Origin of the sequence: Mycobacterium ahvazicum (assembly GCF_900176255.2) — a bacterium.
GTDB lineage: Bacteria > Actinomycetota > Actinomycetes > Mycobacteriales > Mycobacteriaceae > Mycobacterium > Mycobacterium ahvazicum.
In genome coordinates this window covers 1-56983 of record NZ_FXEG02000005.1, presented here as the reverse complement: position 1 = coordinate 56983, position 56983 = coordinate 1, and the positions used below count along the sequence as shown (strand labels likewise).

Annotated in this window: 52 protein-coding genes (1 of these 52 cut by a window edge); 23 read left to right on the top strand and 29 right to left on the bottom strand. The window is 67.3% G+C overall.

What is annotated here, in order from left to right:
• Together MAAFP003_RS21235 and MAAFP003_RS21230 are read left to right on the top strand one after the other, a co-directional pair.
• Nucleotides 1–2369 carry the 3' portion of an APC family permease gene (locus MAAFP003_RS21235; protein ID WP_423790929.1) on the top strand. The gene continues 58 nt to the left of window position 1, outside the view, so the window shows 2369 of its 2427 coding nt (coding positions 59–2427); its start codon lies off the left edge, out of view; it ends in the stop codon at nt 2367–2369.
• The gene (locus MAAFP003_RS21230) at nt 2366–3628 is read left to right on the top strand and encodes an alpha/beta hydrolase (RefSeq protein WP_096289699.1); all 1263 of its coding nucleotides are present in this window, start codon (nt 2366–2368) and stop codon (nt 3626–3628) included. Before MAAFP003_RS21235 ends, MAAFP003_RS21230 begins: the two co-directional genes overlap by 4 nt.
• A 1-nt stretch (nt 3629) precedes the next feature.
• On the opposite strand, the gene MAAFP003_RS21225 is transcribed toward MAAFP003_RS21230, so the two are convergent.
• From MAAFP003_RS21225 to MAAFP003_RS21195, 8 genes are all read right to left on the bottom strand, one after another.
• Nucleotides 3630–4322 carry a GAP family protein gene (locus MAAFP003_RS21225; RefSeq protein ID WP_096289698.1) on the bottom strand — a complete coding sequence of 231 codons (693 nt, stop codon included), beginning with the start codon at nt 4320–4322 and terminating at the stop codon, nt 3630–3632.
• A gap of 170 nt (nt 4323–4492) precedes the next feature.
• On the bottom strand, nt 4493–5641 hold the full coding sequence (locus tag MAAFP003_RS21220; RefSeq protein WP_096289697.1) for a YeiH family protein: 1149 nt from the start codon (nt 5639–5641) through the stop codon (nt 4493–4495).
• A gap of 146 nt (nt 5642–5787) precedes the next feature.
• Nucleotides 5788–7707: an adenylyl-sulfate kinase gene (gene cysC / locus MAAFP003_RS21215; RefSeq protein WP_096289696.1), complete on the bottom strand. Its 1920-nt coding sequence runs from the start codon at nt 7705–7707 to the stop codon at nt 5788–5790.
• Nucleotides 7707–8621, bottom strand: a complete 915-nt coding sequence (gene cysD / locus MAAFP003_RS21210; protein ID WP_096289695.1) for a sulfate adenylyltransferase subunit CysD — start codon at nt 8619–8621, stop codon at nt 7707–7709. Before cysD ends, cysC begins: the two co-directional genes overlap by 1 nt.
• Nucleotides 8618–9421, bottom strand: coding sequence for a trehalose 2-sulfotransferase (stf0, locus tag MAAFP003_RS21205; protein WP_096289694.1), 804 nt, complete (start codon nt 9419–9421; stop codon nt 8618–8620). The genes cysD and stf0 overlap by 4 nt, the downstream gene beginning before the upstream one ends.
• Before the next feature lie 137 nt (nt 9422–9558).
• Nucleotides 9559–9888 carry a hypothetical protein gene (locus MAAFP003_RS28975; RefSeq protein ID WP_133160878.1) on the bottom strand — a complete coding sequence of 110 codons (330 nt, stop codon included), beginning with the start codon at nt 9886–9888 and terminating at the stop codon, nt 9559–9561.
• Between the two features lie 174 nt (nt 9889–10062).
• The gene (locus MAAFP003_RS21200) at nt 10063–11535 is read right to left on the bottom strand and encodes an HNH endonuclease signature motif containing protein (protein WP_096289693.1); all 1473 of its coding nucleotides are present in this window, start codon (nt 11533–11535) and stop codon (nt 10063–10065) included.
• Nucleotides 11536–11642: 107 nt separating this feature from the next.
• The gene (locus MAAFP003_RS21195) at nt 11643–13253 is read right to left on the bottom strand and encodes a PucR family transcriptional regulator (protein WP_096289692.1); all 1611 of its coding nucleotides are present in this window, start codon (nt 13251–13253) and stop codon (nt 11643–11645) included.
• An 84-nt stretch (nt 13254–13337) separates the two neighbouring features.
• On the opposite strand from MAAFP003_RS21195, the gene pruA reads away from it, so the two are divergent.
• The 3 genes from pruA to MAAFP003_RS21180 are packed head-to-tail and all read left to right on the top strand — an operon-like array spanning nt 13338 to nt 16646.
• Nucleotides 13338–14969, top strand: a complete 1632-nt coding sequence (gene pruA / locus MAAFP003_RS21190) for an L-glutamate gamma-semialdehyde dehydrogenase (protein ID WP_096289691.1) — start codon at nt 13338–13340, stop codon at nt 14967–14969.
• Nucleotides 14969–15934: a proline dehydrogenase family protein gene (locus MAAFP003_RS21185; RefSeq protein WP_096289690.1), complete on the top strand. Its 966-nt coding sequence runs from the start codon at nt 14969–14971 to the stop codon at nt 15932–15934. Before pruA ends, MAAFP003_RS21185 begins: the two co-directional genes overlap by 1 nt.
• 34 nt (nt 15935–15968) lie before the next feature.
• Entirely contained in the window at nt 15969–16646 is a 678-nt protein-coding gene (locus MAAFP003_RS21180) for a DNA-3-methyladenine glycosylase family protein (RefSeq protein WP_096289689.1), read from the top strand.
• Nucleotides 16647–16659: 13 nt separating this feature from the next.
• Here MAAFP003_RS21180 and MAAFP003_RS21175 read toward each other — a convergent pair whose 3' ends face one another.
• The 11 genes from MAAFP003_RS21175 to MAAFP003_RS21125 all read right to left on the bottom strand — a co-directional run bounded on the left by MAAFP003_RS21175 (nt 16660) and on the right by MAAFP003_RS21125 (nt 25325).
• Nucleotides 16660–16881 carry a hypothetical protein gene (locus MAAFP003_RS21175; protein WP_096289688.1) on the bottom strand — a complete coding sequence of 74 codons (222 nt, stop codon included), beginning with the start codon at nt 16879–16881 and terminating at the stop codon, nt 16660–16662.
• Between the two features lie 34 nt (nt 16882–16915).
• Nucleotides 16916–17389, bottom strand: coding sequence for a DUF5709 domain-containing protein (locus MAAFP003_RS21170; RefSeq protein WP_096289687.1), 474 nt, complete (start codon nt 17387–17389; stop codon nt 16916–16918).
• Between the two features lie 163 nt (nt 17390–17552).
• A complete protein-coding gene (locus MAAFP003_RS21165) occupies nt 17553–18500 on the bottom strand; it encodes a lipase family alpha/beta hydrolase (RefSeq protein WP_243394170.1) in 948 nt (315 codons plus the stop codon).
• A 110-nt stretch (nt 18501–18610) separates the two neighbouring features.
• Complete coding sequence (locus tag MAAFP003_RS21160; RefSeq protein WP_096289685.1) at nt 18611–19219, bottom strand: TetR/AcrR family transcriptional regulator; 609 nt, start codon at nt 19217–19219, stop codon at nt 18611–18613.
• A gap of 8 nt (nt 19220–19227) precedes the next feature.
• Nucleotides 19228–20403 carry a lipid-transfer protein gene (locus MAAFP003_RS21155; RefSeq protein ID WP_096289684.1) on the bottom strand — a complete coding sequence of 392 codons (1176 nt, stop codon included), beginning with the start codon at nt 20401–20403 and terminating at the stop codon, nt 19228–19230.
• The gene (locus MAAFP003_RS21150; protein WP_096289683.1) at nt 20400–20855 is read right to left on the bottom strand and encodes a MaoC family dehydratase; all 456 of its coding nucleotides are present in this window, start codon (nt 20853–20855) and stop codon (nt 20400–20402) included. The genes MAAFP003_RS21155 and MAAFP003_RS21150 overlap by 4 nt, the downstream gene beginning before the upstream one ends.
• A 10-nt stretch (nt 20856–20865) precedes the next feature.
• Complete coding sequence (locus MAAFP003_RS21145) at nt 20866–21957, bottom strand: acyl-CoA dehydrogenase family protein (protein WP_096289682.1); 1092 nt, start codon at nt 21955–21957, stop codon at nt 20866–20868.
• A 10-nt stretch (nt 21958–21967) separates the two neighbouring features.
• A complete protein-coding gene (locus MAAFP003_RS21140; protein WP_096289681.1) occupies nt 21968–22366 on the bottom strand; it encodes a Zn-ribbon domain-containing OB-fold protein in 399 nt (132 codons plus the stop codon).
• Nucleotides 22363–22914 carry a MaoC family dehydratase gene (locus MAAFP003_RS21135; protein WP_096289680.1) on the bottom strand — a complete coding sequence of 184 codons (552 nt, stop codon included), beginning with the start codon at nt 22912–22914 and terminating at the stop codon, nt 22363–22365. Before MAAFP003_RS21135 ends, MAAFP003_RS21140 begins: the two co-directional genes overlap by 4 nt.
• Entirely contained in the window at nt 22911–24140 is a 1230-nt protein-coding gene (locus tag MAAFP003_RS21130) for an acyl-CoA dehydrogenase family protein (RefSeq protein WP_096289679.1), read from the bottom strand. Before MAAFP003_RS21130 ends, MAAFP003_RS21135 begins: the two co-directional genes overlap by 4 nt.
• A 3-nt stretch (nt 24141–24143) precedes the next feature.
• Nucleotides 24144–25325 carry a cytochrome P450 gene (locus MAAFP003_RS21125; RefSeq protein ID WP_096289678.1) on the bottom strand — a complete coding sequence of 394 codons (1182 nt, stop codon included), beginning with the start codon at nt 25323–25325 and terminating at the stop codon, nt 24144–24146.
• Between the two features lie 214 nt (nt 25326–25539).
• On the opposite strand from MAAFP003_RS21125, the gene MAAFP003_RS21120 reads away from it, so the two are divergent.
• Nucleotides 25540–27009 (top strand): aldehyde dehydrogenase family protein, encoded by a 1470-nt coding sequence (locus MAAFP003_RS21120; RefSeq protein WP_096291315.1) that lies wholly within the window; start codon nt 25540–25542, stop codon nt 27007–27009.
• On the top strand, nt 27006–29300 hold the full coding sequence (locus MAAFP003_RS21115; RefSeq protein WP_096289677.1) for a CaiB/BaiF CoA transferase family protein: 2295 nt from the start codon (nt 27006–27008) through the stop codon (nt 29298–29300). The genes MAAFP003_RS21120 and MAAFP003_RS21115 overlap by 4 nt, the downstream gene beginning before the upstream one ends.
• A 1-nt stretch (nt 29301) precedes the next feature.
• On the opposite strand, the gene MAAFP003_RS21110 is transcribed toward MAAFP003_RS21115, so the two are convergent.
• A complete protein-coding gene (locus tag MAAFP003_RS21110) occupies nt 29302–30477 on the bottom strand; it encodes a cytochrome P450 (protein WP_096289676.1) in 1176 nt (391 codons plus the stop codon).
• Nucleotides 30478–30578: 101 nt separating this feature from the next.
• On the opposite strand from MAAFP003_RS21110, the gene MAAFP003_RS21105 reads away from it, so the two are divergent.
• From MAAFP003_RS21105 to MAAFP003_RS21095, 3 genes are all read left to right on the top strand, one after another.
• A complete protein-coding gene (locus tag MAAFP003_RS21105; RefSeq protein ID WP_096289675.1) occupies nt 30579–31487 on the top strand; it encodes an alpha/beta fold hydrolase in 909 nt (302 codons plus the stop codon).
• Between the two features lie 36 nt (nt 31488–31523).
• The gene (locus tag MAAFP003_RS21100) at nt 31524–32945 is read left to right on the top strand and encodes an acyl-CoA synthetase (protein ID WP_096289674.1); all 1422 of its coding nucleotides are present in this window, start codon (nt 31524–31526) and stop codon (nt 32943–32945) included.
• Between the two features lie 237 nt (nt 32946–33182).
• Entirely contained in the window at nt 33183–34439 is a 1257-nt protein-coding gene (locus MAAFP003_RS21095; protein WP_096291314.1) for an MFS transporter, read from the top strand.
• A gap of 1 nt (nt 34440) precedes the next feature.
• Here MAAFP003_RS21095 and dapD read toward each other — a convergent pair whose 3' ends face one another.
• Nucleotides 34441–35394: a 2,3,4,5-tetrahydropyridine-2,6-dicarboxylate N-succinyltransferase gene (gene dapD / locus MAAFP003_RS21090; protein ID WP_096291313.1), complete on the bottom strand. Its 954-nt coding sequence runs from the start codon at nt 35392–35394 to the stop codon at nt 34441–34443.
• 57 nt (nt 35395–35451) lie between these two features.
• Here dapD and dapE point away from each other — a divergent pair, with 57 nt between their 5' ends.
• Nucleotides 35452–36540, top strand: coding sequence for a succinyl-diaminopimelate desuccinylase (gene dapE, locus MAAFP003_RS21085; protein WP_096289673.1), 1089 nt, complete (start codon nt 35452–35454; stop codon nt 36538–36540).
• Here dapE and MAAFP003_RS21080 read toward each other — a convergent pair.
• Nucleotides 36537–38684, bottom strand: a complete 2148-nt coding sequence (locus MAAFP003_RS21080) for an AAA family ATPase (protein ID WP_096289672.1) — start codon at nt 38682–38684, stop codon at nt 36537–36539. The two genes, dapE and MAAFP003_RS21080, sit on opposite strands and share 4 nt — an antisense overlap.
• A gap of 99 nt (nt 38685–38783) precedes the next feature.
• On the opposite strand from MAAFP003_RS21080, the gene MAAFP003_RS21075 reads away from it, so the two are divergent.
• The 7 genes from MAAFP003_RS21075 to MAAFP003_RS21045 all read left to right on the top strand — a co-directional run bounded on the left by MAAFP003_RS21075 (nt 38784) and on the right by MAAFP003_RS21045 (nt 44501).
• Complete coding sequence (locus MAAFP003_RS21075) at nt 38784–39347, top strand: LOG family protein (protein WP_096289671.1); 564 nt, start codon at nt 38784–38786, stop codon at nt 39345–39347.
• A 33-nt stretch (nt 39348–39380) separates the two neighbouring features.
• Nucleotides 39381–41165 carry a long-chain-acyl-CoA synthetase FadD6 gene (fadD6, locus tag MAAFP003_RS21070; protein WP_096289670.1) on the top strand — a complete coding sequence of 595 codons (1785 nt, stop codon included), beginning with the start codon at nt 39381–39383 and terminating at the stop codon, nt 41163–41165.
• A 160-nt stretch (nt 41166–41325) separates the two neighbouring features.
• Nucleotides 41326–42150: a dihydropteroate synthase gene (gene folP / locus MAAFP003_RS21065; RefSeq protein WP_096289669.1), complete on the top strand. Its 825-nt coding sequence runs from the start codon at nt 41326–41328 to the stop codon at nt 42148–42150.
• The gene (locus MAAFP003_RS21060; protein ID WP_096289668.1) at nt 42147–43142 is read left to right on the top strand and encodes a glucosyl-3-phosphoglycerate synthase; all 996 of its coding nucleotides are present in this window, start codon (nt 42147–42149) and stop codon (nt 43140–43142) included. Before folP ends, MAAFP003_RS21060 begins: the two co-directional genes overlap by 4 nt.
• Before the next feature lie 47 nt (nt 43143–43189).
• The gene (locus MAAFP003_RS21055) at nt 43190–43546 is read left to right on the top strand and encodes a DivIVA domain-containing protein (RefSeq protein WP_096289667.1); all 357 of its coding nucleotides are present in this window, start codon (nt 43190–43192) and stop codon (nt 43544–43546) included.
• A 59-nt stretch (nt 43547–43605) separates the two neighbouring features.
• On the top strand, nt 43606–44121 hold the full coding sequence (locus tag MAAFP003_RS21050) for a DNA-3-methyladenine glycosylase I (protein WP_423790948.1): 516 nt from the start codon (nt 43606–43608) through the stop codon (nt 44119–44121).
• A 212-nt stretch (nt 44122–44333) separates the two neighbouring features.
• Entirely contained in the window at nt 44334–44501 is a 168-nt protein-coding gene (locus tag MAAFP003_RS21045) for a DUF3117 domain-containing protein (protein ID WP_003406247.1), read from the top strand.
• A gap of 22 nt (nt 44502–44523) precedes the next feature.
• Here MAAFP003_RS21045 and glgA read toward each other — a convergent pair whose 3' ends face one another.
• Nucleotides 44524–45687 carry a glycogen synthase gene (gene glgA, locus MAAFP003_RS21040; protein ID WP_096289665.1) on the bottom strand — a complete coding sequence of 388 codons (1164 nt, stop codon included), beginning with the start codon at nt 45685–45687 and terminating at the stop codon, nt 44524–44526.
• 216 nt (nt 45688–45903) lie between these two features.
• Between glgA and glgC the strand changes: the two genes are divergently transcribed.
• Nucleotides 45904–47118 carry a glucose-1-phosphate adenylyltransferase gene (glgC, locus tag MAAFP003_RS21035; RefSeq protein WP_096289664.1) on the top strand — a complete coding sequence of 405 codons (1215 nt, stop codon included), beginning with the start codon at nt 45904–45906 and terminating at the stop codon, nt 47116–47118.
• A gap of 10 nt (nt 47119–47128) precedes the next feature.
• Here the strand turns inward: glgC and MAAFP003_RS21030 are convergent, their stop codons facing one another.
• The 5 genes from MAAFP003_RS21030 to MAAFP003_RS21010 all read right to left on the bottom strand — a co-directional run bounded on the left by MAAFP003_RS21030 (nt 47129) and on the right by MAAFP003_RS21010 (nt 51809).
• Entirely contained in the window at nt 47129–47803 is a 675-nt protein-coding gene (locus MAAFP003_RS21030) for a methyltransferase family protein (RefSeq protein WP_096289663.1), read from the bottom strand.
• Nucleotides 47800–49422, bottom strand: coding sequence for an ABC transporter permease (locus tag MAAFP003_RS21025; RefSeq protein ID WP_207768587.1), 1623 nt, complete (start codon nt 49420–49422; stop codon nt 47800–47802). The genes MAAFP003_RS21030 and MAAFP003_RS21025 overlap by 4 nt, the downstream gene beginning before the upstream one ends.
• A complete protein-coding gene (locus tag MAAFP003_RS21020) occupies nt 49419–50342 on the bottom strand; it encodes an ABC transporter ATP-binding protein (protein WP_096289662.1) in 924 nt (307 codons plus the stop codon). The genes MAAFP003_RS21025 and MAAFP003_RS21020 overlap by 4 nt, the downstream gene beginning before the upstream one ends.
• Nucleotides 50332–50970, bottom strand: a complete 639-nt coding sequence (locus MAAFP003_RS21015) for a TetR/AcrR family transcriptional regulator (protein WP_096289661.1) — start codon at nt 50968–50970, stop codon at nt 50332–50334. Before MAAFP003_RS21015 ends, MAAFP003_RS21020 begins: the two co-directional genes overlap by 11 nt.
• 170 nt (nt 50971–51140) lie before the next feature.
• Nucleotides 51141–51809: an O-methyltransferase gene (locus MAAFP003_RS21010; RefSeq protein ID WP_096291311.1), complete on the bottom strand. Its 669-nt coding sequence runs from the start codon at nt 51807–51809 to the stop codon at nt 51141–51143.
• A 203-nt stretch (nt 51810–52012) separates the two neighbouring features.
• Between MAAFP003_RS21010 and sigE the strand changes: the two genes are divergently transcribed.
• From sigE to tatB, 4 genes are all read left to right on the top strand, one after another.
• Nucleotides 52013–52765 (top strand): RNA polymerase sigma factor SigE, encoded by a 753-nt coding sequence (sigE, locus tag MAAFP003_RS21005; protein ID WP_096289660.1) that lies wholly within the window; start codon nt 52013–52015, stop codon nt 52763–52765.
• Between the two features lie 129 nt (nt 52766–52894).
• Complete coding sequence (rseA, locus tag MAAFP003_RS21000) at nt 52895–53290, top strand: anti-sigma E factor RseA (protein ID WP_096289659.1); 396 nt, start codon at nt 52895–52897, stop codon at nt 53288–53290.
• A 146-nt stretch (nt 53291–53436) separates the two neighbouring features.
• Entirely contained in the window at nt 53437–54966 is a 1530-nt protein-coding gene (htrA, locus tag MAAFP003_RS20995; protein ID WP_096289658.1) for a serine protease HtrA, read from the top strand.
• Nucleotides 54966–55370, top strand: a complete 405-nt coding sequence (gene tatB / locus MAAFP003_RS20990) for a Sec-independent protein translocase protein TatB (protein WP_096289657.1) — start codon at nt 54966–54968, stop codon at nt 55368–55370. Before htrA ends, tatB begins: the two co-directional genes overlap by 1 nt.
• A gap of 76 nt (nt 55371–55446) precedes the next feature.
• On the opposite strand, the gene MAAFP003_RS20985 is transcribed toward tatB, so the two are convergent.
• A complete protein-coding gene (locus MAAFP003_RS20985) occupies nt 55447–56613 on the bottom strand; it encodes an Mrp/NBP35 family ATP-binding protein (protein WP_096291310.1) in 1167 nt (388 codons plus the stop codon).
• Between the last annotated feature and the right edge of the window lie 370 nt (nt 56614–56983).

Below are 56983 nucleotides of genomic sequence, written 5' to 3'. Positions count from 1 at the left end.
CTTCGGCTAGCAAACTGCGCCTCCCGCTGTCGGTCCAGGACGTCGCCAAGCGCCTCTTTCTCGGAAAGCCCCTGATCACCGAGGAGCTGGCGGGCGAAAAACTGTCGAATCCGGTTGCACTGGGCGCACTTTCACCCGACGCCATCTCGTCGACCGCTTATGGTCCCGAGCAGATCCTGATCGAACTGCTGCCTGCGGCCGGCCTCGCGGCGTTCGCCTTGTTGCTCCCCATCACCGGCGTCATCCTGTTGATCCTGGTGTTGGTGACCGCCTCCTATCGGCAGGTCGTGATGGCCTACACCCGCGCGGGCGGCTCCTACATCGTGGCCCGGGAGAACTTCGGGCCGCGGGTGGCTCAGGTCGCCGCCGCCGCGCTGCTGATCGACTACGTCGTGACGGTCGCGGTGCAGTCCGCCGCCGGAACGGTGGCGGTGGTGTCGGCCGTCCCGGCGCTGGGGCCGCACAGCCTGCAGATCACGGTGGGTGTGGTGCTGCTCATCTGCTTCCTGAACCTGCGCGGACTGAAGGAAGCGGGATGGCAGTTCGCGTTCGCCACCTACTTTTTCATCATCATGGTCGGTCTGACGATCGTGGTCGGCGTCACCCGGGTGCTGCTGGGTGATCTGCCGGTCTACGACCCCGCGCAGATGCCCGGAACGGTGCCGGTGCACAAGGCCGACGGCTTGGTGATGGGCGCGACGATCCTGACCCTGCTGCGCTCCTTCGCCAACGGCGGTTCGTCGCTGACCGGTGTCGAGGCCATCTCCAACACCGTTGACCTTTTTCGAAAGCCCCAGGGCCGCAACGCACGTCGGGTGCTCACCGCGATGGCGACCGTCTTGGGATTCTTGCTGGCCGGTGTCGCCTATCTGGCGTTCGCCACGCACGCGACGCCGTACGAGAGCGAGTACCCGTCGGTGCTGTCACAGATCGCCCGTGCCGTGTTCGGCGGCGGGGTTCTCGGCAACGTCTTTTACATCCTGGTTCAGACGGCGACGGCCGCGATTCTGTTCACCGGCGCGAACACCAGTTTCAACGGCTTTCCGGCGCTGGCCAGTTTCGTCGCCGAGGATCGCTTCCTGCCCCGGCAGCTGATGAAACGCGGTCACCGCCTGGTGTTTTCGAACGGCATCATCGCGCTGACCGCACTGTCGGTGGTGTTGCTGGTGGTGACCGGCGGTTCGGTCAATGCGTTGGTGCCGTTCTACGCGATCGGTGTGTTCACCGGATTTTCGATGGCCGGCTACGGCATGACCAAGCACCATCTGACCCACCGCGAGCCCGGTTGGCGAACCCGGTTGATTATCAACCTTTCCGCGGGAATCCTGTCGACGGTCGTGGTCGCAATCTTCGCGGTGGCGAAGTTCACCGAGGGCGCGTGGCTGGTCGTCATCGTGTTCCCCCTGCTGGTGTTCGTCCTGATGCGGCTGAATCAGGAATATCGTGCGGAGGCCGCGATTCTCGAGATGTTCCGTACCGACCGGCCCGATTTGGTCAAGTACGCGCGGCACAAGGTGTTCGTGTTCGTGAATTCGGTCGACCTCGCGGTGATCGAAGCGCTGCGGTACGGCAAGGGATTACGCGCCGACGAGATGATCGCGGTGCACATCGTGGTCGACGCCGCCTATGCCGCCCAGATACGGAAGCGTTGGGATCACTTCGAACTCGACACCCGGCTACGCGTCGTGGACTGCCCGGATCGGCGCGTCATTCGCGCCGCACAACTGTTCATCGCGAAGGCGCGTGACGAGCAACCGAATACCAACGTGACCGCGCTGCTGCCGCGACGCACATATAACCCGTTGGTGGGCCGGCTGCTGCACGATCGCACCGCGGACAAGATCGCCCGAGCGGTCAGCATGATTCCCGACGCCGCGGCGACCATCGTTCCTTACGATGTCCAGTCGCGAATCGAGGAGGCATACCCGGAACGATTCGAACAGCGAATCGCGCGCGAATTCGAAAAGTTCGGCGAGTGGGTGACCCGCGGCGAGGACGAGAACGTCGACGCCTACGAACATCCCGATCCGTCGCGTTCGGTGATCACCGTGGCGAGCCTGATCCCGGGTCGCCGCGCCACCTTCGAAGGACGGGTCAGCGAGGTCGAGGACACCAGCAAGGGCCGGCGCACCATCCGGTCGATCGTGGTCGGCGACCACAGCGGCGAGATCACCGTGGTCTTCCCGTCCGGACACGGGGGAGCCGACATCCAGCCCGGCCAGCTGTTGCGCATCACCGGCAAGCCCAGGCAGAGCGGCAATCGGGCGATGTCGATGGTCGATCCGATGTACCACATCGTCGAAGACCCGGCGCAGGCCGGCCGGCCCGGGGCCTCACAACCCGGCACAACCTGGAAAGGACAGCAGTGAAGCGACTGCGCGCCGTATTGGCGGCCCTGGTGAGCCTCGTATTCACCGCCAACGGTTATCGGCCGTTGAGCAAGGGGGGATACGGCTCGGTATTCGCATTCGCCTATGGCGTGTTCGCCTCCGAGTTGCCGCTGCAGATGCTCGCGGTCCAATTCACCGCGCTGGCAGCGCTGTCGCACCGGCTCCCGCCGCGGGCCCGGCGCATCAGCTGGCTGGTGTCGGGGGTGTCGGCGGTGGGCCTGCTGGTGTTGCGTCACTTCGGGCACAAAGCCGACGAACCGCTGGCGGCCGCGCTGGACGCCGGACTGGGAACCGAGCGCCGCACCGAGTCGGGCGATCTGTGGAAACGCCCGGCGCCCGGCGGTGCGACCGCGAAGCGGCCCGGCCCGGCACGCATGCTGCGGATCTACCGTGACTATGCGCACGACGGCGACATCAGCTACGGGGAGGCCGGCTCCCGCAACCATCTCGACATCTGGCGCCGGCCCGACCTCGACCGCAACGGGCGGGCTCCGGTGTTGCTGCAGATTCCCGGCGGTGCCTGGATGGTGGGAAACAAACGCGGACAAGCACATCCGCTGATGAGTCATCTGGCCGAATTGGGCTGGATCTGCGTGGCGATCAACTACCGGCTCAGCCCGCGCTCCACCTGGCCCGATCACATCGTCGACGTCAAGCGCGCGATCGCATGGACCAAGGAGCACATCGCCTCCTACGGCGGCGATCCGGACTGGATCGCGATCACCGGAGGTTCGGCGGGTGGGCACCTGACCTCGCTGGCCGCACTGACGCCCAACGATCCGCGGTTTCAGCCGGGCTTTGAAGACGCCGACACCCGGGTGGACGTGGCGGTGCCGTTTTACGGCGTCTACGACTTCAACGCGACCGGTACCGCGATACATCCGATGATGGCGGCGATGGTGGCCAAGAACGTTTTCAAGGTCAGCCGCGGCGACATCGACGAGCCTTTTCGCGCGGCGTCGCCGATCGCTCATGTTCGGCCAGACGCCCCACCGTTTTTCGTGCTGCACGGGACCAACGATTCGCTGGTTCCGGTCGAACAGGCGCGCAGTTTCGTCGCGCGTCTAGGCGAGGTCAGCACCCAGCCGGTGGTTTACGCCGAATTGCCTTGGGCGCAGCACGCGTTCGATATTTTCGGTTCGGCCCGCGCGGCGCACGCCGCGGTGGCGGTCGAACAGTTCCTCGCCGAGATGTATGTGCGCCGCGAAAGTGCAGCGGCTACCGGCACCAACAATTAGCTCAAAGGCTTCGCATGCCGATGAAGACCAGCACACATCCGGCTGCGGCCAGCAGGCTGGCAACCTCGACGCGCCGGCGCGAGCGGATCCAGATTTGCAGCGACACCATCCAGGCGCGCGTTTGATCCGGCGCCAGCAGGTAGGCCAGCAGCGGGATCTCCACGAGTGCGAACGCCACGACATGGAACATCAGCAGCGCGCTGAACTGCGTCATGGCCGCGGTGCCGGAGGCCACGATGGCGGCCAGCGCGGCGAGATAATCCACGGACGGCAACGCGATTCCCAGGCCGGCCACCCCGGCCACCCACAGCGAACGCCCGTGCAGTAGCCGCCGGGAAAACCGCCCCAAACCGTGATGCTCGTGCAGATCCGTCTCGGCCACGGCCGGGCGTTTGAAGCGGCCGACCTTCTCCCGCAGCAGGACCTGAGCACCCAGCACAACGGCAACAAGCAGTGCCGAACCGCCAATCAGAATCTGAAGTTTCGGCAAACTTACCTGCGGTGAACTCAGCAGTCTGCGCTGAAGTCCGAACACCACGGACAGGCCGACGGTCATGCCCATCGCGAAGCCGCCGCACAGAAAAGCGAAAAGCTGCAGCATCGGCCTGGGTCGATTCAGCATCAGCACCGTCATGCCGATCCGGAACGGCTCGACGCTCATCGCGAATGCCATGACCAGCAGGGTGATCCACATGTCAGGATTCGGCTGCCTGGGCGTCCAACGTGGTGTGAAGAGAACCCGGTAGACCAGCGCGTTCGCGTAGCAGAGCAACGACGGACGAGTGCTGCATGATCATTACGTTACCGTCTGGCCTGCAGACCGGTGTGTTGCGCCTCGCCAGACGGTCTCGTTACCTGCCGTCGCTAGGTGCTTACGCCCCAATGCAATACGCGCGACGTCAGCAGGACGATCCCCAGCGAGACCGTCGCGACGACTGTGAGTCCTATCACAGCGACCAGCAGCGGACGCCATCCGGTGCGCGCAATTTGACGGAAATCGGTGCTGAGCCCGACACCGGCGAAGGTCAGCAGAAACGCCCACTTCGACACGTTCGCCAGGTTGGCCGTTTGCCCTTTCGTCAGCCAGCCGGCCGTCGCGATCGCAGAGACCGCCAGGAAGCCCAGCACGAATTTCGGGAACTTCTGCCAGATGAATGAGGCCTTGGCGGTCGCGCCCGGGGCGATCTCGTCGGCCTGTCCGCGCGCGGCCCAGTACAGGGCGAAACCGAGGACGACAAACCCGATCAGCGCGTTGCGGGTCGACTTCACCAGCACCGCGATCTTTCCGGCGTGGTCGGAGAACAGGTAGCCGGTGGCGGTGGTTTCGGCGGTGTTGTCCACGGAAAGACCTGCCCACAGGCCGAATTCGTGGTCGGTAAGCCCGATCGCGTGTCCTAGCGGCGGCAACACGAACAGCGAGACCGCGCCCAGCGCCAGGATCGCCGCGATCGCGTAGCTGACGTCGGAGTTGCGCGCGCGGATCGCGCCCTTGGCCGCGATGATCGCCGACACCCCGCAGATCGATGTGCCGATCGCCAGCAGCGACCCCAGCTTGCCCGACAGTCCGAAGGCGCGTGCCACGACGATGATGACGGTTCCCGCGATCGTCATGTCCACCAGAATCTGGACCAGGCTGATCGCGCCGAGCTTGACGATGTCGCCGAGCACGAAGCGCGCCCCAAGCACCACGATCCCGACCTTGAGCCAGAACTCGTAGGTCTGCACGCCCGGACGAAATATCCGGTGCAGGCCGATGGTGTTGGTGATCAGCAGCCCAATCACGATGGCCCACAAGACGTATTCGATGTCCGGCACCCGCCAGTGCTCGTGTTTGGCCAGCGTGTTCCACCAGAGCTGTGCGTATTTGCCCAGCAAGCCAACGCCGATCAGCAGCACGACCCCCGGCACGTAGTCCAGCGGCTGCCTGCTGGTAAACGTTGGTTCGTCCAGCGTTTCATCCGCTTCGACCCGAGTGGTACTCACGCGATCACCACGGAATCTTCGGAAGCGCATTGGCCACCGCCAACGCCACGATCACACCGGCGATCAGCGTCGCCCACCAGTCCACCGATATCGAGCCGACCCGCTCGCGCCAATCACTCACGCACGCATATTGCCGGGCCCGGCGTCGCGGACCAAGTGATTAGCTCGCGCTGAATCTAGGTGACGGGCGGCTGCGGGCTGCGTTCGTCGAGCAACGCGATGACCCGGGCGGCGAGCTCGTCGATGTCGGCGCCGGACGTGTCGAGCACCAGGTCGGGATTCTCCGGCGCTTCATAGGGCGCGTCGACACCGGTCAACCCTTTGAGCTCGCCCTTGCGGGCCCGCGCGTAAAGACCTTTGGGGTCGCGTCTTTCGCATTCGGCCAGTGAGGTGGCGACGTGCACCTCGATGAACGGCAGCTTGGCGGCGTCGTTGAGAGCGCGTGCGGTCTCCCGGTCCGATTTCAGCGGTGACACCAGCGAGGCCAGTGCGACCACGCCCGCGTCGGCCAGTAACCGAGTCAAATGCCCAACCCGCCTGATGTTTTCGGTGCGATCGCCGGGGGAGAAGCCGAGATCGTCCGAGAGGCCGTGCCGCAGGTTGTCACCGTCGAGCAGATAGGCCACCCGGCCGGATTCGACGAGCGCGCGCTCGACGGCGACCGCGACGGTCGACTTGCCGGAGGCGGGCAGACCGGTGAACCAGATCGTTGCCCCGGCCTGGCCGGTGGCGTGCCACCGGTGGCTACGGTCCAGCGCCGAGGGATGCCAGCGAATGTCGGTGCGTGGATGGGTGCCCGGCTTGACTTCCCGCGCCTCGATGATGGTGCCCGCGCCGACGGTGTCATTCGTGGTCTCGTCGATCAGGATGAACGCGCCGCTGTCGCGATTGTCGGTGTAACTGTCGGCGATCACGACCGAGCTGGTCCGCAGGGTCACGGTGCCGATGTCGTTGAGCGCCAGCTCAACTGGCTGGTCGAGCTCGTCGAGTGTCTCGGGATCCAGCCGCGAGTGCAGTTCCTGCACGGTGGCCCGCACGGTCTTGGCGGTCTGCTTCAGGGCCAGCCGGTCGCCGGCTCGCAGCGGGGTGTCGACGAACCAGCACACGGTCGCGTCCAATTCCCGGGCCTGCACCGGTAGCGCCGCGTCTTCGGCCCCGCTGACCAGGACGTCGCCGCGGCCCACGTCGATGTTGTCGGCCAGTTCGATCGAAACCGACAGCGGCGCAACGCCTGTGGTGCGCTCGTCGTCGAGGGTGTCCAGCGCGGTCACAGTCGAGCGGGTACCGGCGGGTAGCGAGATCACCGGGTCGCCGACGGACAGTGTTCCCGCCGCCAGCCGTCCCGTGTAGCGGCGCCGCACGTCCGCGGTGGGTCGCGAAACCCATTGCACGGGCAGGCGCAGCCGCGACGGCTCGGCGTTCGGTGCGGCCAGTTCGATTCCCTCCAGGTACTCCAGCAGGGTGGGGCCGCTGTACCACGGTGTGTTCTCGGAACGGTGGACGACGTTGTCGCCGTGCTTGGCGGCGATCGGAATGACCGTGATGTCCACCTCGCCCAGGCGTGCCGCCAACTGCCGCAGCTCGTCTTCCACCCTGGCGAACCCGGCTTCGTCGAAGTCGATCAGGTCGATCTTGTTGACGGCCGCGACAAAGTGCTTGATGCCCAACAGCTTTGCGATCCGAGCGTGCCTGCGGGTCTGGCGCAGCACCCCGGCGCGGGCGTCGACCATCAGGATGGCCACGTGGGCGTTGGAGGCACCGGTGAACATGTTGCGGGTGTAGCGCTCGTGGCCCGGAGTGTCGGCCAGGATGTAGCTGCGGCTGGCGGTGGAGAAGAACCGGTAGGCGACGTCGATCGTGATGCCCTGCTCGCGTTCGGCGCGCAGACCGTCGGACAGCGCGGCGAGGTCGGCGATGCCCTCCTCGTCCGTCACCGCCTCCAGGTGGTCCAGCGGCAGGCTGTCGGTGTCGTGCAGTAGCCGCCCGATCAGCGTGCTCTTGCCGTCGTCGACCGAACCCGCGGTGGCGATGCGCAGCAGCTGACGCGTGATGCCCTTGTGCGGCAGAGTCTTTGCGGCGTTCTCGGTAGCCGTCATCAGAAGTAACCCTCTCGCTTGCGGTCTTCCATCGCGGCGGCCGACGTGCGGTCGTCGGCTCGCGTCTCGCCGCGCTCGGACACTGTCGCGGCCGAGATCTCGGTGATCACCCGGGCGATGTCGGTCGCCCGCGAGCGCACCGCCCCGGTGATGGTCAGGTCCCCGACGGTGCGATAGCGCACCCATTCCGTCGCCGCGGTTTCGCCGTTTTGCGGACTGGTGTATTCCGAGACCGCCAGCAGGATGCCGTCACGCTCGAACACCTCGCGTTCGTGCGCGTAGTAAATCGACGGTATCTCAAGGTCTTCCAGCTCGATGTAGCGCCAGACGTCGATCTCGGTCCAGTTGCTCAGCGGGAACACCCGTACTTGCTCGCCCTTTTTGATCCGGCCGTTGTACAGCGACCAGGGCTCCGGTCGCTGAGCCCGGGGATCCCATTGGCCGAACTCGTCGCGGAAGCTCAGGATCCGTTCCTTGGCGCGGGCGCGTTCCTCGTCGCGGCGCGCACCGCCGAAGGCCGCGTCGAATTCACCGGCCTCCAGCGCGTCGAGCAGCGTGCGTGTCTGAGCCCGGTTGCGCGAGGCGCCGGGGCCGGGGTCGGGGACCCGGCCGTTGTCGATGGACTCCTGCACCGACGCGACGATCAGCTTGTGTCCTAGGCCGGTGACCCTGCGGTCCCGGAATTCGATGACCTCGGGAAAATTGTGTCCGGTGTCGACGTGCAGCACCGGAAATGGCAGCGGCAGCGGACGAAAAGCCTTCTCCGCCAGACGAAGCAGCACGATCGAGTCCTTGCCGGCCGAGAACAGCAGAACGGGCCGCTCCAGCTCGGCGACGACCTCACGGATGATGTGTACCGCTTCTGCTTCCAGCAGTCGCAATTCGTCGACGCGGGTGTCGGTTGTGGTGGTCATGTCGGTAGCCCCTCTCGTTCGGCGTCGACCCGGTAACGATCTACCCATTCGTCGGAGCGTTTGTCGGCTTGACGCTCCAGCACCGGATCGGGCGCCAGGTTGGGATCCAGGCCCAACTCTCCGAGAATGTTGCCTACGACTTGAGTCAGATTGCGCCACAACACCGGATACGGGATCTCCAAGGGCTTGACGTCTTCTTCGGCGAACCAGTTGCGCCAACCCTGCTCTTGGGCCCGCAGCATCGTGATGACGTGCGCGATGGCTCCGGCGTGATAGGTGGCGCGCGCATCGCGGACCGGGTCGGGCCGGCCGCGCCAGACCCGGGTCTGTACGGCACGCCAGAACGACACCGCCTGCGACACCACATCGGGCCGATAGACATAGACCAGCAGCGGGTCCTCGCCGACGACATCGCGGATCGCGGCGAGCAGTCCGTCGCCCGACCGATTGGGCAGGCCTTCGGCGCGCTCCAGCAGCAGCGGCGTCTGGTTCCACATCAGCTTGCCGCCCCACACGCCGTTGGGCGTCCTGCCGACGGTGCGGATGTAGTCGCGCCAGATTTCCGGGGGCGCGAGGTCCGGCTTCCCCTCGTCGAGCGGATCGAGCAGACGCAGGATCGACTCGTCGTCAACGCCGGCGAACCACTCCCGCGGTTGGGGCGCCTGGCTGGTTTTCGGCAGATATTGGAAGAACTCCTGGGGTTCGCCGGCCACGCCGGTCGCCCGCAGCGATTCGACGAGTAGCGTGCTGCCGCTGCGCTGGGAGGCCAGCACCAAATAGGACGACGGATTGTTTGCCACCAGCAAAGCCTAGCCCGATGCAAATCCCCTGCAACACGCAGAATTACGTTCACGCTGAGCATAATTCAGCAGCGAAATCGCTTGACCTTCGTCCAAGTTTGCTGGTCAGCACCCGAGGGTGGCCGGATCGGCCGGATCTAGATGTGTCCTGGAATTTCCGGGGGCGGGGCGATCGGTTCCATTCGCGGCGGCAGGAACGGGCTCCCCACACACGCCGCGTCGGCGGGATACAAGGTGCATTGGGGATCGAGCGGACCCGTGGGCGGTCCCGGTGGTGGGGACGCTGTCGGCGGCCCCACCCAGTACGGGCCGCCCTGACACGCGGCGAACCCGGGATACTGCAGGCATCGGGGATCGTCGGGACCAGTGGGCAGATCGGAGCGGAACTTGTCGGGCGAGACCGGCGCACCCGGCGTTGCGCTGGCCGGCACTCCCGCCGAAGCCGTGGCAATAACTGCCAGGGCCACAGACAATTTCGTTATCCGGCATCGAGCACTCGAACCGCGCATCTAACCTCCCGTGCTCGGCTATTCGCTATCGCTGGTTGGACCTTTGCATTTCGGAAAGCCCAGGTCAAGCCCGTTGTCGGCGCGCACGCTGCGCCGCCGCGAAAGATGCGGGCGCACTTGGCATTTGACGCGTTATCCGAGCGCGACATTCAGCGAGCGTTCGGCCTTGATGCGATACGCGCGGTCTTGTTCTCGGGTTCGGTGACGCCTCGGCATGAGGACACCACGACCGCCCGGCGGATGGTCACTCCTTGGAGCAGTGGGCAATTCGCCGGTGGGCAGGCACAGTGCGGGAAACAGCAGGCTACTGCCCGGACGAGTGACGTACGTCTGCCCGTTCGGAGTCGTCCACACGACCGTGCCATCGGGCCGTTGCTCGTCATGCCAGCTGGTCCAGAAAGTCTTCAGCAGGTGGTGTTTTCGGCATAGGCACTTGAGGTTCGACGCATGCGTCGGCCCTAGCGGGTAGGGGACCGTATGGTCCAGATCGCAGTATTCCGCGGGACGATCGCAGCCGGGGAAGCGGCAGGTCAAATCCCGGCACCGGATGAAACGGTCCAAACCCGCCGATGGGTGGTAGCCCGCCTCGGGACAGGCCCCGGCGGGGTGGACCACGGGCCGCACCTTGGCGCCATTGCGGATGAGTTCCGCCATCAGCGGCGCCGGGACCATACCGCCGCCGCGGATATGGGCGGCGGGTGTCCACTCCGGCGCGGGCGGTTCGGGGTCCGGGGCCAGCGCGACGTGTAGCGGTGTATCCGCAGTAAGCGGGCGGCTTGGGAGTTCGCCCGAGATGCACGGATCCGGCCGGGCGCCGAGGGCGGCTTCCTCGGCGATGACATGAATCATCACCGCGCGGGCGCGTGGGTCGGTGTCGAGGGCGGCTGGACATTCGGGTGCTCCGCACGCGCACGCCAGTAGATCGGAACCGGCGGCCAGCGCGCCCAGCGCATCAGCGCGACGTTGCGCGAGCGTGCGGGGGTCGCGGTCGCACACCTGGTGTGCCATCTGAGTCAACCTCCGGTCCAGCACGGCTGCGTCGGTCGCGAACAAGGAGCCCCATAGCGCCGCGGTGCCGGAGTTACCGTCCGCGGGGCTGATCACCACATCACGCCCGCGGGCGGCGGCCCGGGTGCGGCGCACCGCCGCGGGATCGTGGCGGTCGACGATCGTGTCGATAGCCTGGCTGCTCTTGGCGGCCGAGAGTGGCCCGAACCGCGCGGCCGCACCGGCGAGTGCCGCGTCGACAATCTGCAGAGTTCGCGGGTCGGTGATCAAGTCGGTACGCCAAACCAACGCCGTGGCCAACCGTGCGCTGAGGACGCCTTCGGCGAACAGGGCCGCCACCCGGGGCAGTCGGTCTCGCAACGCCACTGCGAGATACATCTGCCCGGATGCCGTTCCATGGCTAATTCCCTGCGCAGCAGCAACTTCCGCGGCGATCGCATCCCAGTTGTCACACGACCAGCTGCCCCGATCCACGGGACCATCGGCACGCAGGCGCACCAATTCGGCGACAGCCTGCAGTTTGCGCGCCGCGGCCGCCGCTTCGGCGCGGGCGCATTCGGTGATGCTGGCCACCACCGCGCGATCACTATCGAACATAGTTTCGAATATAGCGAACTCCACTGACTCAAACTTTTTGGCAGGGTCACCCCCTGTGGATAGACGGCGGACTGTGGATAACGCCGCCAGCCGCTAGGCACGCTCCGCTAGGCGCTCGCGCGCTCCAGCACCCGCAGCCCCAGCGAAAAGACCAGCCGCACTTCGGGATCACCCAGCGACGTCGCCAGCAGCTTTTCGATCCGGCGTACCCGATAGCGCACCGTGTTCGGATGCACCTGCAACCAATATGCGGCCGTGGCGATGTCGCCGAAGCTGTCCAGGTAGGCCCGCAGCGTCTCGGCCAGCACAGGATCGCGCGCCCGCAGATCGCGTATCCGCGGATCGACCAACCGCTCGTCGGTTCCGATCGTCGTGATGATCTCGTCGAGCAGGACGGTGGTGCGCGCCTCGGCCAGCGTCGTCACCGGCCCAATCGAAACCGGGTGTCGCTCGGCGCTATCGAGTACTCGATCGACCTCGCTGCGGGCGGCGGCGACCCCGGCCAGGCCGGCGACCGGCGCGGCGATGGCGGCCCGCAGCTCGACACCGAGTTCGGCACGCAAGGCGCTGATCGTGCCGCGCACCCACGACGTCACCGACCGGGCTGTCGACGTCCCGGGCAGCAGTACATACATTCGCGATCCTCGCGAGGCGATTTGAGCGTCACGCCGAAAAGCGCTGGCGCTCAACGCTAAAACGTCAGCCAGTCGTGCGTGGCGGGATCCGGTGTCGGTTGCGTCCCAACCGATCAGCGCCGCGGTATCGTCGGCGGCCAGGCCCAGCTCACCGGCGATCGCCGCCACGTCGGCCGGATCGGCGTCGGTCAGGCCGAGCAACTGCTGGACCCGTCGCGCATGCGTTGACGGCCGGGCCGCGAGCCGAAACATGATGCGAGCGGCCAACACTGCCGCGCCACGCAGGATCTCCTCGGCGTCGTCGGCCAGTGGCGCTGACCCCTGTTGCACCCAGATGGTGCCGGCGAACACCGGCGGACGCCGCGGCCCGGCCGGCGGCTGGTAGATCCCGATCGCCAACCGTGGACGCAGACCCAACTCCGGGCGCTCGTCGACGCGGACCACCTCGGCGTTGGCCCGCAGCGCATCGAAGATTCCCCACTGGCCGATCCACTTCAGGTGCTCGGGCGGTCCGGCCCGGCCCAGGATGGACAGCCGGCGCAGTTCGTCGGCCTCGTCATTGGAGGCCGAGTAGGCGAGCACGTGCGACTGCGCGTCTTCGATGCTGACCATGCCGTGGATGCGATCGGCGAGCGACTGCGCCAAGCCGAACAGATCGGTGCCGGAGTCTTCCGTCGGATCGGTGCGATCGCCGTGGTGGTCCAGCACGTAGTTGACCAATTGGTACAGCCGCTCCCAGCGGGCCTGCGGCTCGACGGCCACGACCGCCGACCCGACCGCTACCGCCCTGGTCACCAGTGCGGCCGACGGCTCTTTGGCGAAAATCGCCACCGGGACGCGCTCGCGTGCCTGCTTGTCGATCCAGCGCAGCGCCTCGTCCTCTTCCTTCAGGGCGACACCCAGCAGGAAGAACACATCGGCGGAGCTCGCTGCCGCCGCCAGGCCCAGCCGGACGTCGTCGGAGTCGATCAGCGCCGCCGATCGCACCGGCAGGTCCAGGCCACGCGGCGCCTCGGCCAGGCTGACCAGCGTCGCATCCAGCGCCAGCAGCAGCTGACCCAGTCCGACCCCCGGCATCCGCATATTGTCGGATTTTACTACGAGTGATCGGATATCTTGTCTGATCAGCTAACGGGATGACGGCTTGCGCCGAGGATCCTGGGCACCATGGATGCGATCACGCAGGTGCCGACGCCGGTCAACGAGCCGGTCCACGACTACGCCCCCCACTCGCCCGAACGCGCCCGCCTGCATGCCGAACTGGCCGCGCTGGCCGATCAGCCGATCGAGCTCCCGCACGTCATCGGCGGCTTACACAAAATGGGCGACGGTGCCCGCATCGACGTCGTCGCGCCGCACCGGCACGACGCCACGCTGGGCACCCTGACCAACGCCGGGCATGCCGACGCGACGGCGGCCATCGAGGCCGCGATGGCCGCCAAGCATGACTGGGCGGCCCTGCCGTTCGATGAGCGCGCCGCGGTGTTCCTGCGTGCCGCCGACCTGCTCGCGGGCCCGTGGCGGGAGAAGATCGCCGCCGCGACGATGCTCGGCCAGTCCAAGTCCGCGTATCAGGCCGAGATCGATTCGCCGTGCGAGCAGATCGACTTCTGGCGGTTCAACGTGGCTTTCGCCCGTCAGATCCTGGCGCAACAGCCGGTCAGCGGGCCGGGGGAATGGAACCGCAGCGAGTACCGGCCGCTGGACGGCTTCGTCTACGCGATCACGCCGTTCAACTTCACCTCGATCGCGGGCAACCTGCCGACCGCGCCCGCACTGATGGGCAACACCGTGGTGTGGAAGCCGTCGATCACCCAGACGCTGTCGGCGTATCTGACCATGCAGCTGCTCGAGGCCGCCGGCTTACCGCCCGGCGTGATCAACCTGGTCACCGGCGACGGCTTCGCGGTTTCCGATGTGGCACTGGCCGATCCGCGGCTGGCCGGAATCCACTTCACCGGGTCGACCGCCACGTTTCAGCAGCTGTGGCAGCAGGTTGGCACCAATATCGGCCGCTACCAAAGCTATCCGAGACTGGTCGGCGAGACCGGCGGTAAGGACTTCGTGGTCGCGCATACCTCGGCGCGCCCAGAAGTGTTGTGCACGGCGCTGATTCGAGGGGCGTTCGACTACCAGGGCCAGAAGTGCTCGGCGGCGTCGCGGGCATTCATCCCGCACTCGGTATGGCAACGTATGGGCGACGACTTCCTGGGCGCGACGGCCGGCCTGAGTTACGGCGACATCACCGACTTGACCAACTACGGTGGCGCCCTGATCGACCGGCGAGCCTTTGCCAAGAACGTCAACGCCATCGAGCGGGCCAAGGGCGCGGCCGGTGTCACGATCGCGGTCGGTGGTGAATACGACGACAGCGTCGGCTATTTCGTGCGCCCGACCGTGCTGTTGTCCGACGACCCGACCGACGAGGCGTTTTCGACGGAGTACTTCGGCCCGCTGCTTTCCGTTCACGTCTACCCCGACGATTCCTACGAACGCATCCTCGACGTGATCGACACGGGGTCGCGCTACGCGCTGACCGGTGCGGTGATCGCCGACGACCGTCGGGCCGTGCTCACCGCGCAGGAGCGGCTGCGTTTCGCGGCCGGCAACTTCTACGTCAACGACAAGCCGACCGGGGCCGTCGTCGGACGCCAGCCGTTCGGCGGGTCGCGTGGCTCGGGGACCAACGACAAGGCCGGCTCGGTGCTGAACCTGCTGCGCTGGACGTCGGCGCGCACCATCAAGGAGACATTCGTCCCGGCCACGCAATACACGTACCCGCACATGGGGTCCGACTGATGGCCGGCGTGTTCGCCAGCACGCTACGGCCGGCCATCATGGCCGCCAGCCGGCGTCCGGGTCTGCGCCGCGCCGCGGAAGGGCTGCCGGTCACCCGTAAGGTGGTGCACCGCTTCGTACCCGGCGAGACGATCGATTCCGCAGTGAATAGCGTTGTTGCGCTGCGCTCTTCGAGCCGCCTGGTCAGCGTCGACTATCTGGGCGAGGATGTCGTGAACGCCGACGGCGCCGATGCGGCCGTCCGGGTCTACCTCGACCTGATCGAACGGTTGGGCCGCCTGGATTCTTCGGGTGCGCGAATCCGGCCGCAGGAGGTCTCGGTCAAGCTATCGGCGCTGGGGCAGTCGCTGCAGCGTGACGGAGAAAAGATCGCCCGGGACAACGCCTGGTCGATCTGCGACGCCGCGCGGCGGGCCGGGGTATGGGTGACGGTGGACGCCGAGAACCACACCACGACCGATTCGACGCTGTCCATCGTGCGGGAGCTGCGAAACGAATTTCCTTGGCTGGGCACGGTTTTGCAGACGTATCTGAAGCGTACGCTGAGCGACTGCCGGGAGTTCGCCGCTTCCGGGGCCCGGATCCGGCTGTGCAAGGGCGCCTACGACGAGCCGGCGGCGGTGGCCTACCGGGGCCGCGACGAGGTCACCGACTCCTATCTGGCCTGCTTGCGGGTGCTGATGGCCGGCTCGGGATATCCGATGGTGGCCTCCCACGACCCCGCCATCATCGCGGCGGTGCCGGCGCTGCTGCGCGAATCGGGCCGTGGCACCGACGAATTCGAATACCAGATGCTGTACGGAATCCGCGACGACGAACAGCGCCGACTGGCCGACGCCGGTCATCACGTTCGCGTCTACGTGCCCTTCGGCACCCAGTGGTACGGCTACTTCATGCGCCGGCTCGCCGAACGGCCCGCCAACCTGACGTTCTTCCTGCGGGCGCTGGCGCAGCGCGGGCACTGAGCTCACGCAGTCGCGCAGGCGTAGCGTCACGGCCATGAGCCCGGTCGTCGACGAGCGGCCCGACCCCGCCCGCACCCATCTGCGCCATGCCGATCCCGTGCTGGCGAACATCATCGACAAGCACCCCGACTTCGACCCCCGCGCGTGGCTGGCGGACCTCCCGCCTCTGGACGCGTTCGCGACGTTGATCTTCCAGATCATCGGCCAACAACTATCCGTCGCAGCCACCCGCCGTATCCTCGACCGCCTCCAGGACCGGTTCAACGGACACCTCCCCACCCCCGCCGAGCTGCTGGCCATCGATCCCGACCAGCTCCGCCGGATCGGGCTGTCGCGCCGCAAGATCGGCACGCTGCGAACCGTCGCCGCCCAGTTCGCCGACGGCACTCTCAGCGCCAGCGAGCTGCGCCGACTGTCCGATGACGAGATCGAGACGCGCCTGACCGCCATCCCCGGTATCGGGCCCTGGACTGTGCACGGCTTTCTGATCATCGCGTTCGCGCGCCCCGACGTGGTGCTGCCCGGAGACCTGGCCCTGCGCAAGGCCATTCAGCGGTCCTATGGGCTCGACCACCTACCCAGCCAGGACGAAGTGGTCCGCCTCGCAGAGCCGTGGCGGCCGTATCGCAGCCTTGCCAGCGCCTACCTATTCCAGAACGCCTTCGGCCCTGCCGCACCGTCGACCGGTACCACCGCCGATACCGAGATTTGACTCCGCACGCGCCTCATTGCCATTTGAGTTCGTCGTCGAGTCGTCCGGCCTGCTCGTCCTGCGCAGCGGCGGGGCGGGGATCGATCGTGACCTCTTGCCAGTAGGCTGGACCGTAAAGGTGAATATCGTTGCCGCTGTTAACCTTTAACACGCCGCCGGTGAGTACTTCGTAGGTGGCGTCGTCCGGGTACTCGTCGTCTTCGTCGTGGCCCTCGAGTTGGACCCACATTTTCATGGTGAAAGCAGTCCTTCGCAACCTGGCGAGTTCGCTAATCCTCGTCTTCGATGCCATCGATCTCGTCGTCGATGATGTGAACCGCGGCTTCTTCGGCAGAGGCGGCGCCGCCACAGATACCGACGTCCTCGGCGACCAACTCTGCCTCGGCGTCTTCGCCAAATCCCTGGTCCGGTGCCAAAAGCCGGCCCGCTCGGACTCGACCGACCTCGCGCCGCCGGGCAAATTCGGCTTCGCGCTCCGATTCGTCGGAGCGTTGTCGCTCGGCCTCATCGAGCACCACGTTGAGTCGCGACGCCGGATCCGGTTCTTCCTCGCCGAGCATCTGGTCCAGGGTTTCAGACGGGCCAAATGCACCGGGCCCGTAGGGCTGCTCGGGCGGCGAATAGCCCTCGTCGAGAACGTCGTCCACACCGCGGTCGATCAGACTGTCTTCTGGTTGAAGTTGGTCGTTGTCTTCGGCGCTGTATTCGCCTGCGGCAGGGCGTGCCTCGTAGTGAGTGCTCATGATCGTGTGCTCCTGAATCGTGGTAACAGTGCCCGTGGCAGGCTTACGCCATCCAGGGGTCAGCCCGTGGTCATGAAGTGCAGTGTGTACGACGAGGGCCGCTGTCGCGAGGGCCGAAAGTCATGTGTTGAGCCTGTTCTGCATCAACGACGAGGGCGGGTTCCTAAGGGTTGGGACAGCCGTCGCGGTTGGGTCCGTCGAATGACGTTGGTGCATTCTGCAGGGCGGTGTGCAACACCTCGAAGACCTGCGGGTCCCAGGTGAGCGCCGTATTCCAGTCCAGGCCCGCGGCATTGGACACGTAAATGCTGTGCGTGTCGTCGAAGGTATAGCAGCGCCGGTGTGGCAGCACCTGGTCCCCGACATCGCCTGCCAGCGCGCTGCGCAGCGCGACGATGCCGTCATTCGGCCACACCATCGCGTTCACCGGACCCGGCCTGGCGAACCTCGTGCCGCCGATCAGCACCACCGGGACTTTGTCCAACACCCCGGACTGGAATTGATTCCATCCGTCCTTGCCCATCAGGTAGGGCTGGTTGACCTCGCGCCCGGAGCCCGACATCAGGCGCAGCACTTCATCCTTGCAGCCCTTCATCGCGTTCTCGCAGAACTGATCGCCGGCACAGTCGGTGAGCGGGACGAAGTCATTTGCGTAATCCGAAAGGTAGGAGCCTTGCCAGGGCGTCCCGATCGTGGTCAGCGAACGCACGCGCACCGGGGAGTTCGTGGTGGCCAGCACGCGGATTGCCGCGCGCGAGTACAAGCCGCCCATCGAATGGCCGACCAGATCGACGACGTTGATGCCCCTGTCGCTGTGCAGATAATTCAGGAAGCGGGCCAGATGCTCACCTGCCGTGTCGATGCTGCCGGTGGAGTTGACGGTCATGTTCTCCGGCAAGGTGATCGGGCACTGCCCGAAAGCGCCGAAGCCGCTCTGATCCACTACTTGCCCGCGGCCGGCCATCGCTGGTGAGGTGAAAGCCCGGTAATGCTGGGTGAGCAGATATTCCCGGATCGCGGTGTCGGTGTTGCCCGCCGCAAGCCCCGTCGCGCAGGCTTGGTCCGGCGTGGTGAATGGGCTCGTCGCGTCGCCACCCGATACGACCACCACCGCGTGTGGATCCTGGGGGCTGTTGCAACCCGACAATAGGGGCGAAATCGCAAGCAGGACTGCGATGATTGCTCTGATTTTTCGCAGGGCAGACGATGTGTTCATGTCAGTCACCGCCTCCGCGGGCGCTCGCTGGCGAACCCGCGCACCACATGCGCGCAGACGAATTCGGTGACGACGTCGGGGTCGTCCATATCCCGGATCGGCGACGGTGTGCTGAACAACGAGAACAGGATTCGCGCGAACCATTCGCCCGCTGCTTCGATGTCGAGGTCCTTACGGACCTCGCCGGTCAGCTTGGCCGCGGACAGATAGGGCGAGAGGAAGTCCACGCACTCGCGCAGCAGCACGGCCGCGTCCTTGGTCAGCAGCAGGCTGATCGCGTCCTCGTCGAAGTACTCCTCGGAGGCCATGACCCGTCGCGCCTGCGTCACGAACACCGCTGCCGCACATAGCTTGTCCTCGAGCGAGCTGCCGCGTTCCATCGCCTTGCTCATCTCGCGGTAGAACTGCTGCGACGCGTGCTCGGCGCACGCCTCCACGATGGACGCCTTGTCGGAAAAGTATTCGTAGATGGTGCTGCGCGATATCCCGGCCTGCTTGGCGATATCGACGATCGTGGCCTTCTGCAGACCCTGCCTACCGAAGCAGGCGAACGCGGATTCGACGATGACCTCGCGCGTATCGGTCGCCTGGCGGTCTGCAGAAATCTGAGTCACGAGTCCCCTCAGCCCGCCGGCGCGAGAATCAAGCCACTAGTCGGCACACCGGTACCCGAGGTGACCAACACGTGTTCGACGTCGTCGACCTGGTTGTACGACGTTCCGCGGACCTGCCGCACACCCTCGGTGATGCCGTTCATCCCGTGGATGTAGGCCTCGCCGAGCAAACCGCCGTTGGTATTGATCGGGAATTCTCCGCCCAGCGACAGCCGCTCCACGGTGGCGAAGTCTTTGGCTTCGCCGCGCCCGCAGAAGCCGAGTTCCTCGAGCTGGGTGAACACGAACGGTGTGAAATGGTCGTAGATGAAGGCGGTTTGGATGTCCTGGGGCTTGAGGCCCGAGTCACGCCACAGCCGGTCTGCGACCACGCCCATCTCCGGGAGACCGGTGATGTCGTCGCGGTAGTAACTGGTCATCATCTCGCCGTTGGCGGCCGCGCCCTGCGCGGCGGCCGTGATGATCGCCGGCGGTTGCTTCAGGTCGCGGGCGCGCTGCGCGCTGGTCACCACCAGCGCGACACCGCCGTCGCTTTCCTGACAGCAATCCAGCAGCCGCAGCACGGGTTCGACGATCCAGCGCGACTTCTGGTGGTCTTCCAACGTGATCGGGCGCTGGTAGAACCACGCGTCGGGGTTGGTGGCGGCGTGTTTGCGGTCGACGACCGCGATGCGGCCGAAGTCTTCGTTGGTGACGCCGTAGGTCGACATGTAGCGCTGGGCGTGCATCGCGACCCACGCTGCGGGAGTGAGCAATCCGAACGGCGCGTAGTGCGCCATGAACAGTGGGGTCTCGGTCATGTTGCGCCCGCTGCCGCCGAACCGGAACCCGGAACGTTCGTTGAAGGCGCGCCAGCACACCACCACGTCAGCGACCCCGGTCGCGACGGCCATCGCCGCATGCACGACGGTGCCGGCCGCGGCACCGCCGCCGTGGTGCACGCGGGAGAAGAAGCTGAGATCGCCGATGCCCACGTTGCGGGCGATGTCGATCTCGTCGCTGGAGTCCATCGTGAAGGTGACCATGCCGTCGACGTCACTGGGCGCCAGGCCCGCATCGTCGAGCGCGGCGCTGACCGCCTCACACGCCAATTGCAGTTCACTGCGCCCGGATTCCTTAGAGAATTCGGTCTGGCCGATTCCGGCGATCGCAGCAGCGCCGGGCAATAAAGGACTGGCGCTCATGCGTCGGCTCCGTCCAGCAGGCTGAGGATCGCCGTCCCCGAGACATGGTCGCCAAGGCTGTTGGCGCCGGCGAAGGTGACCTCGACGAAGTTCTCACCGCCCGTCCCTTCGGTCTTGGCGGTCACGCTGCCGGTGAAGCGCAGCGGATCGTCGGGAAAACACGGCACGCCCAAGCGAATCGACAGATTCTTGACCATCGCTTCGGGGCCGGCCCAATCCGTCAGGAAGCGCACGCAATATCCGTTGGTGGTGAGGATGTTCATGAACAGGTTGGGCGAGCCCTGCTTCTTCGCGTATTCCACGTCGTGGTGCACCGGCATGAAGTCACGCGAGGCGATCGCGCCGGCCACGATCATCGTTGTGGTGATCGGGATTTCGAGTGGGCTGACCTCGTCCCCGACATTGATGTCGGCCCACTTCAAGGTGGTGGTGCGGTGTGCGGTCGTCGTCATCGTTTCCTTCTCAGTAGGTGCTGCCGATACCGGCCAGCTGCGCGGTGGCGCAGCCTTGGGTCAGCTCGTTGTGCTTGGCCCAGAGGAAATAGCGGTGCAGGGGATAGGTGATGTCGATTCCGATGCCGCCGTGCACGTGCTGGGCGGTGGCGACAACCCGTGCACCGGCGTCGGCGGCCCAGAACTTCGCGATGCGTGCCGCCCGATCCGCCGGGCGTCCGTTCGCGATCAGCCAGGCGGCATGCCAGGTGGTCCAGCGGATCGCTTCGACGTCGATGAAAGCGTCGGCCAGCCGCTGTTGCACGGCCTGGAAGCTGCCGATCGGCCGGCCGAATTGTTCACGCCCGCTGGTGTATTCCGCGGCGATCCGCAGCGCCCGTTCGGTGACGCCGAGCTGGATCGCACACAGCCCGATCAGCGCTCGGGTGTGCAGCGATTCGATCGGGCTGTCCAGCCGGTCGGCTTCGGAAACAGTTGCACCACAGAGGAATACGTCTGCATGCGGTTCGCGGCTGGTGGTCGCTACCGGTCGGATCTCGACACCTGGGGCGTCGCTGGGCAGCAGGAACAGGCTCACCTGCCCGTCGCCGATGGTGGCGGGCACCAGCACGGTGTCGGCAAGCTGGGCGGCCGGCACCAGTTCCTTGGCGCCGTCCAGGCGCCAGTTCTGGCCGTCGCGAACGGCTTTGGTGACCGGCCTGAGCGGGTCGGAACGACCGGGTTCGGCCAGCCCGGCGGTCAGGATGCGAGTTCCGGAGATGACGCCGGGCAGAAACCGCTGCTGCTGCTCGCGACTGCCGTGGCGGGCGATCGGGTCCGCGCCCAGCACCAGGGTCGCGTAGGCCGGCACCGGGGCCACGCTCCAGCCGACCTCCGCCAGCAGCACGCCGAGTTCCAGGAAGCCGCCGCCGGAGCCGCCCAACGACTCCGGCAACGCGGTGCCCAGCAGGTCGACGGCCGCGAGCTCCTTCCAGAGCGAGGCGTCGAAGCGGGTCTCGCCGGCTTCCAGCTGGGTCAGTCGCTCCGGGGTGGCACGGCGCCCGAACAGGTCGCGGGCCACCTTGCTGACGGTCTCTTGCTCCTCGGTGAAGGCGAAGTCCATCAGGCGTTACCTACCTGCTCGGCCGGAACTGATGCAGCACCAGATCGTTGTCGAAGGACTGGAAGAAGACCTCGACCGGCATTCCGACGGTGACGTCCGCCGGATCGATGTCACAGAGATTCGACACCAGCCGCACGCCTTCGGCGAGCTCCACCAGCACCACGATGTAGGGGTACTCGAAGAACGGAAACTTGGGTTCGTGCGGCATCACGTAGCTGTAGACGGTGCCGCGGCCCGACGATTCGATGGCCTCCCACTCCAGCGAGCGGCAGTGGGGGCACATGGGGCGTGCCGGATTGCGCAGCGTTGCACATCTCTTGCAGCGCTGGATCAGCAGCTTGCGATCACGCAGCCCGTTCCAGAAGAACTCGGTGTCCGGACTGATCGCGGGTGCCAGCCGGGTGCTCATGAGTTCTCCGGCTTGAAACGCAGGACCCGGAACCGTTGCCGGCCCAGGACTTCGCCGTTCTGATCGGAGTAGGTGATTACCCAGGTCAGGAAGAAGCCGGATCCCTTCGCGGTCTTCTTCTCGTCGGATACTTCCTCGAACACCGACGTCGCGCTGATCACGTCGCCCAGCCGGGGATAGCGTTCGATCTCGAATTCCGAGTTGGTCGCGACCGTGCTGCTGTATCCGGCCTCGTCGAGGAAAGCGGTGGGGTTGTCCTTGATCTCCATCGGTGCCCCGCCGCGCTCGCCGATGCCCTCCAGCTTGGGCGACGGCATCGTCCAGGTCTGCAACATGACCGGTGGCGACACGATGCCGCCGAACCGCGATGCCGCCGCGAACTCCGGATCGAGGTACACCGGGTTCATGTCGTCCAGTGCGTACGCCCAATGCCGGATCATCGGTTGATTCACCGGATCCGGTGCAAGGGTGGGCGTTCCGCTGCCTCCGGTGGGCTTGTTGACGAGCCCCCGCAACTTGGCGAGGAACTCGGGATCTTGGTTGGTCACGTGCTGGATCCTCCTGACTGTTCCTGACTGTTTTGGGGGCCCCGTAGGTCACGCGGTGCTCGTGGCATGCCCAACCCCGCCATGGCGATGATGTCACGTTGAATTTCGTTGGCGCCGCCGCCGAACGTGTTGATCACCGCGAACCGGTACGCCGACTCCAGCGCCCCGCGCAGTGGCGCGTCGTTGCCCTTGCGTAATCCGTTGCGGTCGAGCACCTCCAGCAGTTGGCGGGCGACCTGCTGGGTGAGTTCGGTGCCGAACACCTTGGCGGCCGACGCCTCGCCCATGTTCAGCACGCCCTTCGTCATGGCCGCGTTGACCCGCATGTTCACCAGTTTGTACGCGGCAACCTGCGCTTCGACCCGGGCCAGTGTCAGCCGGACCCACGGTTGGTCGATCACGTACCCGTCGTCGATCGCGGTGGTGCGGGCCCAGTCCAGCGTCTTATCGAACAACGGCTCCAGCGCGCCGAGGTTACCCAGGGCCGCGCGTTCAAAGTTCAGCTGCGTGGTGATCAGTTGCCAGCCCTGGTTCTCGCAGCCGACCAGAGCGCTGGCAGGGACCCGCACGTTGTCGTAGAACGTGTAGAAGGTGGAGACGCCCGGCATGGTATGCAGCGGCTGCCAGGAGAAGCCGGGCGATGACGTGGGCACGATCAGGATCGAAATCCCTTTGTGTTTCTTGGCATTCGGGTCAGTGCGGGCGGCCAGCCAGATGTAGTCGGCGTAGGCGGCGCCGCTGGTGAACATCTTCTGTCCGTTGATCACGTACTCTGCGTCTGGCCCTGAGCCGTCCCTGACCGCGGTGGTGCGGACCGACGCCAGGTCGCTGCCGGCTCCCGGCTCGGAATAGCCGATCGCGAACTCGACGCTGCCGTCCAGGATCGAGGGCAGGAACTTCTGCTTTTGTTCCTCGGTGCCGCACTGCATCAGGGTCGGCCCGACCGTGTTGAGCGTAACCAGCGGGATCGGAGCATCGACCCGCCGCGCCTCCTCGGCGAAGATGAATTGCTCGATCGCCGAGAAGCCGCGTCCGCCATACTCTTTGGGCCACCCCACGCCGAGCAGGTTCGCCTCGGCCAGGGCGCGCACGCACTCGCGTACCTCGGGGCCGCCCTCGACGCGGTCCTTGATCGCGTCGGCGCGCTCTGGTGTCATCACCTGTTGCAGCGTACTGCGGATCTCGGCGCGCAACTGCTCCTGCTCGGCGGTGTACTCGAGTTGCATCGTTCAGTCACCGGCCCCGAGTCGCACCGGCATACGTTTCACCCCGGGCACCATCGTGGCGCGCATCCGGTCCACGTCGCCCACCAGCTCGATCGCGGGGAAGCGCCGCAACAGTTCTTCGAACATCACCGTGGCCTCCAGGCGCGCCAATTGCGCACCGATACAGGAATGTTCACCGCAACCGAACGCGATGTGCGGGTTCGGATGCCGGGTTACTTTGAATTCCTCTGAGTCCGAACCGAATACGTCCTCGTCCCGGTTTGCCGAACCATACAGCATCACCACCACCTGGCCGGCGCGGATCTGCTGACCGCGAATCTCCACATCGGCCGTCGCGGTGCGGGCCATGTGGACCACCGGGCTGTTCCACCGCAGCATCTCCTCGACGGCACCTGGGATCAGCGTCGGATCCTCGACCAGCAGCCGGCGCTGGTCGGGATGCGCGATCAGCGCCAGGGTGCCGAGCGCGATGAGATTGCGGGTGGTTTCGTTGCCGGCGACCAGCAGCAGGAACGCGAAGTTGAGCAGGTCTTCGTCGGTGAGCCGTTCCCCGTCGATCTCGGCGTCGGCCAGCACCGACAGCAAGTCGTCGCGCGGTTGGCCGCGGCGGGCGGCGATCAACCGCTGAAAGTACTCGTAGAGTTGCCCGGCCGCCACCAACGGGTCGAGCTCGATCTCCGGATCGGCCGTGCCGGTCGCCGCGTCCGACCACGCCCGAAATTGCTCCCAGTCGTCGGGAGGTGCGCCGATGAGTTCGGCGATCATCCGGGTGGGCAGCGGAGCGGCGATCTGTTCGGCGAATTCGTGGACGGAGCCCGGCTCGATGCCGTCGAGGATGCCCGTCACGATCTCGCGGATCTTTCCCTCGAGCACCGAAACCCGGCGCCGGGTGAACCCGGCGTTGATCAGCTTGCGCATCTGCCGGTGGCGCGGCGGGTCGGTGAAGATCAGGCTGCCCTGCTGCACCGGGTTGGGCAGGTGCGGATCGGGAATCGTGATGCCGTGGGTGGAGGTGAACAGCGCCGGATTGCTCGACACGAAGCGGATGTCCTCGTACTTCAGCAGCGCCCAGAAGTTGGTGACGTCGTTCCAGCACACCGGCGCGGCGGCCCGCAGCTCCCGGTACGCCGGGTAGGGATCGCCTGCGTAGAAGTCGGGGGAGTGCAGTGGAAAGGTGGTCTGCATGGCCTGGCCTCCCTGGCGCTCCGGCGGGACGGGCCATCCGACAGATTGCCGCAATGTGTCCTGCGACGTTGTGTCTACTCCGGCCCGCATGGCGCTGTCAATACATGCGCAACGCGCTGTAATGCCTCGGAATTCACGAGCTTGGTGATTGACGTCACAGGTGCATAGGTGTACACCAGGTGTTTAGATGACCGACCGTCGGGTGAGGATGCAGATGACCGAGCTTCAAACTCCGAAAACGCTTGTCGACACCTACGGGCTGTATATCGACGGCAACTGGGTCGAGCCCGCCGACGGTCGCTACGACGACATATCCCCGGCCAGTGAGCAGGTGATCGCAACCGCACCCGACCCGAGCGTCGCACAGGTGGGCGACGCGATCGCGGCGGCGCGGCGTGCCTTCGACAGCGGCCCGTGGGGCACGATGAGCGCCGAGCAGCGCGCCGGGTGTCTGCGTCAGCTCGGTGATGCGCTGATGAAGCACGCCGACGACTTCTTCGGTCTGTCGCAGGTGGAGTGGGGCTGCACCGCCAACGAGCGCGTGATGCAGATCGACGGTGCCGGGTTCATGTCCATATACGCCGCCCAGCTCGCCACTGAGCTGACCGACCTGCAGGTCAGCGGGATGGGCGCGGGCACCACGGTGCTGCGCCACCAGCCGCTGGGCGTGGTGTCGGTGCTGACGCCGTGGAACTTCCCGCACTGCCTCAACGTGATGAAGCTGAACCATGCCCTCGCCGCCGGAAACACGGTCGTGCTCAAGCCGTCGCCGCTGACGCCGTTGGCCGGCCTTGCGCTCGCGCGGATCATCGACGAGTACACCGACATACCACCGGGTGTCGTCAACGTGGTCACACCGTCGGGCGTCGAGGCGGCCAGGCTGCTGACCACCGATCCGCGGATCGACATGGTCAGCTTCACCGGCAGCTCGGTCATCGGCCGCCAGGTCATGTCCGCCGCCGGGGACACGATGAAGAGACTCCTGCTCGAGCTCGGCGGCAAATCGGCGAGCATCGTCCTCGAGGACACCGAGATCACCGACGAGATGCTGCGGCAGATGCTGTTCGACGGCTGCGCGCTGCACGCCGGGCAGGCCTGCATCCTGCACAGCCGGGTGCTGCTTCCCGATTCGCTGCACGACGAGGTGGTCGATCGGCTGGCCGCCTTGGCCGGCGCGGTCAAGGTCGGCGACCCCACCGATCCGGACGTGCACATGGGTCCGCTGATCAGCGCCGCGCAACGGGAGCGGGTCGAGGCGCACGTGGCCGGCGCGCTGGCCGAGGGCGCCACGCTGGTCACCGGCGGGCGCCGTCCGCCCGGCCTGAACTCCGGCTTCTACTTCGAGCCGACGATCCTGACCGGTGTCGAGCCGAATTCGACTATCGCGCAAGAGGAAGTGTTCGGTCCGGTGATGACCGTGCTGCGCTACCGCGACGAACAGGACGCGATCGCGATCGCGAACAACTCGCAGTACGGACTTTCCGGCGCGGTGTGGGGTGCCGACGTGGATCGCGCTACCCGCGTAGCGCGTCGCATCCGGACCGGGCAGGTCGCCGTCAACGGTTGCAGCCCGGGTGGTGCGCCGTTCGGCGGCTTCAAACTCAGCGGACTGGGCCGCGAGGGCGGTGGCCTCATCGGCGTCCATCAATACATGGAACAGATGGCCATCGGGACTCCCGCGTGACGGGACCCCTCACCGGGCTCCACGTCGTCGAAATCGCCAACCAGATCGCAGGTCCTTACGCCGCAAAGCTTTTCGTAGACCTCGGCGCCGAGGTCACCAAGATCGAGCCGCCCGCCGGGGATCCACTGCGCCGCTGGGGCCCGTTCGCGTCCGGGAACGCCGAACCGGCATGGGGCGGCTTGTTCGGATACCTCAACGCGGGCAAGAGCGGTGCCACTCTTGACTTCGACGAGCCGGATGGCGTTGCGGCCGCGAGCGAATTGATCGCCGGTGCGCATCTGCTGGTGGAGAACTTGGCGCCGGCAACGCTGGACGGCTGGGGGCTCGGCATCGACACCCTGCAACGGCTCAACCCAAACTTGGTGGTGCTGCGTATTTCTCACTGCGGCCAGTCAGGACCCATGCGGGACCGTCCGATGACACCGCTGACCATGCAGGCGGCCTCGGGCTGGATCAGTAGCCGCGATCCCGACCGCCCACCGGTGCAGGTCGGCGGCCGGATCTCCGAATATGTCGCGGGGACGTACGGGGCACTGGGCGCGCTGACCGCGCTGCGTATGCGGTCTGCCGGCCGAGTCCGCGAGGTGGACGTGTCGGAGGTCGAGGCGTTGCTGTCGACGCTGCCCTATCCGATGTTGATGGCGCAGCGGATGAAACGACTTGGGCTGCCGGCGAATATACGCTCGGCGCCGATGCTGGGCGTGGTGCGGGCCGTCGACGGCTGGGTGGGCATCAACTGCCTGACGGGACAGCACTGGCTCGACGTGTGCGCGATGCTGGGCCTGCCCGAGTACGGCGAGCAGCAGATCGCGATCATGCTGGGTGGCCCCGAGCGTGACGAATTCTTCGCCAAGGCCGAGCCGATGCTCGCCGGCCAGACGGTCGCCGAGATCGTCGAACTTGGCCAGGCGCTGCGGATTCCGGCCGCCCCGGTCAACGACGGCGCCAGCGTGCTGGACTGCCCGCAGTACGCCGCGCGCGGATTCTTCGCCGAATACGACGGCCACCAGCGCCCCGGGCCGCCATTCCGGTTCTCGAAAACTCCTGTGCCGCAACCGGGTCCGCCGCCACGGCCGGGAACAACAGCCGCCCCGTGGGCCACCGCGGGCCAATCGCTGACGCCGGCGGCGGGCGAGGTGGCGTTCGCCGGATTGCGGGTGCTGGACCTGACCACATTTTGGGCCGGGGCGTATCTGACCTGCTACCTCGGCGCGTTCGGCGCCGACATCGTCAAGGTCGAATCGATCCAGCGCCCCGACGGCCACCGCTACTCGGGGGCGTTCGCTTACGAGGGCGACGACTGGTATGAGCGCAGCCCGATCTGGCAGGGGACCAACCTCAACAAGCGCGACCTGACGCTCGACCTGACCTCGCAGCGTGGCCTCGACATCGCCCGCCGGCTCGCCGCCACGGCCGATGTCGTGGTGGAGAATTTCTCGCCGCGCGTGGTGGAGAACTTCGGTCTGGACTACGGCGCGCTGACGGCGCTGAACCCCGACGTGATCGTGATTCGAATGCCCGGTTATGGATTGGCCGGGCCGTGGCGCGACTACGTCGGCTGGGCGCTGAACTTCGAGCAGACCGCGGGCATGTCGGCGATCACCGGGTATCCCGACGGGCCGCCGTGCAATCCGCAGGGGCCGGCCGACCCGATCGTCGGGGTGCACGCGGGAGTCGCGCTGCTCGCCGCGCTCGAACACCGAAGCCGCACCGGAGTCGGGCAGCTGATCGAAATCGCCCAGATCGAGGTCGCCGCGTGCGTGACCGCCGAGCCGGTGATCGAGTACTCGATGAACGGGGTCGTCTCATCCCGGCAGGGCAACCGTCAACGCGGCTACCTGCAGGGCGTCTATCCGACCGCCGTCGACGGTGTCTGGGTCGCGATGTCGCTATCCGACGACGAGACGATCGACCACGACGTCTTCGACGAGCTGGTCACCGCCTGGACCCACACGCAGCAACCCGCCGACATCATCGAAAGTCTGGGAAGGCAGGGCATTCCGGCCGAGCAGGTGATCACAGGCGAGCAGATGTATGACCCCGAGTTCATCGGCGCCCAGCTCGACGCGCGTGGCTTCTACGAAGAGTTCGAACATCCGATCACCGGCCCGCACCGCTATCCCGGCTGGCCGTTTCGCATCAGACCCGGGCCGGATCACCACCACCGCAGCGCGCCGCCGACACTCGGGCAGCACAACGACGAAATCCTGCGTGGTCTCGGGCTGTCCGACGACGAGGTGGCCACGCTGCGCGATCAGCGGGTGATCGGCGAGCGGGTGCAAGGCGCTTAGCCTAACCGCCGAACCGCACCGGCATCCGGGTTACCAACGGCAACATCGTGGCCGGCATCCGGTCCACCTCGCCGGCCAGCTCCATATCGGGAAACCGACCCAGCAGCTCGCCGAAAAACACCGTCGCCGTGAGGCGGGCCAGTTGCGCACCGACACAAGCATGTTCACCGGAGCCGAACGCGATGTGCGGGTTCGGATTCCGGGTCACCCTGAATTCTTCGGCGGTGGAACCGAATACGTCCTCGTCTCGGTTGGCCGAGCCATACAGCATCACCACCAACTCGCCCTCGGCGACCCGCTGACCGCGAATCTCGACCTCCGTCGTCGCCGTGCGGGCCATGTGCGTCACGGGGCTGGTCCAGCGCAACATCTCCTCGACACCGCCCGCGATCTTCGCCGGATCCTCGACGAGTAGCCGGCGCTGGTCGGGGTGTGCGACCAGCGCCAGCGTGCCGAGCGCGAGCAGACTGCGGGTGGTCTCTATTCCGGAGGCCAGCAGCAGGAACGAAAAGTCAAGCAGTTCATCGTCGCTGAGCCCGACCCCGTCGGCCCGCGCACCGGCCAGCACCGACAACACGTCGTCGCCACCGGCGGTGCGGCTGGCCGCGACCAGCTGGCGGATGCAGTGATAGAGCCGGCCGGCGGTCTCGAGGCCGTCGAGCTCGGGGCTGGTGCCGGCGGTTGCGATCACCGCGTCCGTCCAGGCCTGGAATTGCTCGCGGTCGTCGCGCGGCACACCGAGTAGTTCGGCGATCACGCGCGCCGGCAGCGCAGCGGCAATCGTCTCGATGAAGTCGTGGACCGAGTCCGGCTCGATGCCGTCCAGCATCCCGCCGACGATCTCGCGGATCGCCGGTTCCAGCAGGGCGCCCTGGCGGCGGGTGAATCCGGCGTTGATCAGCTTGCGCAGCTGCCGGTGGCGCGGCGGGTCGGTGAAGATGAGGCTGCTTTCCTGCACGGGATTGGGCAGGCCCGGCGTGGGGATGTTGATGCCGCGGGTGGAGGTGAACAGCGCCGGGTTCGTCGAGACGAAGCGGACGTCGTCGTAGCGCAGCAGCGCCCAGAACCCGGCGACCTCGTTCCAGCACACCGGCGCCGTCGCGCGTAGCTCTCGGTAGCCGGGGTAGGGGTCGCCCGCGTAGAAGTCGGGGGAGTGCAACGGAAACGAACTCTGCATGGCAAAGCCTTCCTGGCCCGGTCGAGCAGCACCCTACCGAAGGCGATGCGGCCTCGGCGTGAGCCTTTCGTAAACGGCTTGTCACATGCCAAGCTGCTGACATGGTCATCGAGATCGCCCGTCCAAAGCTCGAAGGAACCGTCGCCGTCGGCGACGACCGCCAAATCGGGTTCGCCGAATTCGGTGACCCGCACGGCCGGGCGGTGTTCTGGCTGCACGGCACCCCGGGTGCCCGCCGGCAAATTCCGACCGAGGCCCGCGTCTACGCCGAAGATCACGGCATCCGGTTGATCGGCCTGGATCGTCCGGGGATCGGCTCGTCGACGCCGCACCGCTACGAGAACATCCGGGCGTTCGCCGATGACCTGCGCACGATCGCCGACACCCTCGGTATCGACAAGATGGCCGTCATCGGCCTGTCCGGCGGGGGCCCGTACGCACTCGCCTGTGCCGCGGTGCTGCCTGATCGCGTCGTTGCGACCGGTGTGCTGGGGGGCGTCGCGCCGTTCGTCGGTGACGAGGGGATCAGCAGCGGGCTGATGGAACTGGGCAAGCGGGTGGCGCCGCTGTTGCGGCTGGGCGGTGACCCGCTGCGGATCGGCGCCAGCCTGATGGTCCGGACCGTCCGTCCGCTCGCGAACACCGCGCTGTATCTGTATGCCGCGATATCGCCGGAAGCCGACCGGCGCCTGCTCACCCGGCCGGAGTTCGGCGCCATGTTCCTCGACGATTTGCTCAACGGCAGCCGCAAACAACTCGCGGCCCCGTTCAACGACGTGATCCTGTTCGTCCGGGACTGGGGGTTCCGGCTGGACGAGGTCAAGGTTCCGGTCCGCTGGTGGCACGGCGACAGCGACCACATCGTGCCCTTTGCCCACGGCGAGCACGTGGTGTCCTTGCTGCCCGACTGCGAATTGTTCGTACTGCCGGGCGAAAGTCACCTGGCCGGGCTGGGCCGCGGCGAAGAGATCCTGTCCACACTGATGAAAATATGGGACGAGCAGGCCTGACAGGGCCTAGTCGACAGGTGTCGGTAGCCTGCTGAGGTGCTGCTCGCATCGCTGAATCCCGCCGCCGTTACAGCTACTGACATCCCCGACGCGGTCAAGATCGACGGCGCCGTACTGAGTCGCAGCGACCTGATCGGCGGCGCGACGTCGGTGGCCGAACGCGTCGCCGGCGCAGACCGCGTCGCGGTGCTGGCCACCCCGAGCGTGTCGACCGTGCTGGCGGTCACCGGCTGCCTGATCGCCGGCGTCCCCTTCGTCCCGGTGCCCTCGGACGTCGGCGCGGCCGAACGCAAGCACATGCTGACCGACTCCGGCGCGCAGGCGTGGCTCGGGACAGAGCCCGACGAGCCGGGGGGCCTGCCGCACATCCCGGTGCGGCTGCACGCCCGGTCCTGGCATCGCTATCCCGAGCCGGCGCCCGAGGCCACCGCGATGGTCATCTACACCTCGGGCACCACGGGAGCGCCCAAGGGCGTCGTGGTGAGTCGCCGGGCGATCGCCGCCGACCTGGACGCGCTGGCGCAGGCCTGGCAGTGGACTCCCGACGACGTGCTGGTGCACGGGTTGCCGCTGTTTCACATCCACGGCTTGGTGCTGGGTCTGCTCGGGTCGCTGCGGATCGGAAACCGCTTCGTGCACACCGGGAAACCGACACCGGCCGGTTATGCGAAGGCCCACACGGAATCCGGTGGCACCCTGTACTTCGCGGTGCCGACGGTGTGGTCGCGGGTGGTGGCCGATCAGGCGGCCGCCGAGACATTGCGCTCGGCACGGCTGCTGGTATCCGGTAGCGCGGCGCTGCCGGTTCCGGTGTTCGACCGGCTGGAACAGCTGACCGGGCACCGGCCCATCGAACGCTACGGCGCGTCGGAGTCGTTGATCACGTTGTCGACGCGGGCCGACGGCGAACGCCGCCCGGGCTGGGTCGGGCTGCCGCTCAGTGGCGTCGAGACCCGGCTGCTCGACGACGCCGGCGATCCCGTCCCCCATGACGGGGAAACCGTTGGCAAGCTTGCGGTTCGGGGCCCGACGCTGTTCGACGGATACCTGAACCGGCCGGAGGCCACCGCCGAGGTGTTCGATGCCGACGGCTGGTACCAGACCGGCGATGTCGCGGTCATCGACGGCGAGGGCATGCACCGCATCGTCGGCCGCGAATCGGTTGACCTGATCAAATCGGGCGGATATCGCATTGGCGCAGGCGAAATCGAGACATCGCTGTTGGGCCATCCTGGCGTGCAGGAAGCGGCCGTTGTCGGAATGCCCGACGACGACCTTGGCCAGCGCATCGTCGCATTCGTGGTCGGCGCTTCCGGCCTCAACACCGACGAGCTGATTGACTTTGTCGCCCAAGAGCTTTCGATACACAAGCGACCGCGCGAGGTCCGGGTGGTGGACGCGTTGCCGCGTAACGCGATGGGCAAGGTCGTCAAGAAGCAGTTGCTGTCCGAGGGATGAGACGTAGCGCCGTTTCTGGTATGCAGGTTGAGGGTCGTTTTAGGGGCCTGGAACTTTTAGCGACACGCAGGATATTGCCAGGCTTTCGGACAAGCGAGAGTCCACTGCTTCGCATAATTTCGTTTGTGGACATGCAGGCAAACACACCACGGGGACAGGTAAGGATGTGCCATGGGTGAGTCGATCCGCCCGGCGGGTGCTGCGACGACGATCGCGGACCAACCGCGCGCCGCACCGATGGCGCGGGTCGCGACCTCGTGTCTGGTCGGTTCGGCGATCGAGTTCTACGACTTCCTGATCTACGGCACCGCGGCGGCACTGGTGTTTCCCGCCGTGTTCTTTCCGAACCTCACGCCCGGCGTGGCGATGATCGCCTCGATGGGGACGTTCGCCACGGCGTTTTTGTCGCGGCCCATCGGTGCGGCCGTCTTCGGGTACTTCGGGGACCGGCTGGGCCGCAAGAAGACGCTGATCTCCACGTTGCTGATCATGGCCGTGGCGACCGTGAGCGTCGGCCTGGTTCCCAGCACCGCCTCCATCGGGGTGGCGGCGCCGTTGATCCTGATGGGGCTGCGGCTGCTGCAGGGGTTTGCGGTGGGCGGCGAATGGGCCGGGTCGGCGTTGTTGAGCGCCGAATACGCCCCGGGCGCCCGTCGCGGCTTGTACGGGATGTTCACCTTGCTGGGCGGCGGTGTCGCCGGAGTGCTGAGCAGCCTGACCTTCCTCGGCGTGAACGTCACGATCGGCGAATACAGCCCCGAGTTCCTGCAGTGGGGCTGGCGGATCCCGTTCCTGATCAGCTCGGTGCTGATCGCGCTGGCGTTGTACGTGCGGCTCAACATCGACGAGACTCCGGTGTTCGCCGAGGAGAAGTCACGCGACCTGGTGCCCAAAGCGCCGCTGGCCGAGGTGTTTCGCCTGCAGGGCCGGGAGATCCTGCTGGCCGCCGGCAGCGTGCTGTGCACGATGGCGTTCTGCTACATGGGCAACACGTATTTCACGATGTACGCGCACACCCACCTGGGCTATACGCGCGGCTTCATCTGGTCGGTCGGTGTGCTGAGCGGTCTGGTGAGCATCGCGGCGGTGATCGCCTCGGCCATTCTGAGCGATCGATTCGGCCGGCGCCGGATCATGTTGGTGGGCTGGGCGACGTGTGTGCCGTGGGCGTTTGTGGTGATCCCCCTGATCGACACCGGCCACAAAGCGTTGTATACGGTTGCGATTGTCGGCACCTTCGCGATCTCCGGGATCGGCAGCGGACCCATCGGAGCCTTCATCCCCGAACTCTTCGCCACCCGCTACCGCTATAGCGGCTCGGCACTGGCGATCAATCTGGCCGGCGTCTTCGGCGGGGCGCTGCCGCCGCTGATCGCCGGGACGCTGCTGGCGACCTACGGCAGCTGGTCGATCGGGGTCATGCTGGCGGCTCTCGCGCTGATCAGCCTGGTCTGCACTTATCTGCTGCCCGAAACCTGCGGGACGTCGCTGTAGCTCAGTTGGCGTGCAGGTCCTCGTTCAGCGCAATGCCCTGACCGCCGCGGGCCACCACTTCCACGGCACCGCTGACCGAATTGCGGCGGAACAACAGGTTGTTGCCGCCCGACAGCTCCAGTGCCTTCATCGTTTTGCCTTCGGGCGTAATGACTTTGGTGCCGGCCGTGACATACAGGCCGGCTTCGACGACGCAATCGTCGCCCAGCGAGATGCCCAGGCCCGCGTTGGCACCGAGCAGACACCGCTTACCGATCGAAATGACTTCGGTACCACCGCCGGACAGTGTGCCCATGATCGACGCGCCGCCGCCGATGTCGGAGCCGTCGCCCACCACGACGCCGGCCGAGATGCGGCCCTCCACCATCGACGTGCCCAGCGTGCCGGCGTTGTAGTTGACGAAACCTTCGTGCATCACGGTGGTCCCGGACGCGAGGTGCGCGCCCAGGCGCACCCGGTCGGCGTCGGCGATGCGGACCCCGGTGGGCATCACGTAGTCGACCATCCGCGGGAACTTGTCGACGCCGTAGACGGTCACCTGTCCCTTGCGGCGCAGCCGCGCGCGGACCGACTCGAAACCCTCGATCGCGCAGGGTCCGTGATTAGTCCACACCACATTGGTCAATACGCCGAACAAGCCGCCGGCGTTCAGCCCGTGCGGCGCGACCAGGCGGTGAGACAGCAAGTGCAGCCGCAGGTAGGCGTCGTAGGCGTCGGCGGCCACCTCGTCGAGTGAGCCGATGACCGTGCGTACGGCCACGGTCTCGGTGTTGCGGTCGTCGTCGCGCCCGACCAGTGCGGCCAGCTCCGGCGGAATATCGGACAGCGCAAGGCGCGACGTGCCGCTGGTGTCCGACTCCGTCAGTTCCGGTGCGGGAAACCATGTGTCGAGGATCGATCCGTCGAAGGCCAGTGTCGCCAACCCGATACCTGCAGCTCCAGTCACGGCGGTCAGGTTACTTCGTGCGTTGCGCGCGGGTCCGCGCGCCCTTCCGACCATTACGCTGGTTGGGTGCTGGACTTGCATGGGGATCCGATCGCGTTGACCGCGGCGCTGGTCGACATCCCCAGCGAGTCGCGAGACGAAGCGCGCATTGCCGCCGAGGTCGAGGCGGCGCTGCGCGCGCAGACCACCGGCTTCGAGATCGTCCGCAACGGCAACGCGGTGCTGGCGCGCACCCGGCGAAACCTGCCGTCGCGGGTGCTGCTGGCCGGTCATCTCGACACGGTCCCAGCCGCCGACAACCTGCCCAGCCATCGCTCGGCGGACGCCGAAGGCGACATGCTGTATGGCTGCGGCACCTCCGACATGAAATCCGGTGACGCCGTGTTTCTGCATCTGGCCGCCACGGTGGCCGAACCGGCACACGATCTGACGCTGGTGCTCTACGACTGCGAGGAAATCGACGCGGCCGCAAACGGTTTGGGCCGCATCGAGCGTGAGCTGCCGGACTGGTTGGCCGCCGACGTCGCGATCCTGGGTGAGCCCACCGGCGGCTATATCGAGGCGGGGTGTCAGGGCACGCTGCGAGTTGTGGTCAGCGCCAACGGAACCCGGGCGCATTCGGCGCGGTCCTGGTTGGGCGACAACGCAATTCACAAACTGGGTACGGTGCTGGAGCGGTTGGCCGCCTACCAGGCTCGAACCGTCGACATCGACGGCTGCCAATACCGGGAAGGCTTGTCGGCGGTGCGGGTCGACGGCGGCGTCGCCGGCAACGTCATTCCCGACGCCGCCTCGGTCACCGTCAACTACCGCTTCGCCCCCGACCGGTCGCTCGCCGAGGCGCTGCAACACGTGCATGACGTGCTGGACGGCATCGACGTGCGGATCGAGCAGACCGACGGCGCCGCCGGAGCGCTACCCGGGCTGTCCCAGCCGGCCGCCAAGGCGCTGGTCGAGGCGGCCGGCGGGCAGGTGCGCGCCAAGTACGGCTGGACGGACGTGTCCCGATTCGCCGCCCTGGGCATCCCGGCGGTCAACTTCGGGCCCGGCGACCCCAACCTGGCGCACACCCGCGACGAACGGGTGCCCGTCGCCGCGATCACCGCCGCCGCGGACATGCTGCGGGGATACCTAGCGGTTTTAGCAGGCGGCTAAGCGCACTGCTGGGCCTGCGCGGCCGCAGTGGCGGCCGCAGCGTGCAGACCGACCGCCGTCAGCTCCGCGGCCACCGCACGCAGCGCGTCCCCGTCGTTCGTCGCCAGCGCTTTGGCATGAGCCAGCGCGAGCTGTCCCGCCACGCAGTCGACCTCGTCGCACAGCCGGGCCAGCGGATCGACCGCGCGGATGTCGCCGAGGCGCACGGCCTCGTGCCAGACGCGAAGCGCCACCGCAGACTGCCCGCGTCGTTCGGCCATCCGGGCCGCGTCCCGGACCGCGGCGATCGCCCCGTGCGAGTCGCGCCCGGCGGCCAACCGCCAGGCCCGGGCCACGCCCAGCTCGGGGCTGAACAGAGCCGACTTGGTGCCATGCCGAGATTCGGCTCTGCTCAAGGCTTTTGCCGCGGCGGCGATGTCGCCCTGCTGGGCCAGCGCGGTGGCCAGCAGCATCAGCGACAGCGGCCCCCACGAGTAGCCGGTGCGTTCCAGGGCCGCGGCCGCCGGACCCAACAGCGCGGCGGCTTCGCCGAATCGGCCGGCGGCGATCATCATGTGCGCCAGCAGCACCTCGCCGATCGCGCGACCCGGCTGCTGCAATTCGGCGAAATCGGTGAACTGCTGCGCCAGTTCGGTCGCCGTCTCGACCCGGCCGGCCATCAGCAGGGTCGTCGTCTCGCCCAGGCCGACCGTGAACCGCAGCAGCCCGGGGTGCTCGGCGCCCAGCGCGCGTTGCGCCAGCGGCTCTACGTCGGCGAACCGGCCCTGGCGCGCCGAACACAGCGTCGCCGCGCTCGCCGCCCAGGCCACCGCCTGGTCGTCGGCGGCCGGTGAGTCCAGCACCCGATGCGCGATCTCGACGGCGCCCCCGATGTTGCCGGCGTTCATCGCGAAGGTTGCGCTCAGCGCGTCGAGCGTGACCCGCGGGCCGACATCGGGAACGCGATTACGGATCGTCAGCAGAAACGCGGTGGCCCGCTCCGGCTCGCTGAGCATGAAGAACTGATTGGCCGCCCGCAGCAGGGTCCATGCCATCAGGTCTTCTTCGGACAACGCGGCGGAATCCACGGCGGCCAGCAACTCCTCGGCCTCGCGGCCCCGGCCCTGAAACGCCAGCGAATTCGCCAGCGGCAGCCGCGCGGCCAGTGCCTGGCCGTCCTCGCCGCGCGCCAGCGCGGAGCGGGCGAACCGTTCGGCGAGCGTGAGATCGCCGAGCCGCAGCGCCTGTTGCGCGGCGTCGACGACCGCGGCCACCGGCTGCGGAGCGTCGCTGTCCAGCGCCAGGGAGGCCAGCCGCAGCCGGTCGCTGAGGTGTTCGGACGGATGCCGGGACTGCAGCTCGACCACCTCGGTGCGCCGCTGCCGGGCACCGTCGGCGCCCAGCGCGGCCCGCGCCCGTTCGGAGAACAGCGGGTGGGCGGTGTAGACGACCGGATCTTCGGCGCGCTCGTCGCGCACCCGGGTTTCGGCCGCGCCCCACTGCTGCGCCTCGCCGACCGCGCCGTCGCCGGCCAGCGCGGTGAGATCGGCCGCCGACAGCGGCTCTTCGACGGCGAGATAGTCGAGCACCGCCCGCGCGGCGGCGGGCAACTCGGCGATGAAGGTGTCGACCTCGGCCGTGCTGGTGGGCTGGCCGGGCGCGTCGACATCGATGCGCTCCAGCAGGCCGTCGGTCCACAGCGCCGCGATGGCCTCGGGTGCGGTGTCAGCGCGGGCGGTGACGATCATCCGGGCGGTCCCGGCCAGCGCCAGCTGGTAGACCAGGGTGGCCGACAGGATGTCCAAGTCGTGGGCATCGTCGACGATCAGCAGCAGATCTCCCTGCCGGTCGCCGCTCAGCGATGCCCGGGCCGCCCGCAGCAGCGCGGCCGGCTTCCCGATGTCGTCCCCGAAGTTGGAGAAGTCCACGATGTGGCTGAAGGCGCCGAACGGGACCACGCGCTCGGTCGGGGTGCCGGTGACCCAGCGGATGAAAGTGCTCGGGTTGCCACGAGAGAAGTTCTCGGCGGCCAACCGCGCCAGGGTCGACTTGCCGACGCCGTCGGGACCGAGCACGACCGCACCGCGCCGCGGTCCGTCACCCAGCGCGGAATCCAGTCGTTCCAGGGTGGACGCGTGCTGCGGGACGTTCCATCGAATCGGCATCGCCGAATTTTATGGCGGCGCGGTGGCCAGCCGATGACTAGCTAGCGCGAAAGCCCCATACGCGCACGGTTCGAACGGCGTTGGTCTACCTTGGCGGTTATGCGCCCCGACGGCGAATCCTCGAGCGAATGGGCGGTCTGCGTCTACTGCGCGTCCGGCCCGACACATCCCGAATTGCTTGATCTGGCTAGCGAACTCGGCGAAGCGATCGCCGACCGCGGCTGGACCCTGGTGTGGGGCGGCGGCGACATATCGGCGATGGGCGCGGTGGCCAGTGCGGCGCGCGCCCGTGGCGGCAAGACGGTCGGCATCATCCCGCGCCAGTTGGTGCGCCGCGAACTCGCCGACGAGAACGCCTCCGAGCTGATCGTCACCGACAACATGCGCGACCGGAAGCGGATCATGGAAGACCGCTCCAACGCGTTCATCGCGCTTCCCGGTGGGATCGGCACGCTCGACGAGCTGTTCGAGGCATGGACGACGGGCTCTTTGGGTATGCACGACAAACCCGTGGTGCTGCTGGATACCTGGGGACACTACGAGGGCTTGTGGGTCTGGCTGAACGACTTGGTGGACCGCGGGTACATCTCACAGGTAGCGATGGACACGCTGATGCTGGTCGATAAGGTGAATGACGCAATCGAGGCGTGCGCCCCTAACTGAGGTCGGCTGCGTCAAGGGGAATCGAGGGAGCACGTGTCCGATCACGCCGGGGGAGCACGCAGACGGATCGGCCTGACCGACATCGCGTCGGGACTGCCGGCCGTACTGGCCGACATGCGGGTGATCCTTCGCGGCGCGGCGACCGGGCTGTTGGCCCAGCCGGGCTCGCACCGGTCGATCGGCAGCGTGTTCCAGGACCGCGCCGCCCGCTACGGCGACAAGGTCTTCCTGCGCTTCGGTGACCAGCAGCTGACCTACCGCGAGGCCAACGCGGCCGCCAACCGCTATGCCGCGGTGTTGGCCGCGCGCGGAGTCGGCCACGGCGACGTCGTCGGGATCATGCTGCGCAATTCGCCCAACACGGTGCTGGCGATGCTGGCCACCGTCAAGTGCGGGGCCGTCGCCGGAATGCTCAACTATCACCAGCGTGGTGAAGTGCTCGCGCACAGCCTTGGATTGCTCGACGCCAAGGTGCTGATCGCGGAGACCGACCTGGTCAGCGCGGTCGCCGAGACCGGCTCCGCGGGCACCGCCAACACGCTGACGATCGAAGATCTGGAGCGCTTCGCGGTAGGCGCGGTGGCCACCAACCCGGATTCGGTGGGGGCTGTGCAGGCCCGCGACACCGCCTTCTACATCTTCACGTCGGGCACCACCGGGTTCCCCAAGGCCAGCGTGATGACGCATCTGCGCTGGCTCAAGGCCCTGGCGGCGTTCGGCGGGCTGGGGTTGCGGCTGAAGGGCTCCGACACCTTGTACAGCTGCCTGCCGCTGTATCACAACAACGCGCTGACCGTGGCGCTGTCGTCGGCGATCAACTCCGGGGCAACGCTGGCGTTGGGTAAGTCGTTCTCGGCCTCCCGGTTCTGGGACGAGGCCATCGAGAGTCAGGCCACCGCGTTCATCTACATCGGCGAGATCTGCCGGTATCTGCTCAACCAGCCGCCGAAGGACACCGACCGCAAACACAAGGTGCGCCTGATCGCCGGCAACGGATTGCGCCCGGAGATCTGGAAGGACTTCACCAAGCGGTTCGGCATCTCGCGGGTGTGTGAGTTCTACGCGTCCAGTGAGGGCAACACGGCCTTCATCAACGTCTTCAATGTGCCCGGGTCGACGGGCCTCGCGCCGATGCCGCTGGTGTACGTGGAGTACGACCCCGACACCGGGGACCCGTTCCGCGACGCCAACGGCCGGGTGTGCAAGGTGCCGGCCGGTCAGCCCGGACTGCTGCTCAGCCCGGTCAACCGGCTGCAGCCGTTCGACGGCTACACCGACAAGGCGTCGAGCGAAAAGAAGTTGGTGCGCAACGCTTTCCGCGATGGTGACTGCTACTTCAACTCCGGCGACGTGATGAGCCCGCAGGGCATGCGGCACGCCGCGTTCGTCGACCGGCTCGGCGACACCTTCCGGTGGAAGGGCGAGAACGTCGCCACCACGCAGGTCGAGGCGGCGGTGGCGTCGGACAAGGCCGTCGAGGAGTGCACCGTGTTCGGTGTCGAAGTGCCCAACACCGGGGGACGTGCCGGGATGGCCGCGGTCCAGTTGCGCGAGGGCGCGGAGTTCGACGGCAAGGCACTGGCCAGTGCGGTCTACGGACAACTGCCGGCCTACGCGCTGCCGCTGTTCGTCCGCGTGGTCAAGACGCTCGAGCACACCACGACGTTCAAGAGCCGCAAGGTGGAGTTGCGCGAGCAGGCCTACGGGCCCGACGTGGCGGATCCGCTGTACGTGCTCGCCGGCCGCGACGAGGGCTATGTGCCGTACTACGACGAATACCCCGGCGAGGTCGCGGCCGGTAAGCGACCGCAAGGCTGAAGCCTTGGGGGAGGCGCACCGGCCAATCGGCTCGAGCCGGTAAGCGACCGCAAGGCTGAAGCCTTGGGGGAGGCGCACCGGCCCCCGACGGAGCAGGCACTATGGACGTGTGCAGTCAACTCTGTGCGGCCGACCCGTTGCCGGGGATCGCGCGCTGGTCATGGCGATCATCAACCGCACACCCGACTCGTTCTACGACAAGGGTGCGACCTTCAGCGACGAAGCGGCCCGGTCAGCCGTGCACCGGGCCGTCGCCGAGGGTGCCGATCTCATCGACGTCGGCGGGGTCAAGGCGGGACCCGGCGAGAACGTGGACGCGGCCATGGAGATCGCCCGGCTGGTGCCGTTCATCGAATGGTTGCGGGGCGCCTACCCCGACCAGCTGATCAGTGTCGACACCTGGCGCTCCGAGGTGGCCCGACTGGCCTGCGCCGCCGGCGCCGACCTGATCAACGACACCTGGGCGGGCGTCGACCCGGCCCTGCCGGAGGTCGCCGCCGAACTCGGCGTGGGCCTGGTGTGTTCGCACACCGGTGGCGCGCAGCCGCGCACCCGCCCGTTCCGGGTGCGCTTCGGCACCACCACCCGCGGCGTGGTCGACGACGTGATCCGTCAGGTCACCGGCGCCGCCGAGCGCGCGGTCGCCGCCGGAGTGGCCCCCGACCGGGTATTGATCGACCCGACGCACGACATGGGCAAGAACACCTTCCACGGGTTGGTCCTGTTGCGCCACGTGAGCGAACTTGTTAATACCGGATGGCCCGTGCTCATGGCTTTGAGCAACAAGGACTTCGTCGGGGAGACTCTGGGTGTGGAACTGACCGAACGGCTTGAGGGGACACTGGCAGCCACCGCGTTGGCAGCGGCCGCCGGCGTGCGGGTATTTCGGGTGCATCAGGTTGCCGCGACGCGACGGGTGCTGGAAATGGTCGCCTCGATCCAGGGCATCCGGCCGCCGGCGCGCACCGTGAGAGGACTGGCATGACGGCATCCGACCTGGTCGCCGGGGAGCTGACCAGCAGTGAGGCCGCCGCGGCGCGGCAGTGGCTGCAGCGTCGCAGCTGGAGCCGTCCCACCTGGACGATCAAGCAGCTGGAAGAGGCCAAGGGCGGGCGAACCGTCTCGGTCGTGCTGCCGGCCCTCGACGAGCAACAAACCATCGCCTCGGTGGTCGGCAGCATCTCGCCGCTGGTCCGCGATTCCGGGGGGCTGGTCGACGAGCTGATCGTGCTGGACTCCGGCTCCACCGACGAGACCGAGATCCGCGCGATCGCGGCCGGCGCCCGCGTCGTCAGCCGTGAACAGGCGTTGCCCGAGGTCGCGACCCGGCCGGGCAAGGGTGAGGCGTTGTGGCGTTCGCTGGCCGCGACCAGCGGCGACATCGTGGTGTTCGTCGACTCCGACCTGATCAACCCGCACCCGATGTTCGTGCCGTGGCTGCTGGGTCCGCTGCTGATCGGCGACGGCATTCACCTGGTCAAAAGCTTCTACCGCCGACCGCTGAACGTCAGCGAGGCGGGTGACCCGTCCATCCGCGGCGGAGACGCCGCGAACGGCGGCGGGCGGGTCACCGAGCTGGTGGCCCGGCCTTTGCTGGCGGCGCTGCGGCCGGAGCTGGGCTGCGTGCTACAGCCCCTCGGTGGCGAATACGCGGCCACCCGCGAATTGCTGACCTCCCTGCCGTTCGCCCCGGGCTACGGCGTCGAGATCGGCCTGCTGGTCGACACCTTCGACCGGCTGGGCCTGGACGCGATCGCGCAGGTCAACCTCGGTGTGCGGGCGCACCGCAACCGGCCGCTGGCCGAGCTGGGCGCGATGAGCCGTCAGGTCATCGCGACCCTGCTGTCGCGTTGCGGCATCCCCGACTCCGGGGTCGGGCTGACGCAGTTCTTCGCCGACGGCGAGGGGTACACCCAGCACACCCGGCCGGTGTCGCTGGCCGACCGGCCGCCGATGAACGGGGTGAGGCCCCAATAGGGCCCACGCTCGCCGTCCTGTCGGCGGCATAGGGCACTATCGATTCCGTGGCGTTGGTCTTGCTCTACATCGTGGTGTTGGTGCTGGTGGCGATCGTGCTGTTCGGCGCGGCGAGCCTGCTGTTCGGGCGTGGTGAGCAGCTGCCGCCCCTGCCGCGGGGGACCACGGCGACGGTGCTGCCCGCCTACGGTGTCACCGGCTCCGACGTCGACGCGGTCAAGTTCACCCAGGTGCTGCGGGGTTACAAGACCAGCGAGGTCGACTGGGTGCTGGACCGGTTGGCCCGCGAGCTCGAGGCGCTGCGGGGTCAGCTGGCGGCGGTCAGTGCGGCCGCAACAGCAGCGCATCGCGAGGCCGTCGACGCGGCCGACGGCGAGGACACCCCGGGCGGGGATCCGGCGTGACCGACGACGGGCGGACTCGCTGCAGCTGGGCGGTGGGCCGGCCCGGGCCCGACTTCGACATGTACCGCAACTATCACGACCAGGAGTGGGGCCGGCCGCTGCGTGGCGGGGTGGCACTGTTCGAGCGGATGAGCCTGGAGGCCTTTCAGAGCGGCCTGTCCTGGTTGACGATCCTGCGCAAGCGGGACAATTTCCGCCGTGCCTTCGCCGGGTTCGACGCCGAAAAGGTGGCGCGCTTTACCGAGGCCGATGTGCAGCGGCTGATGGCCGACTCCGGCATCGTCCGCAACCGGGCCAAGATCGACGCGACGATTGCCAACGCGCGGGCGGTGGCCGAATTGGGATCGGCGGAAGACCTGTCCGACCTGCTGTGGTCGTTCGCGCCGCCGTCGCGGCCGCGTCCCGCCTCCGAATCCGAAATCCCTTCCGCTACCGATGAATCCAAGGCCATGGCGAAGGAACTCAAACGCCGCGGTTTCCGGTTCGTGGGCCCCACCACCGCGTACGCGCTGATGCAGGCGACCGGGATGGTCGACGACCACGTCCGTGATTGCTGGGTTCCCTCGCCACGATGAGGGGTCGGGCGACAAGCCCGGCAAACCACGCGCGAACCCCCGCGGAGGGCGCTACGGACGGGTCTTGTGCATTTAGTGAGCCGAATAGGGAACAATGGGGGGGTGATTTGGCAGTTCAAAGTCGGGTATGGCTGGAAATCCGCTGGCGGGACTAGCTCGCTGCCGACCAGGCTCGCGAGGACGGGCCAACTCGAATCTGGAGGGAGCACTCGATGGCGGCGATGAAGCCCCGGACCGGAGACGGTCCTCTCGAAGCGACTAAGGAGGGGCGCGGCATCGTAATGCGGGTACCACTTGAAGGTGGTGGCCGTCTCGTCGTCGAGTTGACGCCCGACGAGGCCGCTGCCCTGGGTGACGAACTCAAGGGCGTCACCAGCTAAGTCCCCCGGGTGTCGGGGGCAGCTAAGAACACACCTTTCGGTAGATCTCCAGGGTCTGCTCAGCGACATGCGCCCAGGAGAATTCCTCGATGCAACGACGCCGTCCGGCGCGTCCGTAGCGCTGCGCCTTCGCCGGGTCCGCGACGAGTTCATTGACCGCTTTTGCCAATCCCGCCCGGTAAGCCCCGGCGTCGTCGGGGTCGTAATGCACCAGCGATCCGGTGACTCCGTCGACGACCACCTCCGGAATTCCGCCGACGTCGGAGGCCACCACCGCGGTCGCGCAGGCCATCGCCTCCAGGTTGACGATGCCCAACGGCTCGTACACCGATGAGCACACGAAAACCGTCGCCGCCGAGAGTATTTCGCGCAATTCCGCGACGGGAAGCATTTCCTGGATCCAGAACACGCCCGAGCGGACGCGGGCGAGCCCGTCCACGGCGGTGCGTACCTCGTCGGCGATCTCCGGGGTATCGGGAGCGCCGGCGCACAGCACCAGTTGCACGTCGGGGCTGAATTGGTGCGCGGCAGCGACCAAATGGCCGACGCCCTTCTGCCGGGTGATCCGACCGACGAAGGCCACCATCGGCCGGTTCGGATCGACGCCGAGCTCGGCCAGCACCGAGCCGGTGTCCGCCGGTCCGGCGGGATGCCACACGTCGCTGTCGACGCCATTGCGGACGACGTGCACCTGACTGGGATCCAGCGTCGGGTAGACCCGCAGCACGTCCTCGCGCATGCCCGAACTCACCGCGATCACCGCATCGGCCGCCAGCACCGCGGTGCGCTCGACCCACGACGAGATCCGGTAGCCCCCGCCGAGTTGTTCGGCCTTCCACGGCCGCAGCGGTTCCAGCGAATGCGCCGTCAGGATGTGGGGGATGTCGTAGAGCATCGCGGTGAGGTGCCCGGCCATGCCGGTGTACCAGGTATGCGAATGCACCACCGTGGCCTCGGCCGCGGCGTTAGCCATCACCAGATCCGTGGACAGCGTGGACAGCGCCGCGTTCGCGTCGCGCAGGCGCCGGTCGGGCTCGTGCGCGACGGCGCCGGGACGCGGGGCGCCCATGCAGTGCACGTCGACCGTGCACAGTCGGCGCAGTTGGGCGACGAGCTCGGTGACGTGTACGCCGGCTCCCCCGTAGACGTCTGGTGGGTACTCCCGAGTCATCATTGCCACCCGCATACACCGCACCGTAGTTCGCTTGCGACGCCCCTCGCGAATCGGACGGAAAAGCGGCTGGTGAATTCCCGCGGCGACGCCACCGCGCGCCGGGCGGCACAATCGATTACGGTGAGCGGCGGCCACGTTTGCCAAACACCTTGACGGACAGCCCGTCGCAACGCCGCCCCGGGGGATTGCCCCTGGCAGCGGTTCGTGACGGCCGATAGGTTTGGAGTCATGAGGGAAGCACCCCACGTGCTGGGCATCGTCCTGGCCGGCGGTGAGGGCAAGCGGTTGTATCCGCTGACCGCGGACCGGGCCAAGCCCGCGGTTCCCTTCGGCGGCGCCTATCGCCTGATCGACTTCGTGCTGTCCAACCTCGTCAATGCCCGATACTTGCGGATCTGCGTTCTCACGCAATACAAGTCGCATTCACTTGACCGTCACATTTCGCAGAACTGGCGGCTGTCCGGTCTGGCCGGTGAGTACATCACCCCGGTGCCGGCCCAGCAGCGCCTCGGCCCGCGCTGGTACACCGGCTCCGCCGACGCGATCTACCAGTCGCTGAATCTGATCTACGACGAAGACCCGGACTACATAGTGGTTTTCGGCGCCGACCACGTGTACCGGATGGACCCCGAGCAGATGGTCCGTTTTCACATCGACAGCGGGGCCGGCGCGACGGTGGCCGGCATCCGGGTGCCGCGCGGCGAAGCCTCGGCATTCGGCTGCATCGACGCCGACGAATCCGGCCGGATCCGCAGCTTCGTCGAGAAGCCGCTGGAGCCGCCGGGCACGCCCGACGATCCGGAGACGACGTTCGCCTCGATGGGCAACTACATCTTCACCACCAAGGTGCTCGTCGACGCGATTCGCGCCGACGCCGACGACGACCACTCCGATCACGACATGGGTGGCAACATCATTCCGCGCTTGGTGGACGACGGGATGGCCGCGGTCTACGACTTCAACGACAACGAGGTGCCCGGCGCCACCGATCGCGACCGGGCCTACTGGCGCGACGTCGGGACGCTGGATGCGTTTTACGACGCGCACATGGATCTGGTGTCGGTGCACCCCGTGTTCAACCTGTACAACCGGCGCTGGCCGATTCAGGGCGCGACGGAGAACCTGGCGCCGGCGAAGTTCGTCAACGGCGGCTCCGCCCAGGAGTCTGTCGTCGGCGCGGGCAGCATCATCTCGGCGGCCTCGGTGCGCAACTCGGTGCTGTCGTCGAACGTGGTCGTCGACGACGGCGCGATCGTGGAGGGCAGCGTGATCATGCCGGGCGCCCGGGTGGGCCGTGGCGCGGTGGTGCGCCACGCGATCCTGGACAAGAACGTGGTGATCGGGCCCGGCGAAATGGTCGGGGTGGATCTGGAGAAGGACCGGGAGCGCTTCGCGATCAGCGCCGGCGGCGTGGTCGCGGTGGGCAAGGGCGTCTGGGTCTGAACTCTCGCCGCTACCAGACGTAGGGCAGCAGCCGATAGCGCACGTGCTGGGTGTACTCGCGGTATCCGGGCAACTGCTCGGTCAACAGCTTCTCTTCGTCGAGGATGCGAAAAACGATCACCGCTTGGCCCGGGATCACGAACAAAAGTCCCCAGTAGGAGCCGAGCGAAAGCGGGATACCGATCATCATGATGAAGTTGCCGACGTACATCGGGTGCCGCACATACTTGTACACGCCGCTGGATACCAGCGTCTGGCCCGATTCCACCGTGACTGTGGCTGCGGCGTAGGCATTCTGGACGATCACCAGCATGGCGATGCCGAGTCCTATCGCGACCAGCGCATCACCGAACACCGATACCCAGCCGGGCACCGATGACCAGTTCATCCGATGGTCGTAAGCACTGAACACCAGCATCGCGATCAACGCGGTAAACGCGCTGACCATCACGACCTTCTGTACGACTCTGGTCTCTGCCTTCGGTCCGGCGTGCATCCGGCGCTCGAGCGCGGCGGGGTTCGTCCGGCCGATGTAGACGGTGGGCAGGATCGTCGCCACCAGGGTGGTCGCGATGAAGGCCCAGGCTTGCCAATAGTTGAGCGTGCCCGCTGGTAGGAACAGCAGCAGGCCCAAGACGGCCAGTCCGAACACCGACGATGCCGTCGCGCGTACACCGGTGTTCATGAGCGCAGATCCCGTCGGCGAAAGGCCATGGCCCCCAAAGCAATCAGGGCCGCGTCGATGACCAGCAGCCACACCAGCGGCAGCGCGATGAAGTCGCTGCCGACCCGCGGCACGTGTGCGAAGGGCTCGAGATCCAGGACCCACTGCGGGAAGCCGGCCAGGGATCCGATCAGGTACAGGGCAATGAACGCGATCAACACGCCCCAGGCCACCGGCGTGAATCGTGGTGCCACACCGAAGATTACGACCGTCACGGCTGAGGCCAGCCAGACGGCCGGCAACTGCACGGCCGCGGTTCCGGTCACGACGGCCATCTTGGCGCCGACGTCGCCGGCCGCGATCCCGTAGAGCAGCCCGCCGGCCGCGCCGGCGACCACCATCGCCGCTGCGGACCCCAGCAGGGCTGCCGCTAAATGGCTTGCCAGCCAACGAGTTCGGGACACCGCGCCGGCCAGCGTCGTCTCGGCGCGCAGGCCGGCCTCTTCCTGGTGTGGTCGCAAGGTGAGCGAGACGGCGAAGGCCGACGCCACCATGCCCATCATGTTGAACGCCACCGCGAGGAAGGCCTCTTCCAACGCGGAGGTGCCGCCCATCCTCGCGACGATGTCGCGCGCCATGCCGCCGCCGATCTCATCGCCGATGCCGTGCGCGACGCTGCCCATCACCAGTCCGTACAGGCACAGGCCCACCGTCCACAGCAACAGGGCGCCGCGGTCCAGCCGCCAGGTCAGTCCGAACACGTTGCTCAACCACGGTGCGGCGGTGGCCGGGCCGGCGCGCTCGGCGATGAGTCCCGCTCCGACGTCGCGCCCGGCCAGCAGCCGATACGCCACCGCGGTGAGCACGATCGCGGTGACCAGATGCAGCAGCAGCACCCACCCGTGATCGCCCGCATAGGGCCGGACCTGTAGAGACCAGCCCAGCGGGGAAAACCAGGACAGCGTGCCGGAACCGGCGTCGCCGATGGCGCGCAGCGTGAACGCGGCTCCCAGCACCGCGAAGGCGGCACCGCGGGCGAATCGCGCGCTCGACGACAGCTGCGCGGTCACGGCGGCCACCGCCGTGAACACCACTCCGGAGCCGGCCAGCGCGGCGCCGAAGGCCAGCGATCCGCTGGCCGGGACGTTGGTGGACAGCAGTCCCGCCGCGCCGATCGCGCCAGTGGCGATCGAGGCCCCGAAGCTCAGGATCAGCGCCGCGGTCAGGCTGGCGTAACGTCCGACCCCGGTCGAGTCCACCAGCTCGGTGCGACCACTTTCCTCGTCGGCGCGGGTGTGCCGGATCACCGTCAGAATCACGGCCACCGCGATCAGCACATGGAACATCCCGGCTTTCCAAATGCCCACGGCGCCAAGGCTGTCGTTGTAGACCTGCCCGTAGAGGGCACGCTGCGCCGGGCTGGCCATGATGGTCGCCGCGAACCCGGCCCGGGCGGCTTGGCTGGGATAGACCTTCTCGATGCTGCCGATGTAGACCGTCGCCAACGGAAGCGACAGCAGCAGAATCCACAGTGGCAGCGAGATCCGGTCGCGGCGCAGATACAGCCGCAGCATGCCCAGTGTTCCGGTGAAGTTCGAACTGCGTTGCAGAGCAGGACGTTCCAGCGTTGCGATGCTCATGATGCCGAGACCTTCTTTTCGCTGCGGCCGGTGTTGTAGTGGCGCAGGAAGAGCTCCTCGAGCGTCGGTGGCTGGCTGACCAGGCTGCGCACGCCGGCGTCGCCCAGCACCCGGATGAGTTCCCCGAGGCTTTCGCTGTCGACCTGTGCGCGCAACGTGTTGCCCTCGACGCTGACATCCTCAACACCCTTGATCCGACTGAGATCACCAGGGCCACGGATCATTTCGGCTTTGATGGAGGTGCGGCTGAGATGCCGCATCGAGTCCAGTGAACCGCTTTCGATGGTCCGGCCGGCCCGGATGATCGTCACCGTCTGGCACAGCGCTTCGGTTTCGGCCAGGATGTGGCTGGACAACAGGACCGTCACGCCACGGTCGCGGGCCTCGGCGACACACTGCTGAAAGATGTTCTCCATCAACGGGTCCAGGCCACTGCTGGGTTCGTCCAACAGCAGCAGGCTGGCCCGCGACGAGAAGGCCGAAATCAGGGAGACCTTCTGTCGGTTGCCCTTGGAGTAGGTGCGCGACTTCTTGGTGGGGTCGAGGTCGAAGCGCTCGATCAGCTCCCGGCGCCGGGCGTCGTCGATGCCGCCGCGCATGCGGGCCAGCAGATCGATGGTCTCACCACCGGTCAGCGACGGCCACAGCGTGACGTCGCCTGGCACATAAGCGATTTGACGGTGCAGTTCGACGGCATCGGACCACGGGTCGCCGCCTAACAGTCGCACGCTGCCGCTGTCGGCCTTCACCAGGCCCAACAGGATGCGGATGGTGGTGGACTTGCCGGCGCCGTTGGGACCGAGAAAGCCGTGCACTTCACCTCGACGCACCGTCAGGTCGAGGCCGTCCAGCGCCCGTGCCGCACCGAAGTTCTTGGTGAGGTCCCGGATTTCGATGGGCGCGACGCTATCAACTGCCATGGGATTCTCCTTGATCATCGGCGGCCAGGAATGCGTCATACATGGTGCGGTCCACCATCAGGCCCTCGGTGTAGAGCTCGAGGGCCGGCAGCACCATATCGCGGGCATAGTCGCGCAGGACTGCCCGCAAATCCGTTGGGTTGTCGTGCATTTGGATGTAGAGCAAGAATGCTCCACCGTTGTTCATGCCCAGGTATCTGGCTCGGGCCTTCGGGTCGCGGCTGGGCTTGATCAGGCCGTTGCGCACCCCTTCGTCGAGGTATTGCTCGGTGTTGTCGATCATCTGTTGCCACAACTTCTTTGCCAGCTCGCCACCGGACTGCATGCTGCGCACCAGGTAGGCCATCATCGGCGCATAGGACTCGATCTCGGCCAGCTGCCCCAGCCAGGTGGCCGGATCGTTGGTCTGCATTGCTTCGGATTTGCTTACGCGGACCTCTTCGGCGACGAAGTCGTCGCACGCCTTGCGCAGGCCGTCCTTGGATCCGAAGTGATGAATGACCAGTGCGGCGCTCACCCCCGCGGCCTCGGCGATGCTGCGCAGTCCCACGCCGAAGCCGTGCTGGCCGAATTGCTCGATCGCGGCATCGCGGATCCGGGCGGCCGCGGTCAGGTCGGCTGAACGCATGTTCAGTAGATTAAACGCGCGTTCAGTCGACGGTCAAGGGGGCGCCGCGTCAGGGATGCGTAAAAGAAACAGTGCGATGCCGGGCCTGGAGGTGCGACGCAGTGCCCGGGCAGCCGGGCACGCAGCGCCGAGCGCCCGGCCGGCCGGGCAGTCGCGCCTAGAAGGGCGGGCTAGTCGCGGACCGCGGCCAGCATGCCGTCACCCAGCGGCACCAGCGCGGGCGTCAGCCGCTCGTCCTCGGCGATCAGACGGGCCGCCTCCCGGACCGCGACCACTTCGGCGTCGCGGGCCGCGGGATCGCCGGCCCGCCCGCCCAGCGCCGAGCCGTGCACGACGATGATCCCGCCGGATCGCAGCAGCCGCACGCCTTCGACGACGTAATCGGGCTGGTCGATCGGGTCGGCGTCGACGAACACCAGGTCATAGGACTCGTCGGCGAGCCGGGTGAGCACCTCCTGGGCGCGGCCGCTGATCAGCCGGGTGCGTGACGGTCCGATGCCGGCTTCGGAGAACGCCTGCTTGGCCAGCCGCAAATACTCGGGCTCGATATCGATCGTGGTCAGTACGCCGTCGTCGCTCATCCCCGACAGCAACCAGAGTCCGCTGACCCCGGCGCCGGTGCCCACCTCGGCCACGGCCTTGCCGCCGCTGAGCTTGGTCAGCAGGCTCAACAGCGCCCCCACCGCGGGCGTGACCGCGCCGGCGCCGATGTCGACGGAGCGTTCCCGGGCGGCGGCCAGAATCGCGTCCTCGGAGATCGACCCTTCCGCGTGCGCGGAGAGCGATTCGGCCCGACTGGGGGCCGCCTGGCCGGGGGTTTCTTCCTCGGTGCCGTCCATGCCCGCAGCGTATTGCATCCGCACGCGCAGTCCGTCAGGCGCGCGGCGAATCGAAGCGTTTCCGACACGCCCGGCGACACCGCGACGGCGTAAGTCACTCCACTGCGGGTATGCCCTGCGTGTGGCAGGTAACGATAAGGTTTCTCAGCCAAACCTCAGATTGCTCCTATGCCGCGCATACGCCGGTAGGCGACGGTGACGGTATGGAACGTGGAGGACGTTGGGCGGGGAATACAGATTGGCAACTGCGTGTTGCCGATGACGAACTGCCCCTTTCGGGCAGGACACATTATTCGGAGGATTCGATCAACACCACTCTCTTGAGCCCGAACACGATGTCGCACGCCCAGGAACTCCCGGACGACGAATGGGTTGAACCGGCCGACGGCCTGCAGGGCACCGCAGTGTTCGACGCGACCGGGGACAAGACGACCATGCCGTCGTGGGACGAGTTGGTGCGTCAGCACGCCGACCGGGTGTACCGCCTGGCTTACCGGCTCTCGGGTAATCAGCAAGACGCCGAGGACTTGACCCAGGAGACATTCATCCGGGTCTTCCGGTCGGTGCAGAACTATCAGCCCGGAACCTTCGAGGGCTGGCTGCACCGCATCACCACGAATTTGTTCCTTGACATGGTGCGCCGGCGTGCCCGCATCCGGATGGAAGCGTTGCCGGAGGACTACGACCGGGTCCCGGCCGACGAGCCGAACCCGGAGCAGATCTACCACGACGCGCGCCTGGGACCTGACCTGCAGGCCGCGCTGGACTCGCTGCCCCCGGAGTTTCGCGCCGCCGTGGTGCTGTGCGACATCGAGGGCCTGTCCTATGAGGAGATCGGCGCCACTCTGGGCGTCAAGCTGGGTACTGTCCGCAGCCGGATCCACCGCGGACGTCAGGCGTTGCGCGACTATCTGGCCGCGCATTCCGAGCCGGAAACCCACGCCCAATCGGCTTAGAAAATGGCTGGGCCGGTTCACCGCACGACCCGCGGGCCGAGAATCGTGCGATTTCGCACGATGCATATCGGTGCGGGGCACCTTGTCGCGCTACATTCGAGGGGTACGTGGCAGCGAAAGGGGCTGGTGATGGCCGACCGGGGACATGTGTTCCGCCGCGCGTTCTCCTGGCTTCCCGCGCAGTTCGCCTCTCAGAGCGACGCGCCGGTCGGCGCGCCACGGCAATTCGGCTCCACCGAGCACCTGTCCGTCGAAGCGATCGCCGCGTTTGTCGACGGTGAGCTGCGGATGAATGCTCACCTGCGAGCGGCCCATCATCTGTCGCTGTGCCCGCAATGCGCGTCCGAGGTCGACGACCAGAGCCGGGCGCGCGCCGCTTTGCGCGATTCCCACCCGATCCGCATCCCCAGCACCCTGCTCGGGATGCTCTCGGAGATTCCGCATTACCCGCCCGACGACACGCCATCGCAGGCGACCGACCGTTTCGCTGATCGCAATGTGCGCGACCAGCGTAAGCGCCGGTAGCACTCGGGTTGCCCCAGCTCGTGGGTTCATGCCGACCGCTCAGCAACCGTGGATACTAGGGTGGACACGGACAATTCTGTGCCTGGTGCTCGCCCTGGACAGGGGCCGGCGTGCGAGGCCGGTTTCGAGCATCAAGTAGAGGATTCATGACCTCCGACCAAGGCTTCTACCAGGGGCAAGACGGCGGCGACAACGGAGCCAACCGCCTGGCGCCGCGTCCCATTTCCCGGCCACCGGTCGACCCCGCGGCGCGTCAGGCCTTCGGTCGCCCGGATGGTCTACAGGGATCCTTCGTCGCGGAGCGGGTACGCCCCTCTAAGTACCGGGACCAAGTCGAGTTCAGCCCGCACGACCAGCGTCGCGACCCGGTGCTGGAGGAGGCGTTCAGCAAGCCGGTCGGCGGCAGCACCGAGACATTGCAGCGCCACCCGATCGACGCCAGCGCGCTGGCCGCCGAGCAGAACGGCTTCGACGAGGACGAGGCGGACGATCCGTGGCGGGACCCGGGCGCCGCGGCGGCGTTGGGGACCCCGGCCGTCACCCAGACCACGGCGCCCACGCCGTCGGGATACACCGGCAAGCTCGGCGTTCGCGACGTGTTGTTCGGCAAGAAGGTGTCCTACCTGGCGCTGGCCGTCCTGTTCGTCATCGCGCTGGTGATCGGCGCCATCGGCGGGCTGATCGGCAACAAGACGGCCGAGGTCGTCGAGGCCTTCACCACCTCCAAGGTGACGCTGGCGACCAACAACAACACCGAAGAACCGGCGGGCCGCTTCGCCAAAGTGGCGGCCGCGACCGCCAACTCGGTGGTGACCATCGAGTCGAAGAGCGAACAAGAAGGCATGCAGGGCTCCGGTGTGGTCATCGACGGCCGCGGCTACATCGTCACGAACAACCACGTGATCTCCGAGGCAGCCAACAACCCCAGCCAGTTCAAGACGACCGTGGTGTTCAACGACGGTAAGGAAGTGCCCGCCAACCTGGTCGGTCGCGACCCCAAGACCGACCTGGCTGTGCTCAAGGTCGACAACGTCGACAACCTGAGCGTGGCGCGGCTCGGCGACTCCGACAAGGTGCGCGTCGGCGACGAGGTGATCGCCGCGGGTGCGCCGCTGGGCCTGCGCAGCACCGTGACGCACGGCATCATCAGCGCCCTGCACCGTCCGGTCCCGTTGTCGGGGGAGGGGTCTGACACCGACACCGTCATCGACGCCCTGCAGACGGACGCGTCGATCAACCACGGCAACTCCGGTGGTCCGCTGATCGACATGGACTCTCAGGTGATCGGTATCGACACCGCCGGAAAGTCGTTGTCCGACAGCGCAAGTGGCCTTGGCTTCGCGATCCCGGTGAACGAGGTCAAGTCGGTGGCGCAGACGCTGATCAAAGACGGCAAGATCGTGCACCCGACGCTGGGCGTCAGCACCCGGTCGGTGAGCAACTCGATCGCCGCCGGTGCCCAGGTCGCCAACGTCAAGGCGGGCAGCCCCGCGCAAAAGGGCGGCATCCTGGAAAACGACGTCATCGTCAAGGTCGGTAGCCGCAAGGTCGCCGACGCCGACGAGTTCGTGGTCGCCGTGCGCCAGCTGACCATCGGGCAAGACGCCCCGGTCGAGGTGGTCCGCGATGGGCGCAACGTCACCCTGACCGTCAAACCCGATGCCGACAGCGGCTGATGTTCGCCAACGTCGGCTGGGGGGAGATGCTTGTCCTCGTCGTGGTCGGGCTGGTAATCCTTGGCCCGGAACGGCTTCCGGGCGCGATCCGCTGGACGTCGAACGCCCTGCGTCAGGCCCGCGACTACCTCAGCGGTGTCACCAGCCAGCTGCGTGAGGACATCGGCCCCGAATTCGACGACCTGCGCGGCCCGCTGAGCGAGCTGCAGAAGCTGCGCGGCATGACGCCGCGCGCGGCGCTGACCAAGCACCTGCTGGACGGCGACGATTCGTTCCTCACCGGCAATTTCGAGCGGCCCGTCAACGGAACTCCGCCGCCGGCCCCGCCCCCGGCGCCGAATGGCAACCCGACATTCGGCGTTGGGCAACACGGTCCGGCGCCGTTCGACAGCGACGCCACCTAACGGCCCCGCGAGCGTAAGCACACTGCGAATTCCGCGACCATAAATCGCAGCCCGCTTACGCTCGCGGCGATCAGGCCTACTTCCGCATCGGGTCCAGCCCCAGCGACACGCCTGCCAAGCCGCGCTTGCGCGCCGACAGCTTCTCGGCGACGCTGCGCAGCTCCTTGCCCACCGGCGAATCGGGCGCGCTCAGCACGATCGGCACACCGGAATCGCCGGCAGCGACCAGCGCCGGGTCCAGCGGGATCTGACCCAGCAGCGGTACGTCGGCGCCCACCGCGCGGGACAGCCGCTCGGCCACCTGCGCGCCGCCGCCCTCGCCGAACACCTGCATGGTGGAGCCGTCCGGCAGCACCAGCCCCGACATGTTCTCCACCACGCCGACGATGCGCTGGCGGGTCTGCAGCGCGATGCTGCCGGCCCGCTCGGCGACCTCGGCCGCGGCCAGCTGCGGCGTGGTGACAACCAGGATTTCCGCGTTGGGGATCAGCTGGGCCACCGAGATGGCGATGTCGCCGGTGCCGGGCGGCAGGTCGAGCAGCAATACGTCCAGGTCGCCCCAGTAGACGTCGGCCAGGAACTGCTGCAGCGCGCGGTGCAGCATCGGACCGCGCCACACCACCGGGGCGTTGCCCTCGGTGAACTGGGCGATCGAGATCACCTTCACCTCGTGGGCGATCGGCGGCAGAATCATCGACTCGACCTGGGTGGGCCGGTCGGTCGTGCCCATCATCCGGGGGACGGAATGGCCGTGGATATCGGCGTCCAGCACCCCGACCGACAGGCCGCGCGCGGCCATCGCGGCGGCCAGGTTGACCGTCACGCTCGACTTCCCCACGCCGCCCTTGCCGGACGCGACCGCGTAGACCCGGGTCAGCGAGCTGGGCTGGGCGAACGGAATGACGGGCTCGCCGGCCCCAGAATTCGGGCCGCGCAGCTGCTTGCGCAGCTCGGTGCGCTGCTCGTCGTTCATCACGTCCAGGCTGACTTTCACCGCCCCGGTGCCCGGGACGTCGGCGACGGCCTGGCCGACCCGATCGCTGATCTCGGTCTTCTTCGGGCAGGCGGCGGTGGTCAGGTAGATCTCGACGTGCACGCCGCCGTCGGAGGCGACGTCGATGCTCTTGACCATCCCGAGTTCGGTGATGGGACGCCGCAATTCGGGGTCGATCACCTTGCCCAGTGCGGTGCGGATAGCTGCGTTCAGATCGGCTTGCGAACCAGGGGGGTCGTGACGAGACATCACCGCCGAGTGTAGGCGGCTCGCATTTCGCGCTGCTGGCAGGCGGGTCAGTGCGTCGGCGCGGGTGCCTGCGCCGGGGTGGCCGGCTTCGGCGCGGGTGCCGGGCTGGGCGTTGCGGCTGCCGGGTTCGGCGCGGCGGCCGGGGGCGGAGCACTCGGCGGCACGGCCTGCGGGTCCGGAGGTGGTGGCGCGGCCGGCGGTTGCGCCCACGGGGGCGTCCAGGGCGGCGGCGCGTTCGGCGGTGGCGGCGGGGCCGGCGGCGCGTTCGGCGGTGGCGGGGGGGGCGGGGGCGCACACGGGCGTGGGACCCCCCGCGGGGGGGGGTGGGGGGTGGTGGAGAATCCCCTGGATCCGGGGCTTTTGCCCCACG

Coding starts and splice junctions, on each gene's coding strand:
- rseA (WP_096289659.1), top strand. CDS start 52,895: ATGGCCGACCGGGGACATGTGTTCCGCCGCGCGTTCTCCTGGCTTCCC.
- MAAFP003_RS21050 (WP_423790948.1), top strand. CDS start 43,606: ATGTACCGCAACTATCACGACCAGGAGTGGGGCCGGCCGCTGCGTGGC.
- MAAFP003_RS21185 (WP_096289690.1), top strand. CDS start 14,969: ATGGCCGGCGTGTTCGCCAGCACGCTACGGCCGGCCATCATGGCCGCC.
- MAAFP003_RS21015 (WP_096289661.1), bottom strand. CDS start 50,970: ATGCGTTCAGCCGACCTGACCGCGGCCGCCCGGATCCGCGATGCCGCG.
- cysC (WP_096289696.1), bottom strand. CDS start 7,707: ATGACGGCTACCGAGAACGCCGCAAAGACTCTGCCGCACAAGGGCATC.
- folP (WP_096289669.1), top strand. CDS start 41,326: ATGGCGATCATCAACCGCACACCCGACTCGTTCTACGACAAGGGTGCG.
- pruA (WP_096289691.1), top strand. CDS start 13,338: ATGGATGCGATCACGCAGGTGCCGACGCCGGTCAACGAGCCGGTCCAC.
- MAAFP003_RS21045 (WP_003406247.1), top strand. CDS start 44,334: ATGGCGGCGATGAAGCCCCGGACCGGAGACGGTCCTCTCGAAGCGACT.
- cysD (WP_096289695.1), bottom strand. CDS start 8,621: ATGACCACCACAACCGACACCCGCGTCGACGAATTGCGACTGCTGGAA.
- MAAFP003_RS21105 (WP_096289675.1), top strand. CDS start 30,579: ATGGTCATCGAGATCGCCCGTCCAAAGCTCGAAGGAACCGTCGCCGTC.
- MAAFP003_RS21095 (WP_096291314.1), top strand. CDS start 33,183: ATGGCGCGGGTCGCGACCTCGTGTCTGGTCGGTTCGGCGATCGAGTTC.
- MAAFP003_RS21120 (WP_096291315.1), top strand. CDS start 25,540: ATGACCGAGCTTCAAACTCCGAAAACGCTTGTCGACACCTACGGGCTG.
- MAAFP003_RS21030 (WP_096289663.1), bottom strand. CDS start 47,803: ATGAACACCGGTGTACGCGCGACGGCATCGTCGGTGTTCGGACTGGCC.
- MAAFP003_RS21020 (WP_096289662.1), bottom strand. CDS start 50,342: ATGGCAGTTGATAGCGTCGCGCCCATCGAAATCCGGGACCTCACCAAG.
- tatB (WP_096289657.1), top strand. CDS start 54,966: ATGTTCGCCAACGTCGGCTGGGGGGAGATGCTTGTCCTCGTCGTGGTC.
- MAAFP003_RS21195 (WP_096289692.1), bottom strand. CDS start 13,253: ATGCGGATGCCGGGGGTCGGACTGGGTCAGCTGCTGCTGGCGCTGGAT.
- sigE (WP_096289660.1), top strand. CDS start 52,013: ATGGAACGTGGAGGACGTTGGGCGGGGAATACAGATTGGCAACTGCGT.
- MAAFP003_RS21155 (WP_096289684.1), bottom strand. CDS start 20,403: ATGAGCGCCAGTCCTTTATTGCCCGGCGCTGCTGCGATCGCCGGAATC.
- glgA (WP_096289665.1), bottom strand. CDS start 45,687: ATGCGGGTGGCAATGATGACTCGGGAGTACCCACCAGACGTCTACGGG.
- MAAFP003_RS20985 (WP_096291310.1), bottom strand. CDS start 56,613: ATGTCTCGTCACGACCCCCCTGGTTCGCAAGCCGATCTGAACGCAGCT.
- MAAFP003_RS21080 (WP_096289672.1), bottom strand. CDS start 38,684: ATGCCGATTCGATGGAACGTCCCGCAGCACGCGTCCACCCTGGAACGA.
- MAAFP003_RS21170 (WP_096289687.1), bottom strand. CDS start 17,389: ATGAGCACTCACTACGAGGCACGCCCTGCCGCAGGCGAATACAGCGCC.
- MAAFP003_RS21200 (WP_096289693.1), bottom strand. CDS start 11,535: ATGTTCGATAGTGATCGCGCGGTGGTGGCCAGCATCACCGAATGCGCC.
- MAAFP003_RS21125 (WP_096289678.1), bottom strand. CDS start 25,325: ATGCAGACCACCTTTCCACTGCACTCCCCCGACTTCTACGCAGGCGAT.
- htrA (WP_096289658.1), top strand. CDS start 53,437: ATGACCTCCGACCAAGGCTTCTACCAGGGGCAAGACGGCGGCGACAAC.
- MAAFP003_RS21110 (WP_096289676.1), bottom strand. CDS start 30,477: ATGCAGAGTTCGTTTCCGTTGCACTCCCCCGACTTCTACGCGGGCGAC.
- MAAFP003_RS21225 (WP_096289698.1), bottom strand. CDS start 4,322: ATGTGGATCACCCTGCTGGTCATGGCATTCGCGATGAGCGTCGAGCCG.
- MAAFP003_RS21180 (WP_096289689.1), top strand. CDS start 15,969: ATGAGCCCGGTCGTCGACGAGCGGCCCGACCCCGCCCGCACCCATCTG.
- MAAFP003_RS21220 (WP_096289697.1), bottom strand. CDS start 5,641: ATGCGCTTCCGAAGATTCCGTGGTGATCGCGTGAGTACCACTCGGGTC.
- MAAFP003_RS21010 (WP_096291311.1), bottom strand. CDS start 51,809: ATGGACGGCACCGAGGAAGAAACCCCCGGCCAGGCGGCCCCCAGTCGG.
- MAAFP003_RS21130 (WP_096289679.1), bottom strand. CDS start 24,140: ATGCAACTCGAGTACACCGCCGAGCAGGAGCAGTTGCGCGCCGAGATC.
- MAAFP003_RS21140 (WP_096289681.1), bottom strand. CDS start 22,366: ATGAGCACCCGGCTGGCACCCGCGATCAGTCCGGACACCGAGTTCTTC.
- MAAFP003_RS21175 (WP_096289688.1), bottom strand. CDS start 16,881: ATGAAAATGTGGGTCCAACTCGAGGGCCACGACGAAGACGACGAGTAC.
- MAAFP003_RS21145 (WP_096289682.1), bottom strand. CDS start 21,957: ATGGACTTCGCCTTCACCGAGGAGCAAGAGACCGTCAGCAAGGTGGCC.
- MAAFP003_RS21075 (WP_096289671.1), top strand. CDS start 38,784: ATGCGCCCCGACGGCGAATCCTCGAGCGAATGGGCGGTCTGCGTCTAC.
- MAAFP003_RS21060 (WP_096289668.1), top strand. CDS start 42,147: ATGACGGCATCCGACCTGGTCGCCGGGGAGCTGACCAGCAGTGAGGCC.
- MAAFP003_RS21150 (WP_096289683.1), bottom strand. CDS start 20,855: ATGACGACGACCGCACACCGCACCACCACCTTGAAGTGGGCCGACATC.
- MAAFP003_RS21025 (WP_207768587.1), bottom strand. CDS start 49,422: ATGAGCATCGCAACGCTGGAACGTCCTGCTCTGCAACGCAGTTCGAAC.
- glgC (WP_096289664.1), top strand. CDS start 45,904: ATGAGGGAAGCACCCCACGTGCTGGGCATCGTCCTGGCCGGCGGTGAG.